This is a genomic window from Photorhabdus kayaii (genome assembly GCF_025384895.1).
Lineage (GTDB): Bacteria > Pseudomonadota > Gammaproteobacteria > Enterobacterales > Enterobacteriaceae > Photorhabdus > Photorhabdus kayaii.
In genome coordinates, this window is record NZ_JAJAFZ010000026.1 from 1 (window position 1) to 57,214 (window position 57,214).

The following is a 57,214-nucleotide window of genomic DNA, read 5'->3' on the forward strand; positions in this document are numbered from 1 at the left end:
ACCCATCTTAGTGCTGGTCTCCTTATGTATTTCCTCTAAAGATAATCCCTATTGGAATAATATCTTAATCTTATTTCTAAATAAAAAACAGAGTTGAATTTTAAGTTGATAATAATAATATTTAAATTTGAAAATATGTTGGTTTGATTATTTCATATAACTATGATTGATAAATAATAATCTTTATTGAGAAATGAATAGATAGGGTTATGAAATATAACGATATGGAACTTATTTGATTGGATGCTATTTGATTACTGAAAAATATATCTATACCCTATGGATTTCAAGATGGATCGCGACGGCAAGGGAGCGAATCCCTGGGAGCATAGATAACTATGTGACCGGGGTGAGTGAGTGCAGCCAACAAAGAGGCAATTTGAAAGATGACGGGTATATTTGTTTATATTAAATAATTAAAGGGCATAAAGTGAATATGCCCTATGGTATTTAATTATTTCTCAAGTGGCAGGGTATTGTCTGCTCCCCATTCAGCCCATGATCCATCATATAAATAAACATCTTTCTTGCCGATGATATCTAAACCCAATACTAAAACGGCAGCAGTCATACCCGATCCACAACTGGTGATAACCGGTTTGTTTAAATCGATGCCTTGCTGATGGAAAATATCGGTAATTTCAGTTCCTGATTTAAAGTGACCATTCTCTATCAACATCGTCCACGGAACGTTTTTACTGCCAGGAATATGGCCCATTCTTAATCCGGGGCGCGGTTCTGGCGCTTTAGCTTGAAAGCGGTCTGTTGCTCTGGCATCGACAATTTGGATTTGTTGATCATTTAGCGCATCCAGAATTTGTTCCAGTGATTTCACTTTGTCGGCATCAAAATCGGCACTAAAGATTTGAGGATTGCGTTTCACTTCACCTGATTCTGTTGGCAATCCTGCCTGTTGCCAGCCTTGTAAACCGCCATCAAGAATACGGACGTTGTGGCTACCGAATATTTTAAATGTCCACCATGCACGAGGGGCAGAGAACATATTGCCTTGGTCATAAATCACGACTAAATGATTTTTACTGATCCCCATTGCGCCAACAGCCTGACTAAAAGTTTGCGGATCGGGCAGCATGTGAGGTAATCCACTTTGATGATTGGCAATTTTGTCTAAATCAAAAAATTGGGCGCCGGGAATATGGGTATCCAGCCAAAGTTGATGGCAATCAATTTGTTGAGGTGGTGGTGGGGCGGTTGCATCAAGGATGACGAGATTCTTATCATCAAGATGATCTTTTAGCCATTGTGGAGTGACAAAGTATGCGTTATTCATGGGGTCCCTCACTTGATACGAAGATAAAATAGTCCTATTGGGATAGGCACTACGTGTTACAGCCCGTTATTGTTGTTGTACCGGCGCTGTGGTGGTTTCTGGTTGTTGACTGGTTAGTGATTCTACCGGTGTGGTTGAGCGGGTGTACATATTAAGGCCCGCCAAGAATACGCCGCCAATTGAACCAAATGCAAAGATAGCGATGAAAATGATAAGGAGCTTTTTCATTATTGTTCTCAGGTGTTGTAGAAAATAGGCAGTATATAGCGTTCTGAATAGCTGGCAAGGTGCTCACCAATTTAACAAACGAGTTGATTGTCGCCTCGACATAAAGCTGATTTCATTTTTGCTCTGTGGGACAATAGCGCTCCGGTTGTATGGCAGAGAATCCAATGGCACTTTCCAATTCAATAAAAAATCAGATAAGTCAGTGGTATAAGATATTACCTCAACATATTAATGGTTTTATTTCTCGTGTTCCGCAGCGGCAGATGATTGCCGAAGTTGCAAAAACGCTTGCGGATCAGGAAGGTCGTCATTTGGTTATTGAGGCGCCAACGGGAATCGGCAAAACCCTTTCTTATCTGCTACCTGGGATTGCTATCAGCAGAGCGGAAAGTAAGCCATTGGTCGTGAGTACGGCGAATGTCGCTTTGCAAGATCAGATTTACAGTAAAGACCTTCCTCTGTTGCGTAAAATTATTCCCGATCTGAAATTTACCGGGGCTTTTGGTCGTGGTCGTTATGTTTGCCCACGCAATCTTGACGCTATCTGTGCAACCGAGAGTGAGCAGATCGATCTTATGTTTTTGGTTGAGGACAAAACAGAGCTTGCCAGTAGTGAAGAGAGGGAATTGTGTGGTCGGTTGCGTAGTGATTACACAACTTTTGCCTGGGATGGGTTGCGTGATCACCATAAATTGGCTTTGTCCGATGCTTTGTGGGGGAAAGTGAGTACGGATAAAGTAAATTGTTTGGGACGTAACTGTCAGTATTATCATCGTTGCCCATTTTTTATTGCTCGCCGTGAGATAGAAAATGTCGATGTGGTGGTTGCTAACCATGCGTTAGTGATGGCGGCATTGGAGAGTGAATCGGTACTCCCTGATGCTAAAAATTTGTTATTGGTACTCGACGAAGGCCACCATATACCGGATGTTGCCAGGGATTCTCTGGAAGTGGAGGGGGAAATCACTCTGTTTCAACTTAATGGTCAATTAGATACTTTTGTTCGTCATGTTGAGCAATATCTGGTGCAATTCCATCCGGCAAAGCCACCACGCTTAGCTAATGCCAGTCGCCTTAATGAACACAGTGAAAAACTACGGGAATGCTTTAGAGAGCTCGCAATTATCACTCAGGCGTTTTTATCTGAAAAGAATGAACTAGATGAGTATCTGTTTGAGATGGGTAAATTACCGGATAACTTGCTACTTTGCTGCCAACAGCTATTTAAATTGACCGACGGTTTACGGGGTTTGGCAGAAGCGATACTGAATGATTTGACTGAGCGGACGGCTAAACAGGATATTGTCAGATTGCATCGGTCTATTTTGCATACTAGCCGTACGCTTGGATATTTTGAAAATATGACTAAGCTGTGGCGTTTAGCGGCGTTGGAAGAGTCATCCAGTGCGCCGGTATCAAAATGGCTTAGACGCCGTGATGAGAAAAATCAGTCACACCTCTATTTCCATTGTGCCGGTATCAGAGTCAGCGAACAGCTTAATCAACTGCTTTGGCGTAGCATTCCTCATGTGGTTGTGACATCGGCAACGCTTCGTTCTCTGAATAGTTTTTCCCGTATTCAGGAGTTGACTGGGTTGACTGAAAAAGCAGGCGACCGTTTTGTCGCATTGTCATCACCTTTTGATCATGTACGGCAGGGTAAACTGGTTATTCCCAAAATGTCATGGGAGCCGACACTGCACAATGAAACCGCTCATTTGCAAGAGATGGCGTGTTATTTCAGAGCTCAATTGCTGAGGCAGCAACATAAAGGCATGTTGGTTTTGTTCAGCAGTCAGAGGGCGATGGATATCTTTCTCTCTTATGTAACGGATTTACGTCTGATGTTACTTGTGCAAGGGGATCAGCCACGTTATCGGTTAGTGGAAACACATTGTCAGCGTATCAATGAAGGGCAGTGTAGTGTTTTGATTGGATTGCAATCTTTTGCGGAAGGGCTGGATTTAAAGGGGGATTATCTGTCCCAAGTTCACATTCAAAAAATCTCATTTCCGCCAGTGAATAATCCAGTCATTATTACTGAAGGCGAATGGTTGAAATCACTTAAACGTTATCCTTTTGAAGTGCAGAGTTTACCAAGTGCTTCTTTTAGCCTGATTCAGCAAGTAGGAAGACTTATTCGTAGCCATGAATGTTATGGTGATGTGGTGATTTATGACAGGCGCTTACTGAGCAAAAGGTATGGCCCAAGATTATTGCAAGCGCTGCCCATTTTCCCTATTGAGCAGCCGGAAGTTCTTTCAGAGACAGAAATTGGGGACATGAATACTCTTTTGCAAGGAAGGCAATAATGAAGGCAAATTCAGAAGAGTTAACAATTTTCGTGTCAGTAGTGGAAAGCGGGAGTTTCAGTCGTGCGGCGGAACATCTGCAATTAGCAAATTCCGCTGTGAGCCGTTCTATAAAAAAACTTGAAAAGAAACTGGGTGTGAGTCTGCTCAATCGCACAACACGTCAGCTTAGCTTAACCGAAGAAGGTAAGCGTTATTTCCGCCGAGTTTAGCATGTACTACAAGAAATAGCAGCCGCTGAAACTGAACTTATGGAATCTAAACATACGCCAAGTCTCTCTTTAAGACTTGGTATCAGTTTTTCTTTACTTAAATTTTCTGTCCAGATTTTTGTCGTGATATAGATATCTTCACGGGCTACACCGCTTTCTTCTATGGCTTGCCCTACCGCGGTTTCATTCTCATAAATCTGTGCTGTATCAATCGCACGATATCTCAATTCAAGAGCATTTTTTACTGATGTAATAACAACATCATCTTTCAGACGAAAAGTACCTAATCCAAATGCAGGAACAGACATAATAAACCTCATGTAATATTTGATTGAGAAAGGTTTTATTATCATGAGATAAATTGCAATAAAAAAGAGCAATAAATGCAGAAGTCTTTTGCTGATATGGCAAAGATATAATATACCCGTCATCTTTCAAGTTGCCTCTTTGTTGGCTGCACTCGCTCACCCCGGTCACATAGTTATCTATGCTCCCGGGGATTCGCTCCCTTGCCGCCGCGATCCATCTTGAAATCCATAGGGTATATAAGTTAATTTAAATAAATTATTTAAGGGAATACGAACATGTTTACTTCCAGATTAACGATGTTGCACTTATTTATGTGAATCTACCACAGGCAATATCTCTGTGGGCTTATTTTCACTTAGCAAAAAATGCCGGCCTTTTGCGATACCCTCTTCATGGAGAGGGTTTTCGGCTAATTTAGTAAATAAAATCGATAGAAAAGGCGATTTATCCTACTTTTTTCAGAAAACAGGTTTTTAATACTAACCCTCTGATTTTATCTGCGTTACATTCGATTTCATCGTCACGATGGGTAAGACGGATATTTTTAATCAAAGTGCCGCGTTTTAACGTTGCTGATGTGCCTTTTACTTTTAGATCTTTGATGACCTGTACAGAATCGCCATCATTAAGTAAGGTGCCATTGCTGTCTTTTACTTCGGTGTCCATTTTGTTATTTCCTCAAGTTATTTCTGAAAATAAGTGTGGATTATAGACAATTTGTACTGATTTTTAAAGGATATGGCGAAATTTGTCTGTGTGGAGGACATCTTATGATGTATTTTACTGCTCAACGCTTGCTTCAATGTGCTTGTTTGGTAAGCAGCGAAAGATCAATAAATTGGATCACCATGTGGTTTAGAATTTCAATTGTTTCCTGCTTAATGTCATCATCGACATCATCGACATCATCGACATCATTACGAGTATACCCGTCATCTTTCAAGTTGCCTCTTTGTTGGCTGCACTCGCTCACCCCGGTCACATAGTTATCTATGCTCCCGAGGATTCTCTCCCTTGCCGTCGCGATGCATCTTGAAATCCATAGGGTATATAAAGTAGTGTGGATGTCTTTGTTTTGACTAATTTGGCAGTCTCCATAATAATTTTACCTTGATGTTAATAATGAGTTTTTCATTGATGAGATGAATGTAACTCGATATTAGTCTTAAATCATATAGTTTATTCCTATTAAATCAATAGTTAATTTTTATAGGAAAATATTGACCATAAAATTTTTAGATTAATATTAAAAAATATAATAATTTATCAGGTAAATCTGTTGAGTAATTTTGACATGAATGAGTTTTTTATTCATGAAAAAACCGGAGAATGACTTTATTCCTCCGGCTTCTATTTTATTTCGATTAAATAAAATGATTAATCGATTTCGGTGATTTTAGGCTTTCTTTTTATTGTTGATGTAGATCCGATGGAGGCAAAAATAATACAGAACAGCGCCAGCCATTGCGTTATAGTTAAATGTTCATTCAGAAACGCAATACCAGATAGCGCACCCAGCGCGGGTTCAAGGCTCATTAGAGTACCAAATGTTTGTGCAGGTAAACGGGTTAGAGCAATCATTTCCAGTGTATATGGGAATGCAGTAGACAGAATTGCAATTGCCAGTGCCAGAGGGAGAATTGACATATCAAATAATAATTCTGGCCCCGTTTGTATCAAACCGACAGGGAAAAATATCATAGCAGCGATAAATGAACCAATAGACACCGTTGCGGCTCCATGGCCTGCACCGGCGCGTTGGCCGAAAATAATATACAGTGCCCAGCAAACACCTGCGCTGAGTGCATAAATAATCCCTATAGGATCTAAACTATTAATATTATTATTGCCAATGGGTAGTAGGAAAGCTAAGCCGGCGATAACCAATGCCACCCAAAGAAAATCTATTGGTCGGCGTGATGAAAACATAGCTACAGCCAATGGGCCGGTGAATTCAAGAGCCACGGCAATACCTAAAGGAATAGTTGTCAGTGCCATATAGAATGTATAATTCATCGCGCCAAGAGCAATACCATAGGTAAGCAGTGGCATGATGGATTTTCGGCTAAAACGCAAGCGCCAGGGTTTAAAAATAATAAACAGAATGATAGTTCCAAGACCTAGGCGCAGTGCGGTAACACCCGGTGCATCGATGACCGGAAACAGCGTTTTGGCAAGAGAAGCACCACCCTGAATTGATGTCATGGCAAGCAGTAACAGTATTACAGGTATTAATGGAAAGGTACTCTTTTGGAGCTTGGAAGGAGACATCCGGGCAAAACCTCAAATTAAAATCAAGTGATTTGGCCGACAATCTTCGCAGTGAAATGCAGATAACTCAATAGGTTTAGAGAATATAATTTTAGCGAAATATTTTTCATTTATTAGACCATATTATATGGTTATAGTGAAATTAAATTTCATTATTGGTATATAATTCTGTATAAATTTACATTGTATTTTAATATGTTGATAATTTAGGGATTACAAGTGATGAAGGTATTTACTACAATCTGGTTAATTCTTGATTTCATATACCCTATGGATTTTAAGATGCATCGCGACGGCAAGGGAGTGAATCCCCGGGAGCATAGGTAACTATGTGACCGGGGTGAGCGAGTGCAGCCAACAAAGAGGCCACTTGAAATCCATAGGGTATAACTATATTAGTTATCAAAATAAATAAACCATTCCTGTTGTATAGATATTAATTAAAATATCTTCTCACAGGAATGGTTGTTAATACTAATGATTAAATATTAGCTTACAATCATATATTCTACTATTGGATTATTACCGCCATCTGCTGTATAGGATAAATGTAAATCATCACCTAAATAATCGGTTGAGATTGAGTAGCTGCTGCTGCCAATCAAAGGGTTACTCCATGTAACATAGATACTATAGATTTCGCCTTTACTATCTACAAATACATAGGTACAGCGCCCTGCAACACCACCTAACAGGCTGTTTGAATCACTTCTCCAAATCGCTTTTCCAGGCGTGTTATCATTGCTTCTATTAATGACTTGAGGAGGAAGAGTGGTCCACTCACCTTGATCCAGACGAATAGAATCCTGAATAAGTTTAAGTTTATATATTGATTTGTTAGTTACTTTTGCAATAACGCTGATTGGTGCTTTTAAGGAGATTGCTTCGATCTCTGACATAGTATTACCTCTTGTGATTGATGTTAAAAATATGATTAATAAATTCCAAGATTTTAATTTAGCCTATTATGGTTATATAAAATAACTTGGGGTGGAACCAACCTTCTTCGCTATATTTGATAGCTTATTTTACTTCCTATTAGAATTCCTTTTCTTTATGTTTCCTAAAAATCAATTTTTATATCTGAGTCTTTTTATTTATCGTTATCACCATTTTATTACTATTTTTGATAATTTTAATATTTTAAAAGATTAAAATTAAAAGCAAACTATCTATTCATTGGTGTAGATAAAAAGATTTATTTTGTCTCGATGTTTTTTAAGATACCTTTTCTCTCAGATAAAAGTCAATTTTTTTGCTCTTTGTGTTTTATTATAAAATAACAACCGGTTAATTATATTTTCGTACTTAAAAACGTAGATATAGATGATAAAATATGTCTATGTTTTTTAATAACTAATATATAAAACGGCTATAATGGCAAATAAAAATAGAACGCCAATTTTATGACGGGAGAATAATAATTTATTATTTTTTGAACATTAATTCATCATTATATTGATGAGATGTTAATGCGTTGTAATATTGAATGAGTATAACTTAGCAATATACCCAATGGATTTCAAGATGGATCGCGACGGCAAGGGAGCGAATCCCCGGGAGCATAGATAACTATGTGACCGGGGTGAGTGAGTGCAGCCAACAAAGAGGCAACTTGAAAGATGACGGGTATAGATTGTATTTATTTTGAATAGCGATAAACGTATTAATTTGATAAGCCTTTATTTTTGCTAGGAAGTTTATTGATTTATTGATTAACAAATATTTGGATAATGAGATGAAATTATATTCACTATAGGGACTATTACATCCTTGATGAAAAAATTGTAAAAAAGGAAATTATTGTGAACGTAATGTCATTAATCCCTAATATGTTTATTTGCAATGTGCCAATATTGATTTCTCTTATTTTCTTCTTTGTGCCTGATTTGAAAGCACATTCCGCATCAAATTAAATCACAGTATCGTTTTGTCATTTAGAGTACCAATAGAAAGCTTGTTACTATTTTATTAAAAGTAAAAAATCAAAGCAGTCTATTTTTAGATATTAGCCGTCAGATCTTGCAAGCAAGCCTTTGAGTTGGAGGAGCGCCTTGGGATGCCGGGGCTGCTCCTAAAATTTTAACACTGTTTTAGTGAATGAATTTGCAGTACGATATAAGTTAATTAGCTCGAATAACGCTCAAAACTCTCCGCGATCTCTTAACACTATTGTGGCATAATGCGCCGCTATCGATTTTTCCGATTTTCCTTTTGTTTCTAAATGTAAGAGCGAATGCAGTGTTAAGTACAAACAACATCACCATGCAATTTGGCAGTAAGCCCCTGTTTGAAAACATTTCTGTCAAGTTTGGCAACGGTAACCGTTATGGTCTGATTGGCGCTAATGGTTCCGGTAAATCCACTTTTATGAAAATTCTGGGAGGTGATCTGACACCCTCTGTCGGCAATGTCAGCACCGATCCCAATGAGCGTATTGGTAAACTGCGTCAGGATCAGTTTGCTTTTGAAGAGTTCACGGTGTTGGATACCGTGATTATGGGGCACACGGAACTGTGGCAGGTAAAGCAGGAGCGTGACCGCATCTATGCAATGGCAGAAATGAGTGAAGAGGATGGCTATCGCGTTGCGGATCTGGAAGTCGCTTATGGCGAGATGGATGGTTATAGTGCCGAAGCGCGAGCCGGAGAGTTGTTGCTAGGCGTGGGTATTCCAGTAGAACAGCATTACGGTTTGATGAGCGAAGTGGCACCAGGCTGGAAATTGCGGGTATTGCTGGCTCAAGCGCTGTTTTCTAATCCTGATGTTCTGTTATTGGATGAACCGACGAATAACTTGGATATTGATACGATTCGTTGGTTAGAGCAGATACTGAATGAACGAAATAGCACTATGATCATTATTTCCCATGATCGCCACTTCCTGAATACGGTTTGTACTCATATGGCCGATCTCGATTACGGTGAATTACGTCTGTTCCCCGGTAATTATGATGAATATATGGTTGCCGCCACTCAGGCCCGTGAACGTCTGCTCGCGGATAATGCGAAGAAGAAAGCACAGATTGCGGAGTTACAGTCTTTTGTCAGCCGTTTCAGCGCTAATGCCTCCAAATCAAAACAGGCGACTTCCCGTGCTCGTCAGATTGATAAAATCCAGTTGGGAGAAGTTAAGGCATCCAGCCGTCAGAATCCTTATATCCGTTTTGAGCAGGATAAGAAATTATTCCGTAATGCTCTGGAAATAGAAGGTTTAACTAAAGGTTATGACAATGATCCTCTGTTTAAAAATCTTAATCTCTTGCTGGAAGTTGGTGAGAAACTCGCTGTTATTGGTGCTAACGGTATTGGTAAAACAACTTTCTTGAAAACACTCGTTGGTGAAACAGAGCCAACCAGTGGCACAGTTAAATGGTCTGAAAATAGTAGCATTGGTTATTATGCTCAGGATCATGCCAGTGATTTTGACTGTGATCTGACGGTTTTTGACTGGATGAGTCAATGGAAGAGAGAAGGGGATGATGAACAAGCTGTTCGTAGCGTATTAGGCCGTTTGTTGTTCAGCCAAGATGACATTAAGAAAAAAGTCAAAGTATTATCGGGTGGCGAAAAAGGGCGGATGCTATTTGGTAAGTTGATGATGCAACAGCCAAATATTCTGATAATGGATGAACCAACAAACCACTTGGATATGGAATCCATTGAATCCCTGAACCTCGCGCTTGAATTGTATAAAGGTACTTTGATATTTGTTTCTCATGATCGGGAGTTTGTTAGCTCATTGGCAAGCCGAGTTATGGAAATTAAATCTGATAAAGTCATTGATTTCAAAGGTACTTATGATGAGTATTTGAGAAGCCAAGGAATTGTTGAGTAATAATCTTGTGGCATAAATCGCCCTAGTTGAGATAACCGGGGCGTGTTCTTTCTATTGCTTGTTATTTCTATTGCGTGTTATTTCTATCGGTAAATAGATTAACTGTTGCACACCTCGCAATTGGGATCTTTAAGTAATTTAATATCACGAAATTGCATCGTCATTGCATCAAACAGTAAAACCTTTCCGCTGCTGACTTTGCCGTATCCAGTAAGGAGTTTGATGGTTTCCATTGCTTGTAATGTACCGATGGTGCCGACCAATGGCGCCATAACTCCCGCTTCTACGCACGTCAAATTGTTTTCGCCAAACAGTCTGCTCAGGCAACGGTAGCAGGGGGCATTTGGCTGATAAGTAAATGTAGTGAGTTGTCCTTCCATGCGAATAGCGGCACCAGAAACCAGAGGCGTTTTCCTTGTCAGACACAAGCGGTTCAGTTGTTCGCGGATTGCCACATTATCAGTACAATCTAAGACAACATCATTCTGGCTGATAAGTTCATCTAGCGCCTGATCTTCCAGTAATCCATTAACGGTTTTAATCGTGACATGTGGGTTTATTGCCCGGAGCGTCAATTGGGCTGAATGCACCTTAGCCATGCCGATACGTTCATCTCGATGCAGGATCTGCCGTTGCAGGTTCGAGAGAGAAACAGTATCAAAATCCAGTAGTGTTATTGTTCCCACACCTGCTGCGGTCAAATACTGGGATGCTGCGCAACCTAAACCACCGGCACCGACTATCAGGATCGCCGAAGATTTCAATTTTTCCTGACCGTCAAAATCAAACCCGCGTAGAACAATCTGACGGTTATAGCGTAGGGTTTCTGTGTCTGTTAGTTCAATGGTCATTATTCATTTTTCAGTAAGTGATTGAACAATTCGATTTCAACATTTTCACCAATTTCTACCCGCCCACGTTCACGTTCCAGAACAATGAAGCAGTTCCCCTGACTGAATGAACTAAATATATGAGAGCCTTGATGCCCTGTCGTACAGACTTCTAATTGACCTTGTTCATTCACCGAAGCAATACCTCGTTGGAAATCCATTCTCCCCGGCGTCTTTTTCAATGGCGTGGTGACCTTGGCGCGCATACGCATAGGGGGTTGCCATGCTGTAAAACCGGATAGACGAGCGATTAAAGGTTGAACTAATTGATAGAAAGTGAGAACGGCTGAAACTGGATTACCGGGCAAACCACAGAACCAGGCGTTTTTTAGTTTGCCAAAAGCGAAGGGTTTACCCGGTTTAATTGCCAGTTTCCAGAAACAGATTTCGCCTAATTCATCCAGTATCTGCTTGGTGTAGTCTGCTTCACCCACAGAAACACCACCACTGCTGATAACTAAATCAGCTTGTTGATCTGCTTCACCAAAAACATGGCGTAAAGCTTGGGGATTGTCTGCAATAACCCTTAAATCAATAACATCGCAATCCAGTTTTTCCAGCATGAGTCGAACGGCAAGACGGTTGGTATCATAAATTTGGCCTTCCTTCAGTGGGTGACCGATAGCTTGTAGCTCATCACCGGTCGAGAAAATGGCGACTTTTAATTTGCGAACGACTTCAACGTCGGTGATGCCTAAAGATGCAATTAGCGGTAACTGAGCGGTGGATAATTTGCTGCCTGCCGGTAGTACCACCGCACCTTCAGTAATATCTTCGCCGGCCAGACGGATATTCTGGCCTTGCTTGGCTGGCTGAGTGAAGACAATGCCATCATCAGTAATCTCTGCGTGTTCTTGCATAATGACCGTATCAGCGCCTGTGGGAATAGGTGCGCCAGTCATAATGCGGATACAAGTTGCAACCGGCCATTCTCCTTGAAAAGGTGCGCCTGCTAGTGCTTTTCCTGCCAGAGGTAGTGGTTTACAGCTATTTAAATCCGTATAGCGTACGGCATAACCATCCATTGCTGAGTTAGCAAAAGGCGGCACATTGATAGGAGAAATAATATTTGTTGCAGTAATGCGTCCTGATGTTTGCGGGAGGTTGACGGTTTCTGTGTCAGTCAGTGGTGTAACTTGCGTCACAAGTTTTTCCAACGCCTGCTGCAAAGAGATCAATCCAGAGGTGTGACAGTGATCCATAATGATGCTCCCAGATAAGGTTTTTCATTAGGCATTATGGCAGAGATCATCCTATGTGTGAGTGATATTTGGCTTTGATGAGTATCCTATGTTTCATAAATGCGGCGATATTGGTCTCGGTGGTCCAAAGCGCCGCAACATGTGATAAATATGCAGAACATCACGATTAACCTGGCGTCAGGGAATCTGCTGTTGTCATAGCCAGGTCACAAAGCGGACAAGAGATTATAAGGTTTGACCACTGTCAACGGTTATGACTTGTCCTGTCATCGATTCTGCTTTTAACAACATTAAGGTTATTTCTGCAACATCTTCTGGCGTTGAAATTCTTTCTAAGGGCAAATAAGTGCAAAGCGTATGCATTTTCTCTTCTTTCCCTTTCCACCATCTGGTTTCAACGGCGCCTGGCGCTACGCAGTTAACCCTGACCGATGGAGCCAGTGCCCGAGCTAAGGATCTTGTTAGTCCGTGAACCGCTGATTTGGAAGTGGCATAGGGGATACAAGAACCTAGGCCTGTTTCGCCGGCGATACTACCGACATTCACGATAGCACTCCCTGTTCTTGCTTTAAGATAAGGTGCGGCATACCGGCAACAATGAAATGTGCCTTTCACATTAACATCAATAATGGTATCCCAAATATCGCTAGATATGGCATCAAGATCTTCAAATTGAAGTTGTCTGGTTGTCGCCGCGTTATTTACCAGATAGTCGATCCCGCTAAACTTTTCCACGACAGTGTTTATCATCGCCTGCACAGCCGATTCGTCGGCAACATCCGCTTTTATCGCGATAGCTTGCCCCCCATCCTTGATAATGGCTTCTGTTGTTTCCCGCGCTTCAAGTTCACTTTGTGAATAGATCACTGCGACCGCAGCACCTTGTTTCGCCAGCATAATACTGATAGCCCGTCCTATACCGGTTCCACCACCGGTTACAATGGCTGTCTTACCTTGAAATACTTTATACATAACAATGCTCCTTATTAATATTTGTACATAACATGATGAATCATATCTCTTATAGACAGGTTTGTTAGTACCGTTTTGGCATTATTGTGTGGAAGCCTGACTAATTAAGCTAATGTTGTGTTGTAAAACTCGATTTAGCCTTAGTGGAGGTAACTTATTAGAGGTAAAAATAAATAAGCGGCGCAGAGTAAGAAAATTCATATATGCTGACATTCCAGATACTGTAATTAATTGCTTACTGATTTTTTATTTATGGGTAGAAATAATTTACGTTTTTCTGGGAATTTTGTTAATTAAAAGTGTGTATTGTATTTGATTTCTGTTTTGGATTGTGAGAAATAAATTAAAAAATAATATCTTATGGCTATGAACAATTCAATGTCTCCTCAACAAAGTCACCGCTACCTAGCTTTTCATATCGCAATGAGTGGATTTTTGGCGCTAGTCGTCGCTATGGGAATTGGGCGTACTGCTTTCACTCCTCAAGTACCTTTAATGATCGCAGAATTCCAGTTTAGTCTGACTGGGGCCGGTATTGTTGCGGCTTTTAACTATTTGGGATATCTGGCCGGCTCCTATGATGCAATGCGGGCGCGCCGTTTGATTGAATATCGGCTTTGGGCCGGATTATGGGGAGCAGTGATTATCACATTGCTCTCTGCACTATTGTATGGGGCGATATTGCACAGTATCGCCCGTTTTTTTATTGGTTGGGCAAGTGGTTGGACATTGGTGCTAGTAACATCATGGGCCAATGAACAGTTGGCTAAATTGAATCGTCCTGCGTTGAGTGCTGCCATATTTGCGGGGCCGGGAGTCGGGATATTCGTTACTGGTATCCTTGCTATCGGTATTCAAGCATGGCAAGTGAGTGCTTCCGAAGCATGGATGTTGTATGGCATTTTGGCGCTGATTTGCAGTATCTATATTAGTCGGCATTTGCCCCGTAGTGGTGAGTTACACCGTTCACAGGCTGAGGTGAAGAAACTGACTTTGACACCTGCAATTAAGCGGCTGGTATGGGGCTACAGCTTAGCCGGCTTTGGTTATATTTTACCTGCGACTTTTCTTTCACAAATGGCAAGTGATCGTTTCCCTGGCAGCTTGTTTGCACAGTTTGTCTGGCCAATATTTGGTGGTGCCGCAGTCATCGGCATCGGTTTTGCTATTCTGACCCGCCATATGCTGACAACGCAAATCCGACTTGCGATCACTTTATGGATTCAGGCTGTGGGCATTCTTATCGCTGAGATCATTCCGGGAATAGGTAGTCTGGCATTAAGCTCTTTGTTGGTTGGTGGTGGTTTTATGTGTGTGGTGCAAATGGGGTTTCAGTATGGGCGTGAATTAGCGCCAGAACATAGCCGTTATATGGCTGGGTTATTAACCACCGGATATGCTGTCGGGCAGCTTATTGGGCCGATGTTGTCAGCGGTTTCTACCGCAATAACCGGGAGATTGGAGCCAGCATTATATGTTGCATTGATTACCTTGGTCATTGCCGGGTTGTTGGTTTGTAACAGGAATAAACCGACCAGAGAAGTGCGTGTGTAAAAAATTCATATATACCTTATGGATTTCAAGATGCATCGCGACGGCAAGGGAGCGAATCCCCGGGAGCATAGATAAACTATGTGACCGGGGTGAGTGAGTGCAGCCAACAAAGAGGCAACTTGAAAGATGACGGGTATAATTATGAAAAGCAATCACTGGATAATCACCACGTGCTCATTTACAGTGTGTGCAATAGTTACCTGTTAGTCGTGATTGTTTCAGTGATGGTACTTATGACTCGAACATCAATTGACTACCCGCCAGATGATGGAAAGTAATGTCTTTGGAGAAAATAATGTCATCCTTAAGTAAAGAAGCTGAGCTTGTGCATTCGGCGCTGGAAGCTCGTGGTCTTGAAACGCCTTTGCGTGGTCAGGCATTGGTGCCGGAAGTGCGCAAAGCGCGGATTGAGGAGCATATGACGGAAGTTATGAAACTGTTGAATCTTGATTTGCGTGATGACAGTTTGGCAGAAACCCCAGGTCGTATTGCGAAAATGTATGTCGATGAGGTTTTTTCAGGATTGGACTATCGCAATTTCCCGAAAATCACATTGATAGAAAATAAAATGAAAGTGGACGAAATGGTGACCGTTCGTGATATCACACTCACCAGCACCTGCGAACACCATTTCGTGACCATTGATGGCAAGGCGACGGTTGCCTATATTCCAAAAGATAAAGTGATTGGGTTGTCTAAAATTAACCGTATTGTGCAATTTTTTTCTCAACGTCCACAGGTTCAGGAGCGTCTGACCCAGCAGATCTTGATTGCATTACAGACACTCCTTGGTACCAATAGTGTTGCCGTATCGATTGATGCGGTTCATTACTGTGTGAAAGCACGGGGCATCCGTGATGCAACCAGTACCACGACAACAACCTCCTTGGGGGGATTGTTTAAATCTAGCCAAAATACTCGTCAAGAGTTTTTACGCACAATTCGCCATGTGTAATTTTTACACTGGGATATAAGAATGGCTTGCCAGAGAATTAATTCACTGGATAGCATTCGTGGCTTGGCAATACTGGGGATATTGCTACTCAATATCTCCGGTTTTGCTTTGCCATCCGCTGCTTATTTGAATCCGACATATAATGGTTCAGCTTCTTTAACTGATTTGATTGTCTGGTCTGTACTTAGCGTCTTTGTTCAGGGAAAGTTCCTGTGTATTTTGGCCTTCTTATTTGGTGCGGCATTGGAGCTACTATTACCAAGGGGCAAAATCTGGAATTATCCACGATTAACCATACTTGCTCTAATTGGAATGGGACATGGCATCCTACTCTGGGATGGCGATATTTTGCTCTCTTATAGTTTGGCAGGTTTTTTCAGCTTTCAATTGATTAGCCAAAATAGCGCCAGTAACCGGTTATTTATGAAAGGCGCTATTTTTTATCTGATCGGATTAGTGCTATTGTTTATTCTCGGCTTTTTTTCCAGCGGCGAATCTAATAATGTTTCTTGGCAATCGACGGAATTCCAAATGTTATACGAAACATATTGGAAAACGTCTGGTGGATGGCTGGCAGCAAAAGAGCGTTTCAATCAGATCATGTTGATGATGGTCATGCTGTTTGTTCAGTATGGCTGGCAGCTTATCGGTATTATGTCATGTGGTGCTGGATTAATGCGTAATGGTTGGCTAAAAGGGGAATTTTCAGTAAGCCATTATCGAAATGTGGCTCTGGTGCTGATACCGCTCAGTATTGCTGTTCAGATATTCTCTGTGGTGTTCCAATATACCCATAATTGGGATTACTTTTGGTCTGGTATTGTCGGTTATATCCTTGCTGAGTTGGTAACGCCATTTCAGGCACTGGGGTATATGGCTTTAATATATGGTTTCTGGCCGGTCATTTCATGCTGGCGAATTAATTACTGGCTCAATCAGGTTGGGCGAATGGCGATGAGTAATTACTTGCTACAAACCTTAATCTGCACCCTGCTGTTTTATAACCTTGGGTTTTTTGGTCAATTTAGCCGTTTGGAATTGCTTGCATTTATTCTTCCCATTTGGGCAGTGAATATTCTTTTTTCATGCTGGTGGTTACGTTGTCACCCGCAAGGTCCAGTAGAACAGCGGTGGCGTGATATCACGGCGGTGTTGGCCCGGTCGGCTTAAACTGGGTTTTATCCATTGACCGTAATTCTTCAGGGGTTACGGCGGGGTAATCAGTCATACCTTTTGGTACCTTATACGGAGCAGGAATAGGGATCAACGGGCCCAAGAAACGAGGTTCACGTTTCAGAATATAAAGATCAGTCAGGGCACCAAGGCGGGCAATGATTTCGCGTAATCGAACGGTAATCATATTTTTGGGTGTGGAAACCGCATAACACTGAGCATCAATTCCCATATGCATAGCGATAAACAGGGCTCGTTCGCAATGAAATCGTTGGGTGATAATTGTGAAATCATTAGTGTTAAAAACTTTCCGGGTTCTGACTATTGAGTCAAGGGTTCTGAAACCAGCAAAATCCAGTACGATATTTGCAGCAGGAATACCCGCTTTTAGCAAATCTCTGCGCATAGTGACGGGTTCGTTATAACTTTGCTGAGCATTGTCACCACTCAGTAACAAATATTTGATTTTGTCGCTGTTATAAGCATTAATGGCTCCCTGAATACGGTACATATAGTACTGATTTGGCGCACCAGAGAGGTAATATTTAGCAGTACCAAGTACTATACCCACTTCACGTTCAGGAAGTTGTTTGAGATCATCAAAGACATAGGGGGCTGTTTTCCAACTAATCCAGCGGTCAAGTGCAATAGCTGTCAGTATCAGCATCCCTATGATGAATAACAGACTAGTTATCAGGCGCTTCCACATGCTTTTGCCTTATACACATTAATGACTGAATTTGTTAAAGGCTACTTTACCTGAAATTTCGAAGCAAGTTTTCTCTGTAAGAAAAAAGCTTGATAGTAAAAGAGAACTAACAAGCTTTTTACGTATTTTTAATGATAAAAATCAGAATGAAGTCCGTTTGTACACGCGGTATTCAGGTTTCCAGAAGTTGCGTTCAATCGCTTCATCCAGTGCTCCATCTGAGGTCACAGTGGCAACGCCCTGTATTTGTGCTTCTTTGGCGACTTGTTTAGCAATTTTGCGTGACACTTCCTGAATATCATCGATAAGTGGCAGTAACGGACCTTGACCCTCTTGGGCTAAGGGTGAGCAATCCGCCAATGTTCGGCTTGCTGCCATCAACATACCGTCAGTAACCAGTTTGGCCCCCGATGCAATGACACCCAAGCCAATGCCGGGGAAGATATAGGCATTGTTACATTGCGCTATTGGATACTCCTGATCTTTATATTTTACCGGATTAAATGGACTACCTGTTGCAACCAGGGCGGCACCATCCGTCCAGTTGATGATATCTTCGGGACGGGCTTCAACACGGGAAGTTGGATTCGATAATGGCATGACGATTGGACGTTCACAATGTTTATGCATCTCACGGATGATCTCTTCTGTAAACAAACCTGCCTGACCTGAAACACCAATCAATACTGTCGGTTTAGCATTACGGACAACATCGAGCAGCGAGATTGAATCGCTGTTTACATCCCATTTAGCTAATGAGTCGCTTTTCTGCACCAGCTTGTTCTGGAAATCCAATAGATTTGGCAGTTTGTCTGTTAATAAACCGAAACGGTCAACCATGAAAATACGGGCACGAGCCTGTTCTTCACTTAAACCTTCTGATTTCATCTGGGCGACGATCTGTTCTGCAATGCCGCAACCAGCGGAACCTGCGCCGAGGAAGATGACCGTTTGATCTTTCAATTGACGGCCCGCCGCGCGACTGGCGGCAATTAAGCTACCTAACGTAACGGCGGCAGTTCCCTGAATATCATCATTAAAGCAACAAATCTCGTGGCGATAGCGATTAAGAAGAGGCATAGCATTTTTTTGTGCGAAATCTTCAAATTGCAGCAACACATTTGGCCAGCGTCGTTTAACAGCCTGAATAAATTTGTCTACGAATTCATCATATTCTTCACCGGTGATACGCGGGTGACGCCAGCCCATATATAACGGGTCATTTAGGCGTTGCGGGTTGTTGGTGCCTACATCCAGGACGACTGGCAGTGTATAAGCCGGGCTGATGCCACCGCAGGAGGTATACAAGGAGAGCTTACCGATAGGAATACCCATTCCGCCAATGCCTTGGTCACCCAAACCGAGGATACGTTCACCATCGGTAACAACGATGACTTTTACATTTTGTTTGGTCGCATTTTGCAGCATGTCATCAATATGTGCTTTGTTTGGATATGAGATGAACAGGCCACGGGCACGGCGGTAAATATCGGAAAAGTGCTCACAAGCTTCACCGACGGTTGGGGTATAGATGATCGGCATCATTTCGTTCAAATGCGCATCCAGCAGGCGGTAGAACAGGGTTTCGTTAGTGTCCTGAATATTTCGCAGGTAAATGTGCTTATCTGCATCATTTTTGAAATCAAGATACTGCCGATAGGCACGTTCAACTTGTTCTTCGATGGTTTCGACCGCTTCCGGTAATAAACCGTAAAGATTAAAGTTGCTGCGTTCTTCCTTAGTAAAAGCGCTGCCTTTATTCAGCAGGGGGAATTCCAACAGAATTGGGCCAGCATAGGGAATGTATAGTGGACGTTTACTTTCGTGTTCCAGTTCCATGAATCTTACTCTTTGAACTAAATGGATAAAAGGTCGCTACAGATCCTAAGAGATAGGAAAAATATGTACAGTAAATGTTACTTAATTAGAGGTATTATGAGTAAAAATGAGAGATAACATCCAGAGTTAGATAATAAAATGTTACGGTAATTATTTTTTACAGCGGAAAACCCTCTATCTGCATAGAGGGAAAAATGAATTTTCCACTGAACTTAGAAAGTGTAGTAATCAAATTTGCTGCAACCGAGCGCAGCAAGTATAGATTGAGTCGCACTCCGTTGGGATAAATCACTGTGTTTTCCCTCAACTAACACCGCTCTTTCGATAGCCAGGCAATCACCACCAGAAATGTTCATCAGAATCAGCGCTGCTTGTAATGGGGGCAAGCTTGGGTTAAATGCGGCATTTTCTGCATAACGCCCAGGATAAATTCTTCCATCTTTTCCCAGAAGTGCGGTACCGCTGTAGGAATTACTGTATGGGGCATAGCTCTGGTTTGCTGCATCTAATGCCGTTAGTACTAATTTATCCGTCGTTTCTAGTTTATAGCCATGATTGACCGGGTCCATCAACAAAGTTGTGATGCCCAGATCATTTGGACCAAAAGAATCTGGCAGATAGTGATCTAATGTTGAAGGTGCCTGTTTTGGCAGATGAATCTCTAATTGTGTGCCACTATTAAGTTCATTCATAAATTGGCGGCAATGGCCGCACGGAGAGTAATTCACAGTAACAGATGCCAGTCTTTTCTCGCCTAATAACCAAGCGTGGGTAATCGCACATTGTTCAGCATGAATCGTTTGCTGTAGTGGTACGCCCGCAAATTCCATATTAGCGCCAAAATAGAGGTTTCCGCTTTCACCGCGGGCAATCGCACCAACATTAAAATGTGATATTGGTGTCAGGGAACATGCCGTTGCGAGGGGCAACAGGGCGACAGCCAAGGTGTTATCGTCAAAACCGCAGGCTTTCTTAATAGATTTAGCCTGTTCAGCAGTGAGCATGGCAGGAAAGTCATCGTTTCCTGCGTAAGGTAAAAGTGCATCCTGTAGTTTAGATGGCAGCTGTACCCATATAGGGTGAAAACGAGCTTGCATAGCGTGATCTCCGAATTAACTTGAGATCATTCTAAGTTGTCTGATGAGATTTGTAATGTGATAAATATCATATAGATGATGAGAATTATGTAATTGAAGTTGATAATCGAGCGATTATTATCAAATTTCCTAACAGATATACTAGCTAAATAGGTATAGCAGCACCGGGAATACAAAAGGGGCTGTTAGTGAAGTAATGATACCGCAGGTCATCAATGCCAATGAGCTGTATGCGCCTTCAACGAAATTGACCTCTGCACAGCGGGCGGTACCCAAAGCATGTGATGCCGTTCCCATTGCTAAGCCGCGGGATGCTTTGGTTTTTACCTGTAAAAGATCAAACAGGTTATGACCAAATATTGCGCCGAGAATGCCGACAAAAATGACACAAGCAGCACTGATTGCAGGAATACCGCCAATGGCGTCTGCTACTGCCATTGCTATTGGTGTTGTGACAGATTTAGGCAATATCGAAGCGGCCATTTCAGGCGTGGCGCCCATCCACAAGGCAATAGCAGTGCCTGTCACCATAGCGACAATACTACCGATAAAACAGATGCTAATAATGGACTTCCATTGGGCTCGGATCTGGTGTATCTGCTCATATAGAGGAAATGCCAACGCAACTACGGCGGGCTGGAGTAGATCATTTAGAATTTGGCTGCCGGCAAAATAGTGTTCATAAGGCGTGTGGGTTATTAATAATATTGGAATAAGGACGGCGATAGAAACCAATAAGGGGTTCAGAATGGGAATTTTGCATCGTAGTGAAAGTTTTCTTGCGGTGTAAAATACAATCAATGTTAATGGTAGTGACCACCAAATATGACTTAACATTTTTATTTCTCTTGTTTCTCTTGTTTCTGTTGTTTACTCTTAATTTCTGATGTGGAGCCTATAATTGGACGTTCATGATGAACATAGTGGGAACTGTAAGCAACGATAATCATAACAATTGCAGTACTGATCAGGCATGAAAAAACAATCGGAATTATCTGTTGGCTGAGTTGATCGTAATAATTCATTACGCCTACGCCAATAGGCAGAAACAGCAAGGTCATATTTTTTAGTAACAGGCTACAGCCTGGTTTTGCCCAATGAGCAGGAATTAGCTGGAAAGCTAATAAAACGAACAAGATCAACATACCGATAATACTGCCGGGAATAATGATGGGTAGTAGGGAAGAAATGGCATTACCTGTCAGCAAACATAAATAAATCAGAACAAATGCTCTCAGGTACTGCCAACCAACAATCAGTACTTCACGAAACGACATAACAAAATTCCTAATTCTGGTGAGGTACTTATCATACAAGTGACCTTGGGAATGTGCCATCTTTTCCTTCGAAAGGATGACGGAAATTTCGGCGGTTCTGGATTACAGCCCCGATAAAATGATTAGCAAGATTGGTAATGTGTGGTTTGATTTAATATGAGGTTTTCTAGAAAAAAGTGAACTTTATGATAGCGTTGAAGTCCAACCATACGAAAACATACGCTATGGAAAAAATAGTAATTTAATCAATTGCGGGTTGGAATACAACTCGCAGATATATTATATGGGAATAACCATGCAAATTTGTAGGATGAATTATAACGACCTGTCCGATAATGGACGAAAGGCTAAATTTCATTGTTATGGCGTTGGTATATTTGACGTTTTCTCTGGTCAAGATCCATACGTCAACAAGTCTGAATGTTCTTACATTGAGAAATCAGCAATTCCTCCAGGTCAGTATTGGATTGTTGATCGTCCGGTTGGTAGCATAGCGAACCAAGTCAGAGGCACAGCTCTTGATATGATTCATGGTACTAATCATTCTCAATGGTTTGGGTTATATAGTTTTCAGACAATGAATGATTATATATTCGTGAACGGTGTTCGACGCGGAGCATTTCGTCTTCATCCATTGCGTCCGAATGGTAGCGGCGAGTCTTGGGGATGTATCACCTTTTATCGTGTTTCTGACTTTAATATCGTACGAAACGCTCTGCTCCGTACCCATAAGTTTAAAGTACCGGGCAGCTCATTGATGGCATACGATAGAGTTGATGTTACGGGGAATACAAATTTTGGTGCGTGTAAAGTTTCTTAGCTTTTTTGGTTATTTACTATGCCTGTTGATCGCACTGCTAGCGTTCCGGCTCATTACTCCGTTAAACTTGGCTGTTTATCAGGTGTATCGTGTGGTAGAACGTTTCCTGAATAGGATAAATTTGGGTTGGTTAGGAGGAAATTACGAGGATAGCTGGATTGAATTGTTTATAGACATCTTTGCACTCTTAATGATAGCTCTAATTATACACAAAATCGCCAGTCGGATCTTTAATAGACTTCGGTAAAATGCCGGATATTCCGGCGTTATTTCTTAGCGCTCTTTCCACGAATCAGAGTAAATGATGTTACCGTCAAGGTATTTCCACGTAATTTTCTCGTATCTGATTTCAACGGATTCTAGATGATTAAGATGTTGATAAGATGGATCTTTTATATTATGCATTACTGGAGAAATTGAAACAATTTTCACTCCGCTCATAAGGATATGGAAATACTCCTCTTCCTGACCTGCATTGTCTATTCTGTACCATTTGATATTGGCAGATTGTAACGTCTGTCCAGTGGCAACAGCTTTATAAAGGTATGGAGATGCCCGATCAAATTCTTTTTCGAAACTCATTGAACCATGTACTCTGGTACCCGTTAGTTTTCCTGTACTACTATCAGTGGGAATATATAGACTATGGTTAAAACTCAGGATTTCAATGCTACCCTCGCGATTTTGTACATCGACAGATCCCTTAATGTCTGCACCACCATCATCTTGCAACCATATATATGCCGGTATGGCCATACTAACCTCCTAATAATTTTCCTACACATTGATTTACTTCAATTCTATTCTAAATTCGATGATAATTTAACTGAATTATCTCACTATAACTAGTGATAATTTTATTAACTACTTTGAACTTACTTTTTATTGAAGAAAATCTAAAGTGGATACTGGAGATGGAAATTTTCCATGTCACATATACATATAATTAACCAATAAAAGAGGATCAAAACCAAGGTACGGTAGTTGATTTGTTCAACACAAAACAGCTAAAAAATCCAGGTGCAGATCTATCTTCTATCGGCCCTTGTTCGACAATTAACGAAAAAGTTTGCCCAGAAAACCGATTCTTAAGACACAAGCTGGATACCAGTCGCCCCAGTAATAGTCCCTACTGATAAGCAGCAAGTATTTTGAAATGAAGACTCTAATTTACTGGCAACTTTCACGCCTTGCTCGCTGGCATGTTGAAAGTGATGCTCTGGATAAATCCAAGATACAAGGATGTCAAAGCTCACATTAAAATAAAGCGGGGACCATTACTGATCCCCGTGGGTAAAAATATTAATGAAATAAATTAACTATTATTTCACTTGCATACCGGGTTGGGCGCCGCTGTCAGGGCTGAGTAAAAAGATATCTTTTCCGCCAGGTCCGGCGGCCATAACCATCCCTTCCGAAATACCAAAGCGCATTTTGCGTGGTGCCAGATTAGCAACCATAATGGTTAAACGGCCTTCCAGTGCTTTTGGATCAGGATAACTGGAGCGAATACCCGAAAATACCTGGCGAGTTTCGCCACCAAGATCCAGCATCAGTTTCAGCAACTTATCTGAGCCTTCGACAAAATCAGCCTGTTTAATAAGGGCGACGCGCATATCAACTTTGGTAAAATCATCAAAGGTAATGGTGTCCTGAATTGGATCTTCTACCAGTGGACCGCTGACTTTTTGTGGTGTGTTGATGCTCTCTTTAGATGCCACAACCATAGCGTCCACTTTATCCATATCAATGCGATTGAATAGGGCCTTAAAGGTAGAAACTTGATGATCCAGCAGCGGCTGTTCAATACCACGCCAGGTGAGTTCTGTATTTAAGAAAGCTTCTGCGCGTTCTGCCAGACTTGGTAAAACGGGTTTCAGGAAAGTCATCAAAACGCGGAACAGGTTGATGCCCATTGAACAGATAGCTTGAAGATCGGCATCACGGCCTGCTTCTTTTGCCACCACCCACGGCGCTTGCTCATCCACATAACGGTTTGCCAAATCAGCCAGTGCCATGATTTCACGGATTGCTTTGCTGAATTCGCGGTTATTAAACTCTTCTGCAATCACCTTTGCTCCATCAATAAACTGTTGGTAAAGCGCCGGATCAGCCAGTTTATCCGCCAGCTTGCCGTTAAAGCGTTTATTAATGAAGCCTGCATTACGGGAGGCCAGGTTAACAACTTTATTAACGATATCGCTGTTAACACGCTGAACAAAATCTTCCAGATTTAGATCGATATCATCAATGCGAGCAGAGAGTTTGGCTGCATAGTAATAACGCAAACAGTCTGCATCTAGATGATCCAAATACGTGCTGGCTTTAATAAAAGTACCACGGGATTTGGACATCTTCGCACCGTTGACGGTGACATAGCCGTGAACAAACACGTTGGTTGGCTTACGGTAACCGCTGCCTTCCAGCATGGCAGGCCAGAACAGGCTGTGGAAATAAACAATGTCTTTACCGATAAAATGATACAGATCGGCGGTGGAATCTTTTGCCCAGAACTCATCAAAACTCAGATTTCCGCGTTTATCACACAGGTTTTGGAAAGAACCCATATAGCCGATAGGTGCATCCAGCCAGACATAGAAATATTTTCCCGGTGCATCAGGAATTTCAAAACCGAAATAGGGGGCGTCACGGGTGATATCCCACTGTTGTAAACCGGATTCAAACCATTCCTGCATTTTGTTAGCAACTTGTTCCTGTAATGCGCCGGAGCGGGTCCAGGCTTGTAACATGTTACTGAATGCGGGCAGATCGAAGAAGAAGTGTTCTGTTTCACGCATTTCTGGCGTCGCGCCGGAGACAGCAGAGCGAGGGTTGAGTAGCTCAGTTGGGCTGTAGGTTGATCCGCAAACTTCACAGTTATCGCCATACTGATCTTCTGCCTTACATTTCGGGCAGCTACCTTTCACAAAGCGATCCGGCAGAAACATATTTTTCTCAGGATCATATAACTGAGAAATAGTACGATTTTTAATATGACCGTTTTTTTTCAGTTCGAGATAGATTTTGGTTGATAACGTTTGGTTCTCTTCGCTATGCGTAGAGTGATAGTTATCATAGCTCACTGAAAAGCCAGTAAAATCCTGATGATGCTCTTGGTTCACCGTTGTGATCATCTCTTCAGGAGCAATACCCATTTGCTGAGCTTTCAGCATGATTGGTGTTCCATGAGCGTCATCGGCACAGATAAAGTGAACCTCTTTGCCGCGCATTCGCTGAAAACGGACCCAAATATCTGCTTGGATATGTTCCAGCATGTGACCGAGATGGATTGGACCGTTAGCATATGGCAACGCGCACGTTACCAATAATTTTTTTGCGACTTGAGACATAGTAAGGATCTGACTTCCAATAAGTGAAAAAGGAAGTTTGATGTTAACCGATCAAAAAAATTGTCGCTAGGGTAAGGTTTAATATTAGTGAGTTTTATCCAATACGTTTTAGAACCTGAATATTTTAGAGGCTGTCAATGGATAAAAATTGAATCAGTGAGCGGGCAGCGGGTTTTTGTCGCTAATTTTATCCGAACGCATTGGGTTCTGTTATGATGGAGAGATGGTTTTTAGCTAATGATAATCATTAAAGGAGCCGGGATGAACTCACAATCCCCCGAGCAGACCAATCCTGACCTGCTGAAATCTCAGGTAACAAAAATACTTGCTACTTTTACACACCTGACACTGGAACGTGATTTGACAACATTGAAGGCCCTACATCATTGCACGATGCTTGATGGTGTCTTGCACATTGAATTACTGATGCCGTTTGTCTGGCAAAGCGGTTTTAAGGCGTTAAAAGCGGCGACAACGGAAAAATTACAGGCGGTAACGGGTGCAAAATCAGTGGCGTGGAAATTGATCCATGATATCAGCACATTACGTCGCGCTAATGATTTGCCGGGAATTAATGGTGTCCGCAATATTTTGGCTGTCAGCTCGGGTAAAGGTGGGGTGGGTAAATCCAGCACTGCCGTAAACCTGGCGCTGGCATTGGCTCAGGAGGGGGCAAAAGTCGGTATTCTGGATGCAGATATCTACGGTCCTTCTGTTCCGAGTATGTTGGGAACCACCAAAGAGCGCCCAACTTCCCCGGACGGGCAGCATATGGCGCCGATTATGACTCATGGCCTTGCCACTAACTCGATTGGTTATTTAGTAACAGATGACAATGCAATGGTATGGCGCGGCCCAATGGCTAGTAAAGCATTGATGCAGATGTTACAAGATACATTATGGCCGGATCTTGATTATCTGGTTATCGATATGCCACCGGGAACCGGTGATATTCAGCTCACTTTGTCACAAAACATCCCGGTAACGGGGGCACTGGTGGTAACAACGCCTCAGGATATTGCCTTAATTGATGCAATGAAAGGCATCGTCATGTTCCAGAAAGTGAAGGTGCCTGTACTGGGTATTATTGAAAATATGAGTACGCATATTTGTGGTAACTGTGGTCACCTGGAACCTATTTTTGGAACGGGTGGGGCAGAAAAATTGGCGGCTAAATATCACTGTAAATTATTGGGACAAATCCCGCTGCATATTTCACTGCGTGAAGATCTTGATCGTGGTCAGCCAACCGTTATCAGTAATCCTGATAGTGAATTTACCGATATTTATCGCGAAATTGCCGCGAATATTTCAGCACAGATGTATTGGCAAGGTGAGAAGATACCAACAGAAATTTCGTTCCGTGCTGTTTAATGCAAGTATTTGATTGATGATAACGGGTGGTGGATGTTTTCATTGCCCGCTTTTTGTATGGGGAGATTTTGTGTGGGGAGAAATATGCTTGTTCGATTTCCTTCGTTACATGATTTTTATGCGAAACGCTTCGAAAAAAGTGAGACTTCTCTTGTTTACACTGGAACAGATACCATTAACTCCCTATAATCTCGCCAAACAAAGCCCTCATAAGTGCTTTGTTCCCATTTTTTTCTAGAATCAGGTTATCTCTATTATGGCTGACGAAGCATATCAGTGCACAATTGTAGGAATTTCTGGTGCATCTGCCTCAGGTAAAAGTCTCATTGCTAATACACTTTATCGTGAATTACGCGCTCAAGTTGGTGATCACAATATCGGTATTATACCAGAGGATTGCTATTATAAAGATCAGAGCGATCTATCAATGGAAGAGCGTTATAAGACTAATTATGACCATCCAAGCTCAATGGATCACAATCTGCTCTTTTCTCACCTACAAGCGCTGAAAATGGGTGAATCAATTGAATTACCACAATACGATTATGTTGTTCATACTCGTAAACCAGAAGCGATTCATTTTGCACCGAAAAGGGTTATTATTCTGGAAGGTATTCTATTATTGACCGATAAGCGCTTGCGCCAGGAGATGGACTTCTCGATTTTTGTTGATACGCCACTGGATATTTGCCTTATGCGTCGTATTAAGCGGGATGTGCATGAACGGGGGCGTTCTCTGGATTCGGTTATTGAGCAATATCATAAAACTGTGCGTCCAATGTTCCTGCAATTTATTGAACCATCAAAGCAATATGCAGATATTATTGTGCCGCGCGGGGGTAAAAACCGAGTAGCAATTGATATATTGAAAGCCAAAATTGGTCAGTTCTGCGAATAATGTACCCTATGGATTTCAAGATGCATCGCGACGGCAAGGGAGCGAATCCCCGGGAGCATAGGTAACGATGTGACTGGGGCGAGTGAGTGCAGCCAACAAAGAGGCAACTTGAAAGATAACGGGTATAAAACTTTGCTTGTCAGTCATTGAATTGATAAGCAGCATCGTATTGGAGAGGAAATAATGCGACTCTGTGACCGCGACATTATTAAATGGCTTGATGAAGGTAAATTGGTCATTACTCCACGTCCGCCGATTGAACGCATTAACGGGGCAACTGCGGATGTGCGCCTTGGGAATCAGTTTCGTGTTTTCTGTGGTCATACTGCGGCATATATTGATTTGAGTGGTCCGAAAGATGAGGTCAGTGCTGCGCTTGATCGTGTGATGAGTGATGAAATAATTCTGTCTGACGATGAGGTTTTTTTCCTCCATCCTGGCGAGTTGGCATTGGCCGTTACGCTGGAATCTGTCACATTGCCGGATGATTTGGTGGGCTGGCTTGATGGCCGTTCTTCTCTTGCTCGTCTTGGGTTGATGGTACACGTGACAGCACACCGGATTGATCCGGGCTGGCATGGTCAAATTGTTCTTGAATTCTATAACTCTGGTAAATTGCCTCTGGCGTTACGTCCGGGTATGGTCATCGGTGCTTTGAGTTTTGAGCCATTGTCTGGTTCCGCTGACCGTCCATATAACCGTCGTCAAGATGCGAAATATAAAAACCAACAGGGTGCGGTGGGTAGCCGTATTGATGAAGATTAACATTTTTATCGGCTATTGAATTGCATTGACTGTTTTGACAAAAAAAGCTGAGGAAGTCATGAAGAGATTGCTGACGACACTGATTATTTTGCTGGTTGTGATTATTACCGGTCTGGCAGCATTAGTCATGTTAGTAAACCCAAATGACTTTCGGGCTTATATGGTCAAGCAGGTGCAAAAGAAGAGTGGCTACCAACTCGTCCTGCAAGATGGTATGCGCTGGCATGTCTGGCCGAAATTGAGCATCATTACCGGGAGTATGTCATTAACGGCCCCAGGAGCGGTTCAACCAATAGTGACGGCAGAAAATATGCGTCTTGATGTGGAGTTGTGGCCGCTTCTTTCTCATCAGCTTGCAGTTAAAGAGGTGATGTTGAAAGGGGCGATATTGAGAGTAACCCCGGAGAGCCAGTCGCAGAAAAAAGAGAATAGCCCTATTGCACCAACAGGGAGTACAGCCAACTCTGTTGCGAAGGGTGAGGGTTGGAAGCTTGATATCGCCAGAATTAAGGTCGCGGATAGTTTGCTTATTTGGCAGCGAGATGATCATGAGCAGTTAAATGTCCGCGATATTAATCTGCTAATGGAGCGAGATAACCAAAACCATATCAACGTAGAGTTAAGTAGCAAAGTCAGTAAGAATCAGCAAGACTTGGCTTTTAATCTTAATGCAGATGTCGATATTACTGATTATCCATATCGTGTTGCGGGTAATATTGACTCCTTTGATTACCAACTCCAGGGCGCAGGTATACCTACGGGAGGAATTAGTGGTTCAGGAAAAGTACATGCTGTTTATCAAAAAGAGACGACAGATGGACCGCAAACAATTTCTTTACAGACGCTAAGTTTCACCGCTAATGAGAGTGAACTGCATGGCAGTATAAAAGCAATATTGGGGGCTCATGCGGATTATCGGATCGATTTATCTTCCCAAAAACTGAATTTAGATAATCTGATAGGATGGGACTTGCTTCCTAAAGAGGGTTCAGAAGTTAAACGTTATTATCGGATAGAGAATAGTTCAGCTAAACCGGTAATCGCCGTTTCAAGCTCTGCCCCGCCTGATTATAGCGCTGCATTTCTAAATGACTTTAACGCCAATCTGACTATTAATGCGGACAAATTTGTTTATCGAGGAATGGAGATCGATAATCTGATATTGAAAGCGACAAATAATAGTGGTACTGCTGAAATTTCTACTCTGAATGGCAAATTATTTGGTGGTGATTTCTCTATTCCGGTTATTTTAGATGCAACGGGTAATCAACTTAAGTTACACGCAAAACCTTTACTGCGGAATATAGAACTGGAACCCGTACTCAAAGCCTTTTCCTTACCACCGGCATTTAGTGGTAAATTCGATCTGAATGGGGATCTTTCTGGTAAAGGATATGATGGTTATGCGATTTCGCATATTTGGCAGGGTGATCTTAATTTCAGTTTAGTTAATGCCAAAATGTATGGATTAAATATCCCCCAATTAATCCAGCAATCCGTTGCTCGTGCAACGGATAAAGTGAATATCCCTGATAATATAGATAATTTCACCCGCGCTAAAAAGCTTGATGTTAAAGCGGTACTGAATCGAGGTGATATAAAAATCAGTCGACTGCATGCGGTATCCGATTTGCTGAATATTGATGGGCAGGGTAAGACTAATCTGCTTAAACAACATGTTGATGTCGCTTTAAAAGTACAGATAACACAAGGATGGGGCAAGGATAATGAATTGGTTAGTCGTCTGCGAAAAATGAAAGTACCACTTCGGGTTTACGGTAATTGGAGTAATCTGCAATACAATTTGGATATTGAGCAATTGCTGCATAATGAGTTGGAGAACAAGGTAAAACAGGCTATTAACGATTGGGTTGAACGTAGCAGTAATTAAGCGAGGGTTATATACCCGTCATCTTTCAAGTTGCCTCTTTGTTGGCCGCACTCACTCACCCCGGTCACAGAGTTATCTATGCTCCCGGGGATTCGCTCCCTTGCCGTCGCGATCCATCTTGAAATCCATTGGGTATATATGAATATAATCCTGTTGAATTAATGAATAATATTATTGATAGCAAAGGCCCAAAAAATCCCGGTGCAGTTTAAACTGACCGGGTTTTATTTTGTTTCAGAGGGAAAACTCAGTGATGGCAGATACGATGAATGATCAATAACACTGGGTTATTCTCTATTTTCTTTACTCTGACACCAGAGGGGTAATTTTTACCTTATTAATTCGATGACTGGTCACTTCCAACGGTTCAAACAGGTAATTATCAATCTGTAATTGCTCACCTTGTCGTGGAATATGTTGTGAATGTTCCATTAACAAACCTGCTAAGGTTTGATATTCACGTTTTTCATCCAGTTGCAAAGGGACATAAAGGATCAAATCATCCAGCGGCATATAACCATTGGCGATCCAACCACCATGTTCAGTCGCTTGAATATCATGGCGGGCATCAGTTTCTTCGCCATCTACCGGTAAATTACCCGCGATAGTTTCCATTACGTCGGTCAAAGTCACCACACCTTCCACAGAACCAAATTCATCGACAACAAACGCGAAGTGAGTTTGTGCCTGGCGGAACTGCTCCAATGCCTGGAGTAGTGAAAGCTGTTCAGGGAAAATCAGAGGCTGTTTTATCAGCGAATGTAAATCAAAAGGCTGTTGGTTGAGTTGTTGATTCAGTAAATCAATAACATGGACAACACCTAATGGTTCGTCACTGATATCTTCATCTGTTACCACAATGCGTGTGTGAGGATTTTTACTCAGTATTTGCGTCAAATTTTCGGTTGGTGCATGAATATCAAGGTACTCCACGTCGTGACGGGAAGTCATGATACTGTTAACGTTACGCTGTGCCATGCCCAGAACCCTGGCAATCATTTGACGTTCTTGTGGATCAAACACTTCCTGATTATCAGAAATCAGATTGGATGTATGATTATCCAATTCTGCATTTTCATGCTTACCACTCAGGATACGTAAAACGGCTTCCGCTGTTCTTTCACGTAGTGAACGGGAAGCAGTAAGAAATCTGCGGCGGTTAAATTGAGCAAATTGGTTTAAGGCTTCAATCATAATAGAGAAGCCGATAGCGGCGTACAAGTAACCTTTGGGGATGCGATAACCAAAACCTTCGGCTATCAGACTGAAACCGATCATCAACAAGAAGCTCAGACAGAGAATAACGATAGTCGGGTGAGCATTGACGAAAGTGGTCAACGGTTTACTTGCCAGTATCATCAGGAACATCGCAATGGTGACTGCCACGATCATGATACCGATGTTGTCTACCATACCAACAGCAGTCACCACTGAATCCAATGAAAATACAGCATCAAGGACAATGATTTGAACGACAACCGTCCAAAATTTAGATGTTTTGCGTTGTTGTCCTGAGTGGGCATCTTTACCTTCCAGCCGTTCATTGAGCTCCATTGTCGCTTTGAACAGTAAGAAAAGACCACCTATCAGCATAATTAGGTCACGAGCACTAAATGGATGTTCCCAAAGCGTAATTAATGGATGAGTTAGCGTTATCAACCAAGAAAGACTAAAAAGCAGTACGATACGCATCAGTAACGCACAACTTAGACCTGTAATTCTTGCTTTGTCTCTTTGTTTTTCAGGAAGTTTATCTGCCAGAATGGCAATAAAGACCAAGTTGTCAATTCCAAGGACAATTTCTAGAACGATAAGAGTAACCAGTCCAGCCCATATCGTCGGATCAGCGATCCATTCCATACAGTTTGTTTTACCTTTTAATATGACGGCTCATGCCGAATAATGAATAATGGGCATTGACTCATCAAATTTCAATAGTTGATTTTTCATCTGAGGAAGTTTTTTCCAAAAAATGGGGTGTAGCGGTATCGATGGCACCAATAACTATCCATTAGGACTCGTCCTGAGTTAACATGTGATCACATTAACAAATTGCACACTAATTATTATTGTTATTGGTGAGCAGAATTATCATCAGACAGGAGTTATTCATGTCCAAGCAGCAGATTGGTGTTGTCGGTATGGCGGTGATGGGGCGTAACTTGGCACTAAATATTGAGAGCCGTGGTTATTCCGTATCTATATTTAACCGTTCAAGTGATAAGACTGACGAAGTGATCGCCGAAAATCCGGGGAAGAAATTAGTTCCAAGTTACACGGTCGAAGAATTTGTCGATTCACTGGAAAAACCGCGCCGTATTCTGCTCATGGTTAAGGCTGGCGAAGCAACCGATAAAACTATTGCTTCACTGACCCCACATCTGGATAAAGGTGATATTTTGATTGATGGGGGTAATACCTATTTTCAGGATACTATCCGTCGTAATCGCGAGCTTTCTGCGCAGGGTTTTAATTTTATCGGTACCGGGGTTTCCGGTGGAGAAGAGGGGGCATTGAAAGGTCCATCTATTATGCCTGGCGGCCAGAAAGAGGCGTATAAATTGGTGGCACCAATTCTGCAAGAGATTGCGGCTAAAGCTGAAGGTAAACCTTGTGTGGCCTATATTGGCCCGGATGGTGCCGGCCATTATGTGAAAATGGTTCACAATGGCATTGAATACGGTGATATGCAGCTCATTGCTGAAGCCTATTCTTTACTGAAAAATGCCCTAAATCTGAGCAATGAAGAACTATCTGAGATTTTCACTGACTGGAATAATGGCGAATTAAGCAGTTATTTGATTGAAATCACGGCTGATATTTTCCATAAGAAAGATGAAGCAGGCCAATATTTGGTTGATGTGATTTTGGATGAAGCAGCAAATAAAGGTACGGGTAAGTGGACCAGCCAGAGCTCTCTGGATTTAGGGATTCCAGTGACGTTGATCACCGAATCGGTATTTGCACGTTATATTTCTTCTCTAAAAGATCAGAGAGTGGCCGCGGCTCAAGTTTTGAGCGGGCCGGATGTACAACCATTTAAAGGTGATAAGGCCGAATTTATTGAGAAAGTCCGCCGTGCGCTTTATTTGGGTAAAATCGTCTCTTATGCTCAGGGTTTTCAGCAATTGAAAGCGGCATCTGATGAGTACCAGTGGGATCTTAATTACGGTGAGATTGCCGGGATTTTCCGGGCGGGTTGTATTATTCGTGCTCAATTCCTGCAAAAAATTACTGACGCGTATAACGAAAATGCGGATATTGCTAATCTGTTGTTGGCGCCTTACTTTAAGAAAATTGCTGATGAATATCAGCAGGCACTGCGTGATGTTGTCTCGTATGGGGTGCAGAATGGTATCCCAACGCCTACTTTCTCGGCTGCTATTTCTTACTACGATAGTTATCGTTCAGCTATATTGCCTGCTAATTTAATTCAGGCTCAGCGTGATTATTTTGGTGCTCATACTTATAAACGTACTGATAAAGAAGGTGTTTTCCATACTGAATGGATGGAGTAAGCCCGGTTATCACCGATTGACCAGGAAAGTGGATAAATTTACATCAGATATGATGTGGTTTTAATTTCCGCGATCATCTGGAACACGTCGTTGCGGTTTTTTAACAAATATACCGCAACGGCGTAGTTTAGATTTCAGAATATAACTTGTCTGAGAGTGATGATTGTCACATTAATCCCGAATTAAGCAATAGGATCAGCGCTAATAATGTGAAAATCAAAACGATTATTTCCTACATGAACCAGTTTCAAGTTTTTAGGGAAATTGAGACCTTCATAAATAGTTGCGATACCGATAGCATCATAAGAAAAATAAAATGACCCGTTACCAATATATTCTCCGGTGTTGACATCTCTGACATAAATTGAAGTGACTATCTCTTTCTGTACCAGTAGTTCGTTAACGACAGTATAATTATCATCTGTTGTTGCGTTAACGTCGATTGTTTCCTCTTCTTCTCCATTAAATATCTTAATGGTCATAGAGAATTTTGTATCTGAATGAGTATCATCAATGATTTTTAGTGCAACCAGTTTTGTATCTTTCTGTATAATTTTGAATTTCGATAACCCTCTAATTTCTTTATCGATATCTGGATTGTCGACTACCCATTCATAATATTTACTCTCTGGATCGTTATAGTGACGCCACGCATGGACTTTTGATAACTTTCCAATTTTTACTGAACGAAATTTATCGTTAAGATTGGAAGGGAGCGATATAATTTTATCGAGCTCTGGGTAATCATGTGACTTACCCTGATAGTTTTTCTCTTCGAAAAACGTGACGCCTGTAATTAATTCTTTTGTCATTTATTCTATTCCTCAAAGTTAATGTAAGTAATATACCTGATTGTATTAATGTGAAATATATAGTATTGACTCGTTTATACTATTTGTGAAAATTGGATTTTTTCTGTGTAATATTTCCCACTGATAATTCATTTATTCCTCATCTTTAGATGCAATATATCCAGTCAATAGAAGAATAATATTCTATGGGTTAATGTTAAAATTAGCATAAAAATACATAAAGTAAAGTTGTTTAAAAAATACCGAATAATATTTTTATAATTATACTAGTATAGTCAAATTGACTGATTGAAATGTGAAAATTTGATATTTTTAGTGAATTTTTTATCTTAAATTTAGTATTCAATTTGATTGTGAATATTTTTCATGCTTGGTGTTTTGAATAGATACTATAAGATTGTTTTTTATTAATAATATTATGAAAATACCTAAAATAAGATATGTAATAATGGAATGGTTTGGTTTTTCTATAATTTTTAAAATTGATCATTATGGAAGTATTTATCTCAAAAGAAATAGCTTGTGAAAATTATTTCTTGTGGATCTTAATTTAATGTTTTTTTAAAGATTAAGTGACTATTTGACTTTTTGATTATAAATTTTTATAGAAAAAGGATAAATAACAATGAATGGCTAGCTAATGGTTAAGGATTTGTTGGCTGCACTCGCTCACCCTGGTCACATCGTTCGCTATGCTCCCGGGGATTCGCTCCCTTGCCGTCGCGATAATCTTGAAATCCATAGGGTATATACCGAATGAACTTCAAGATGCTTGAGTCGTCAGATATAAAAACATTTAAATTCAACAACATAATCGTTTTTCAAACATGCACTTTGAAGTATCTTGAGTATATAACCACGAAATTTTTGCTGATTTATGAATACACCGTTGCGGTTTTTGATGATATTCCGCAACGGTGTTGCTTAAATTTTCAGAACGTAGCCTGTCTGAAAACGATGGTTAATTATTGTTACATTATGACCGGATTAGTGAGAAAAATCGGTACTGATAATATGAATATCAAAACGATTGCCACCTGCATTAACTATTCTGAGATTTTTAGGGAAATTAGCTTTCTCATCAATAGTAACAACACCATTTGCATCACGATAGAAATAGAATGATCCGTTATTGATATATACTCCAGTACTGGTATTTCTTATTGCAATGGCAGTGACTAACTCAGTCTCAAATGGCAATATACCAACCAGTGCATAATCATCATCAGTTGTTGTTTCAACTGGGCCCACGCAATGTGTATTCGTGAACATTGAGAATTTAATACCTGAATAAGTATCATCAATAAGTTTTAATGCAACCAAGCAGGTATCTTTTGGTGCCACTTTAAACTTAGATAATCCTCTAATTTCTCTATCAATATCTGGGTGATCGTATTCCCATTCACGATAGCGTTGACCTGGTTCACAATTACTCTGATGACGCCATGCATAGACTTTTGATAACGTTCCAATTCTTACTGAACGGAATCTATCGTTGAGATCATAAGGCAATGGAATAATGATATCGTTTTCTGGATAATAGTGCGCTTCACCCAGAAAGTATTTTCTATCGAAAAAAGTTGCACCTGTAACTAGCTTATTAGTCATATTTTTCTATTCCTTAAACTTTATTTTAAAAAAAACGTCATCTTTCTTGTTGAAAGCGATATGAGAATACAATGAGCGTGGGTTTTTGTATTTAATAAAATATAATGAATAGGCATATTAAATTGTTGTCAATACAACATTAATATAATTGACATGTCATTTTATACCGATATTTGAAATAAAGTTTCTGAAATTAAAAATAATTGAAAATTCCTATCAAGAAACACCTTTATTTGGGTGGTGAATTATCCCCTAATGTAATTGATAATTTTTTGTATATGGCTCAATAGTGAATAATTAGATATTCATGGTATTTGATAATTATACCTCTCTGTTTAATGTTTATATAATGTAGCAATAATAATGACTTTATCTAATGATATAAACTTATTGGGGCGGGATAGTTACTATTTAAATGAATATATTTTAAATATTATCTTAAATAGCCTATTTTTATAGGCTATTTGACAAATATCATTTTTCGCGATGGTATTTATTCTACCCGACGAAAACTCACCAATTCAGGTTGTGCAATTCGATGGTAATCTTGAGTGTTAAGAATCACTGAGCGTTCAAGGCTACCGGCATTAAAAGCCAGTTCATCAAAACGTTCAAATAATAAAGGGTCTGCAACCAGTTTCAGATCTGGATGAAAACTAAAAGGTGGAATAGCACCAAATACACATTGAGTCAGTTCAAAAACTTCTTTAGGACTTGCCAGTGAGGCGCGGCTGCCACCGATCTGTTTTGCCAGTGAAGAGAGGTCTGCTTGTTGATCCGCAGGCAGTACAGCGAGTACATATTGGCGGAATCCTTCCCCTTTAACATGGCAAACTAATCCTTTTGCCCCTTGTCCAAGTTGTGTACCACGGATTTTTGCAACTTCTTCAGAATGTCCGGCGGTTGAATGTTCCATCACCCGATAGCTAGCATGATGATTATCCAATAATGTGGTCAGGCGGTTAAATATTTCGTTAGAGGACAAAATAAACTCCTAAATAATGACTTGGTGAATTGATATATTAATCTTCTCGATTATTGTATTTATTATATTGCCAATGACATATATTACCAAGAGGAAAAATTATCAAATATCTATTTTAATAAACATTATCTAACTCTACCGAGATATATACCCTATGGATTTCAAGATGCATCGCGACGGCAAGGGAGTGAATCCCCGGGAGCATAGATAACTATGTGACCGGGGTGAGCGAGTGCAGCCAACAAAGAGGCAACTTGAAATATGACGGGTATATTTATATTTTTTGAATTGTATGGTTTAAATAGAGCTATTATTTATGTTTGTTGCAAGAGCAATGATCTGTAGTTCCATTAGGTGATTTTTCAAATTTTACTTTTTATATATTTTCATTCTAGAACTATTTTAATATAAGGAATTGTCAATGATGACTACGACTTTTTTTATGACATCGGTAAATATGTTTGGTGCGGGTTGTTTGGTTGAAGCGGTAAATGCAATGAAAGTTGATGGTTACAAGCGAGCATTGATTGTGACTGATCGGGTTTTAAATGAAATTGGAGTAGTAGCAAAAGTTCAATCTTTATTATCTGATGTTGATATTGAGAATACGGTTTATGATGGTACCAATCCGAATCCGACGACAGCTAATGTTGAGGAAGGTTTGGATATTCTGCGTCAGCATAATAGCGATTGCGTTATTTCTTTAGGGGGTGGTTCGCCACATGATTGTGCAAAAGCGATTGTGTTGGTCGCTGCTAATGGAGGAGATATTCGGGATTATGTAGGTATTGGTCGTTCATCTAAACCGCATTTGCCATTAATCTCAGTTAATACTACTGCGGGTACTGCGTCAGAAATGTCACGTTTTTGCGTCATTACTGATACTGAGAGCCACATAAAAATGGCCATTGCTGATAAGAAAATAACACCTGTTTTGTCTGTGAACGATCCAGAATTGATGGTGGGAATGCCGAAAGGTTTAACCGCCGCAACCGGAATGGATGCAATGACTCATGCGGTTGAAGCCTATGTTTCTGTTGGGGCTAACCCAATAACGGATGCTTGTGCACTGAAATCAATCTCGATGATTAGTCACTCTTTACGCCAGGCAGTCGCAGATGGGAACAATATAGAAGCACGTAAAAACATGGCCTATGCACAATTCTTGGCGGGGATGGCGTTTAATAGTGCATTACTGGGATATGTTCACGCCATGTCTCACCAATTGGGTGGTACTTATGATTTACCACACGGTGTATGTAATGCTGTTTTATTACCACACGTTCAAGAGTTCAACGCTAAAGCCGTTGCGGGTCGTTTGAAAGATATTGCCGCTGCGATGGGGGTAGATGTAAGCGCTATGAATGATCAGCAAGGGGCTGCGGCATGTATTGCTGAAATTCGTAAGTTATTAAAAGATATTGGTATTCCGTCGGGTTTAGCGGAACTGAATGTCAAACTAGAAGATTTACCAGAATTAGCAACTAATACCTTGAAAGATATATGTTGTTTGACTAATCCCACTCAAGCTACCCATGAAGAAATTGTTGCAATCTTTAAAGCTGCCATGTGATGTGTAAACGTTCATTTCGTGTAGATACCTATGCCTAATTGGGCGGGGAGCCGTCACTAAAAGGCGACGTAGACGTCTACGTCGCCTGATAATCGTTTTTCGTGTGACAGGCTTTTGCCTTTTCATCTACCGGAAAAGGGCGGTGGATCGCGGTGACAGGGGCAACGAAGAATATAAAATTGTATGTATACCCGTCATCTTTCAAGTTGCCTCTTTGTTGGCTGCACTCACTCACCCCGGTCACATAGTTATCTATGCTCCCGGGGGATTTGTTCCCTTGCCGTCGCGATGTATCTTGAAATCCATAGGGTATATTCGCTGTACCTATTTCGTTGGGTATTATTAATTATCTTTCTTTTAATCGACGAATGACGGAACTCAGATCCAGCTCTTGATCCTGTAGTAGAACCATTAGGTGATACATCAGGTCTGCTGCTTCATTCGTTAGCTCCTCTTTATTATTAACTGCCGCGGCTAAAGCAGTTTCTACCCCTTCTTCACCCACTTTCTGAGCGATTCGTTTAGTACCGCTGGCATATAATTTTGCGGTGTATGAGTGGTCAGGGTCGGCTGTTTTGCGACTTGCCAGTAATTTTTCAAGCTGATAGAGAAATCCCCATTCAGTTTGTGCCGGAGCAAAGCAACTGTATGTACCAAAGTGGCAGGTAGGGCCGATTGGGTCTGCGAGTGCTAACAGAGCGTCATTGTCACAATCAGGATAGATATTGACCAAATTAAGAAAATGGCCGGAGTTTTCTCCTTTGGTCCATAGACGTTGTTTACTGCGGGAAAAGAAAGTGATTTTGCCTGAACTGATAGTAATATTCAGTGCTTCTTTATTCATGTAGCCCATCATGAGGACATCGCCGGATATAGCATGTTGTACAATAACCGGCATCATATAAGCGACTTTTTCCCAATCCAGTTTTTCGATTTGTTGTGCGGTTAGCAAGTTCTTATCTCCACGCCTTGTTGTGAAAGGTACTGTTTTAATTCACCAATATTAATAATGTGTTTATGGAATACAGATGCAGCGAGTGCACCATCGACATTTGCCTGTTTAAAGGCATCAAGAAAGTGTTCTGGTGCGCCTGCACCACCAGAGGCAATGAGAGGAACATGACAAACGTCACGCACCTGTTTTAGTTGAGTCAGATCGTAGCCATTGCGGACACCATCCTGATTCATCATATTGAGTACGATTTCACCTGCACCCCGGTGTTGCGCTTCTTTTACCCAATCGAGGGTTTGCCATTGAGTGGCCTTTGTGCGTTTTTCGTCACCGGTAAACTGATAAACTTGATAGCGGCCAGTGCTTTCATCAAACCAGGTGTCAATCCCTACGACAATGCATTGAACACCATAACGATCGGCCAAACGAGTAATTAAGGTTGGATCAGCCAGTGCAGGAGAGTTGATAGAGATTTTATCTGCCCCAAATGAAAGGATTTGCCCTGCATCTTCGACAGTTTTAATACCACCAGCGACACAAAAGGGAATATCAATCACCTCCGCAACTTTGGCGACCCAACTTTTATCGACTACCCGTCCATCAGATGAGGCAGTGATATCGTAGAAAACCAGTTCATCTGCACCTTCTGTTGCATAACGTTGGGCAAGTGGCACAATATCGCCGATAATTTCGTGATGACGAAACTGAATGCCTTTAACCACTTGCCCGTCACGAACATCAAGGCAAGGAATTATGCGTTTTGCCAGCATTGAATTGCCTCCTTCAGGGTAAATTTTTCATCAAGTAATGCGCGACCAATAATAACTCCGGCTACGCCGCTGGCGGGCAGAGAAGCGATATCATTCAATGTGCCGATGCCCCCCGAAGCCTGAAACGCGATTTGTGGATAGTATTGGCAAATTGCCCGATATAATTCGACATTTGAGCCAGTTAGCGTGCCATCGCGGGAGATATCTGTACACAGTACATATTTCAACCCGCAAGGCAGATATTGCTCAATAACCTGTTCCAGAGTGACGGAGGAATTCTCCCGCCAGCCATTGATGGCAACTTGTTTTATGCCTGTATTATTGATACGAACATCCAGCGCCAGCACAATATTTTCGGCACCATAACGTTTAAACCATTGGGTAACGAGTGCCGGTTGTTTTATGGCGATAGAGCCAATCACTATCCGGTTGGCACCCGCATCAAGCAATGTTTTCACATCTTCTTCTGTACGGATGCCGCCGCCGACCTGAACAGGTATAGAAACTGCTGCAAGTAATTTGCGCAGTAAAGGGATCTGGCGGGCGGATGGATCTTTAGCGCCGGTCAGGTCGACCAGATGGAGCAATTTTGCTCCCTGTTGTTCATATTGTTGAAAGTGGGACAAAGGATCGTGTTGATAATCCCGTTGTTGAGCATAATCCCCTTGATGTAACCGTACTACTTTGCCATCTATCAAATCTAATGCGGGTATAATCATTGTGCCTACATCTCCAGAAAATTCTTTAATAGTCTGGCTCCGGCAGCACCGGAACGTTCAGGGTGAAACTGTACGCCGAAGAAGTTATCTTTGGCGATTGCGCTGCTGAAAATATTGCCATATTCAGTTTGCGCAATGGTGTAGGTATTCAGCGGGATCGCGTAGCTATGGACAAAATAAAAATAGGCATGGTCTTCAATACCACGGAATAGCGGGTGCCCGGCTTTTGGCAGAACTTGGTTCCAGCCCATGTGTGGTAATGGAAGCCCATGCGTAGCCATTTTTTGGACGGGGGAAGCCATAACTTCGAGTAGGGTGACATTATTACCTGCAACATTATCGCTTTCTTCGCTGGTGGCAGCGAATAGCTGCATGCCAAGGCAAATACCTAACACAGGTTGGCTGAGTACTTTAATTAACGGTATAAGTTCCCGTTGTTTCAATTGATCCATTGCAGCACTGGCAGTGCCGACACCAGGTAAAAGTAGTTTATCTGCTGCCAGGATCGTTGCTGTTTCCTGACTGATTTCAGGTTGATAGCCTAATTTTCGGATGGCATAAGCTACCGATGACAAGTTAGCGCAGCCAGTATCAAGAATGACAACTTTCATCACAGAACCCCTTTGGAACTTGGCAATGTATCGCCTTCTACCCGAATTGCCTGACGTAGTGTTCGGCCAAAGGCTTTAAACAGGCTTTCTGCTCTGTGATGATCGTTGCTGCCTTTCGTTTTCAGATGCAGTGTACAGGCCATTGCATAAGAGAGTGAACGAAAGAAGTGCTCAATCATTTCAGTGCTCAGATCACCCACCCGCTGGTGTTTGAATTCAGCTTTATATTCCAGATGAGGACGCCCGGAAATATCGAGAGCACAGCGGGCAAGGCATTCATCCATTGGCAACACAAAACCAAAGCGACAGATGCCCCGTTTATCTCCCAAAGCCAGTTTCAATGCTTCCCCCAATGCCAGACCGGTATCCTCAACGGTATGGTGATCATCAATACAGAGATCGCCTTTAACCTGAACATGCATGCGGAAACCACCGTGGGTAGCAATCTGATCCAACATATGGTCAAAGAACCCGACACCGGTATTGATATCGCTGCTACCTTCATGATCAAGCCAAACGTCAATGTTGATGGATGTCTCTTTAGTGATACGTTGAACATGAGCGTGACGGTCTTGACGGGTTAGTCGTTCACTGATGGCGGACCAGCCAAGGTTTTTCGGATGATAACGTAACCCCTGAATGCCCATATTTTTTGCCAGTTGTAGATCGGTTTCCCGGTCTCCAATCACATAGCTGTTAGCGGTATCCATCACGCTTTCTGCCAGATATTTTTCCACTAGTTTTATTTTTGGCTTACGGCAATGACAGTTCTCTTCTGGTTTGTGAGGGCAGATTAAAACTTCATCAAAATGGATGCCTTGAGAATTGAAAATCTGCATCATCAGGTTATGTGGTGGTTCAAATTGTTCTAATGGAAAACTATCTGTGCCAAGACCATCCTGATTGGTGATCATAATCAGCCTGAACCCCGATTTTTGCAGGGCAAGCAGAGCAGGAATAACCTCGGTTTCCAGTGCCAGTTTATCCAGACGATCAACTTGAAAATCTGCTGGCGGTTCAGTGATCAGCGTACCATCCCGATCAATAAAAAGGAGTTTCTGGTTCATCAGTTTGCTGTCTCCTTTGGTTGTTCATTTACAGTGGAAAGGGCGCTGATGGCTTCAACCACTCGCTCACACTCTTTACGGCTGCCGATGGTGATCCGCAGGCAACCCTCTAAACCGGGCTGTTTGCGCTGGTCGCGTAGGATGATGCCCTGATGCCATAATGTTCTGAAAACAGTTTCTGCGTCATAGAATTTCACCAATATGTAGTTGGTTTCACTGGGGAATACTTTTTCAACGATGGCTAATTTATTCAGCGCCTGTTGTAAGTCATTGCGGTTTTCCCTGATCTCAACGACACGTTTTTGCATAATTGCGATACCTTCTGCTGTCAGTGCCTGTGCTGCAATATCCGCAACAGGAGTGGAAAGCGGGTAAGGTGCAATCACTTTTAACAACAGAGTGATGATATCCACAGATGCGAGAGTAAATCCACAGCGCAGACCGGCTAAAGCAAAAGCTTTCGAGAGGGTTCGCAAAATGACTAAATTTGGATAGTTTTTTAGCCAGCTTGCGATACTATTTTCCGGGCAGAATTCAATATAGGCTTCATCGATAGTGACAATTGCACGATTGGCGGTTAGTTCCAGAATTTTACGCAATGAATCAGGATTAATTGCGTTTCCTGTTGGGTTATTAGGGCTACAGATATAGATTAATTTTACCCGGTCGAGGTTATTTTCGATCGCTTCGATATCCAGTTGCCAATTTTCCAGTGTGGCAATTTTCTTTTGTTCGACACCAAAAGTTTCAGCGCTGACACTGTACATACCATAAGTCGGAGGGCAAAACAGCACCATATCTTGTCCGGGTTCACAAAATACGCGGATTAGAAGTTCAATGGATTCATCAGCACCACGACAGGCTAGTACTTGCTCAGGTTGTAAGCCGGCATAGGCGGCATAACGGCGGATAACCGAGGCTGGCTGGCAGTCAGGATAACGGTTTAATGTTTGCTCAGTGCATTGGAAATTAGGTGCTAGTGGGTATTCATTGGCATTCAACCAAACATCACCCTTGCCGCCAAGGCGACGAGCAGACATATAAGGGGTTAATTTGCGGATATTTTCTCGTGCCAACCGGTTGGCATCAAAAATGTTATTCATATTCACGCCTTGACCGGCAATATTCAGCGCCGCCACACGTAAAGTGACAGCGTTTTTATGAGCGGTCAGTTGTTCTGCTTGCGCCAGTGTTTCAATGGTCTGAGATAGGTTCAGCAGCCCTTGCGGCGTCAGTTGTTGAATTGTCATACGCTTTAGGAAATCCGCCAGACCAAGGCTGGAATAGGTTGAGGTGTAGCCATAAGTTGGTAATACGTGATTGGTTCCTGATGCGTAATCTCCCGCAGATTCCGGCGACCAGTCACCGAGGAAAATAGAACCGGCGCTCGTGATTTTTTCAACCAGTTGTTCTGGTTGGCGAGTTTGAATAATCAGGTGTTCTGGGCCATAGCGGTTGCTGATTTCCACACACTGTTGCAGGCTTGTTGTCACAATAATTCTGCTGTGCGCTAATGCCTTGGTGGCAATTTGATTGCGGGAAAGCAGGGTAAGCTGTTTTTCGATTTCCGCTATCACTTTTCTGGCTAACGCTTCATCAGGTGTAACCAATATCACTTGTGAGTCAGGACCATGTTCTGCTTGTGAGAGTAAATCGGCAGCCACAAAGATGGGGTTTGCTCCCGCATCGGCGATAATAAGCAGTTCCGATGGGCCAGCAGGCATATCAATGGCGGCACCATCTACGTGCTGACTAACTTGTCTTTTGGCTTCGGTAACATAAGCGTTACCTGGACCAAAAATCTTATCTACTTTGGGGATGGATTCTGTTCCGAATGCCATAGCAGCAATGGCTTGAGCACCACCAATCTGGAATATTTCCGTAATTCCACACAGTGTGGCTGCATAGAGAATTTCATTGGCAATCGGTGGCGGGGAACAAAGTACAACTTTATGGCAACCCGCTATTTGTGCAGGTATTCCGAGCATCAAAACGGTAGAAAGTAATGGTGCAGAACCTCCGGGGATATAGAGCCCGACAGAATCGATAGGCCGTGTTACTTGTTGACAATAGACCCCAGGTTGGGTTTCTACTTCGATCTTTATAGGCTTCTGCGCTTCGTGGAAAACGCGAATATTATTCATTGCCTGTTTCATTGCCTGTTTAATGTCGTCATTCAGGCTGTTTTCCGCGGCGGCGATCTCTTCCGGCGAAATACGGATATTTTTAATAACCGTTTTGTCGAAACGGCGGCTAAATTCACGCAGAGTGTGATCGCCAGACTCTTTTACCGCATGCAGAATGTGTTCCACGGTATGGGAGATTTCTACGGAAGCTGAAATTGCAGGGCGTGTCAGTAAAGCGTTTTGCTGTTCATCATGACATTCCTGCCAACGGATCAGGGTATCGAAATGGTCAGTCATTTTCGTTTACTCCATCATCTTTTCAATCGGCAAGACTAAAATGGAGCTGGCGCCAAGGGATTTAAGCTTCTCCATCGTTTCCCAAAACAGTGTTTCACTGCTTACCATATGCATGGCAACGCGGTTTTGATCCCCCGCCAGCGGTAGAATCGTTGGACGTTCCGCCCCTGGTAGCAGAGCAATCACTTCTTCAAGTTTTGCGCTTGGTGCGTGCAACATGATGTATTTGGATTCACGGGCCTGAATTACCCCTTGAATGCGGGTCAGCAGTTTCTCAATCAATTGCTGTTTATCGGCGGGCATTTCACCATCACGTTGAATAAGACAAGCCTTGGAACGGTAGATAATTTCTACTTCCCGCAGACCATTCGCTTCCAGTGTTGCGCCAGTTGAAACCAGATCACAGATGGCATCGGCTAACCCAGCGCGGGGAGCAACTTCAACTGAGCCATTTAGCAGACAGGATTTAAAGTGGATTTTTTTCTGATCGAGATAACGTTTTAGTAGGTGAGGGTAAGAGGTTGCGATACGGGCATTTTGTAAACATTCGACGCCGGTGTAGTTGTAGTCTAGAGGCGCGGCCAGTGAAAGGCGACAAGTACCGAAATCAAGGCGGCGTAAAGTGAAATAACGAGGATCTTCTCCTTGAGCGCGACGGCTTAATAGCGCTTCTTCCAGCACATTTTCACCGATAATACCCAGATCGACAACGCCATCCATAACCAGCCCTGGAATATCGTCATCGCGTACCCGCAAGATATCAATGGGCATATTTTCTGCGAATGCAATTAGGCGCTGTTGTTGCAGATTGATTTTAATGCCACAGCGAGCCAGTAATTCTCGTGAATCTTCGCTTAATCGGCCTGATTTCTGCATTGCGATACGTAAATGTGATTTATCTAACATTTTTATCCCCACTTAAAATCGGAAACATAAAAAAACCCTCGGAAGGAACCTTCCGAGGGTTTTTATCGCATTCATGCCACCGGAAGACCCGCTAAACGTCTTCCAGCACACAATCGCCTGAAAGACTAATCAGGATGATGATGGTGGTAATGGCTAAATTGAATGCGGATCATAATGGTTTCTCTTTGTTTATGATTGCGGACTGTTTACTGCCGGTTACTTTTATTCACTGACCAACAGAGGTTAAATTTTTTGCTTGCTATTCAACCTATACGATTTGACAGCCTAAAAGCAATCTATTTTTTTAACAATAAATTTATCTCATAATAATGTTTTGTTTTTACTTGAAATATTCTCTCCTATGGGAGAAATATAGGATCAATAATAACAGTGGCTTAATGTTCGAATTGTTTGCATAATCAAAATAATATCAGGCATAGAAGGAGTGGTGATGAAAAAAGTTTCCATTATCGGTCTGGGTTGGTTGGGGATGCCATTAGCCAAAGCATTGAGTCGCAGTGGTATGCAGGTTGTTGGCAGCAAAACGACGCCAGATGGTGTAGAGGCAGCACGTATGTCTGGTATCGAATGTTATTTGTTACAACTGGAACCTCAGATCAATTGCGCGCTTGATGATTTAGAGCAACTGATGGTAGCCGATGTACTGATCATCACTTTACCGGCAAGCCACACTGCGGGTGGCAGTTATAACTATGTTAGGGCAGTTCAGTTAATTGTCGATACTGCTCTTTCATACTCTGTGCCAAGGATTATTTTCACCAGTTCTACTTCTGTTTATGGTTTTGTTGCTGGCAATCTCAATGAGGATGCGCCTTTTTATCCTGAAACATCGTCAGCTCAGGCATTGGTTGAATTAGAGAATTGGTTGCATAAACTGCCAAATATTTCCGTTGATATTTTACGTTTAGCTGGTTTGGTCGGCAGTGGCCGTCATGCTGGACGTTTTCTGGCGGGAAAAAAGGAAGTTAAAGGGGGTAATCAGCCGGTCAATTTAGTTCATCAGGATGATGTTATTTCAGCCATTAACCTATTAATTCAGAGGACTGAAGGTGGGCATATTTATAATTTATGTGCGCCTGTTCACCCAACCAAGGCTGAATTTTACCCTAAGGCCAGTAATCAGCTTGATTTAGTTCCACCTGAGTTTTCCAGAAAAGAAACTCAGGTGAGAAGCAGAATTGTTGATGGCAGCCGTATTTGTCAGGAATTAGGATTTAAGTATCAATATCCTGATCCCAGATGGATGCCAATGAGCTGATTTTTTTTCAACTTAACTCAATCATGACAATTTCTTTGAACGCTGGTCTTTCTGCCATTAATTGATACCAGCGTTCAATATTTGGCAGAGAGGGGCGTTTGATTGGAATATTAAGCCAAGGATAAATCATAGGCCCTAATGCAATATCCGCCATGCCAAATTTATCGCCGGAAAGATATTTCTGTTCTGCCAGAGTATTCTCAACCATTTTCATCAGCTTCTCGATTTCAGCCAGGGTCTGTTCTATTTGCTTTTGATCCCGTTCTGCTTCGGGTGTACGAATAAAACCTATCACGAATTGCCTGATATGAGGAAACAGATGTGAACCAACCCAATCCATCCATTTATCTGCATTTGCTCTTTCCTGTAGGTCTTGTGGATAAAGTACCTCTTTACCAAATTTTGCTGCAAGATAACGAACAATTGCGTTAGATTCCCACAAGATAAAATCGCCTTCCTGTAAACAAGGGATTTTTCCATTCGGATTCATTTTTAGATATTGCGGGTCATCCAGTTCGCCAAATTTACTGCCAATATCTACTTGATTATACGGTACACCAAGTTCTTTCAGACACCAGAGCACTTTTTTTACATTGGAAGAGTTTTTACGGCCCCAAATGGTCAGCATGAGTTTCTCCTTGAATCGGGATGATAAGAAAATCGTCTATTTGTTACCAATAACTTTTATCAGATTAAATGAAAACCTATGATCAGCACAATCTTTACACTGTTTATGTTGGTTTCTTGTCGTACAACATTTTATATTAATATACCCGTCATCTTTCAAGTTGCTTCTTTGTTGGCTGCACTCACTCACCCCGGCCACATAGTTATCTATGCTCCCGGGGATTTGCTCCCTTGCTGCCGCGATGCATCTTGAAATCCATAGGGTATAAGAATTTGACATTTTTTCTTATTAAGTAAAGGGGAACGATGATGAAGAAAAGTCTGGCGATGACGATGAAATGTGTGATTGCGGTGCTGACAGTGGCATCAATGGTAAGTGCTCGTGTTTATGCATCGGATGAACCTGTTGTTCCACCCGTGGACGCTAGAGCTTATGTGTTAATGGATTATGACAGCGGTAAAATTCTGGCTGAGGGTAATCCCGATGAGCGGCTTGATCCAGCCAGTCTGACAAAAATTATGACCAGTTATGTTGTCGGTCAGGCGATAAAAGCAGGAAAAATTACGTCGGAAGATGTCGTTACTGTGGGAAAAGATGCTTGGGCGACGGGAAATCCCATACTGAAAGGTTCTTCGCTCATGTTTCTTAAACCCGATGACAGGGTAAAAGTGATCGATCTGAATCGTGGTGTTGTTATTCAATCTGGTAATGATGCCAGCATCGCTTTGGCTGATTATGTGGCGGGCAGTCAGGATGTATTTGTTAGTCTGATGAACAATTATGCAAAAGCCCTTGGGTTGACTAACACCCATTTTCGTACAGTTCATGGATTGGATGCTGAGGGCCAATTTAGTACTGCTCGTGATATGGCGGTATTGAGTCAGGCGATGATCCGTGATGTTCCTGATGAGTATGCCTTGCATAAAGAGAAAATATTTACCTTCAATAAAATCCAACAGCTTAACCGTAACCGATTGTTATGGAATAAAAATATGAATGTCGATGGTGTGAAAACAGGATATACCAGCGGTGCCGGTTATAATCTGGTTGCTTCAGCGACAGAGGGATCTATGCGGCTGATTTCTGTAGTGTTAGGTGCGCCAAGTGATCGGGGTCGTTTTGCTGAAAGTGAAAAATTACTTGCATGGGGATTCCGTTTTTATGAAACGGTAACCCCTATTAAAGTTAGTGAGCCGTTTGTTTCAGAAAAGGTTTGGTATGGCAAGCGTTCAGATGTTGCTCTCGGCGTAGAAAAAGACGCGGCGATCACTATTCCTCGTGGGCAGTTAAAAAATTTGAAAGCCAGTTACATATTAAATCAGACGCCATTAACAGCGCCTTTGACGAAAAATCAGGTTGTTGGTGTGATTAACTTCCAATTAGGGGATAAGGTCATTGAACAACGTCCTTTGGTGGTGAAAGAAGTGGTAGAGGAAGGTAACTTTTTTAGCCGTATTTGGGATTTGATTGTGATGAAAGTTAGTGGTTGGTTTAAGGCGATTTTTGGTTGATTTGACGTCAATATAAGGTTTATGTGGCAGGTTGGGTGAAGTTATATTCTTTCTGATTTAGGGCGCGGCATTTTGCCGCGCACGTTTTACACTTATTTTTTTCCATCTAGAGAGCAACGTTTGCTATTTTTTACAGCAGATCCGTTATACCGGCCTTTGAATAACAAAATACCATCAGGTTTATCTTGCCAGTAAGCCCATAATTCGATCTCAGTTCTACATGATGGCCGATATTTTCGTAACGAATATGCGTAGGTGATAAACCTCGATAGTTTCGGATTGATGTTCCTTCATATCGGAGTTCATAGCTAGTAGCGAATCCTGTTAAATCGCCATATTCAACCCCATTGACGCTGGCTGTATAATTGGGAAAACGACTAACATTGCCTCCGCCGAAAATAACAAGAGGTTCCTGAGGATTTGAAACATCAAGTTCACCGGCAAAGGGTCGGACAGCATCACCGTCAGAAAAAATCTTTTCGCTTTCTCCAGTGCCAATAGCGCCATATATTTCTATTTTACTGTTCCAGGCAACTTCATCTTTTGCTATGGGAACAATAATGAGGTTCTCAGAAACTAAGATTGGTGGAGATTGGTAAGTAATCCCCTCAAAGATAACATCGTAAACATCAAAAAATTCAACACTGCCCTCAACAGATTTGACGGCCCTATGCCATGCTCCATCGTAGAAATGATCTGTTGCATAACCTGAGGATGGCTTTTTAATACGTTGGCTTTCTTCTGACATTTTATCATCTATTATGAAGAGTAATGAGTGAGAGAAAATAGGTTTTTATTTTCTATTTTAAATGATTTTTAAGTTCATTGAATATAGATTAATGACACCGAAATAGCATTATTGAAATAAGATATTATTTATTAATTATCGTGAATTTAAAGCGGTGTTGTTAGAACAGTCAGAACCTTGTGATTAAGGTTCTGACTGGAGAAGGAAGTAACTGGTAGAAAATATTTTTTAGCTTTTACTCAACATCAGCTTTGTTCTACCAGAGAAATACTACACTCAATTTCTATTGTAACAATAAGGAATTAGGTGGAGCTATTTAGCAATTTATGACTTTATCTTAAGAAGCCAGTAATGTTGCGTTGTAAATATAATTGTAACCACCAGGAGAAACCGCTGATGAGGAAGTTATATTTACACGTTTGTTATTACTGCAAGCGCTCAGAAGAAGATGATACAGTGCTGCACCTCTGTAGTCCTGAGCATTCCACCATAACAAATAGTTAAATTTGCCGTTAGGGAATTGCATAGTGACAGTCACTTGCAATTGGTTTTGATCAGGTGCAGCCTGAATTGAAGTTACTGTACCAACAGCGAAATAGTAATTAGGGTTTGGAGAAGTTTGTTCAGGCTTATTTTCTGTTACCACTTCATTAGAAGAAGGATTTGTATAGTTCATCGTGTTAACCTTTTAATTTAACGTAATTGAAAAAGAGAATTTTTTACTAAAATGTACGGAGCAGTCATTTGTCCGCCGAAGAAATATAAGGTAATTTGTAATTGTAATCTATATTAAAAGTTTATCTGTATTATATAATTATTGATGCTGTTAAAAATTCGCCAATAATATATTTCCTCTAAATGGTTATAATAATCAAATGCATCACTCTAATCAAAAAATAATATTGATATTTATTTTCTGCCGTTGAAATGGAGAAATTACAATCCGTTCCAGCGGGAATTATTTATGCAGGATGTTCTTATTAATAGAGTATGGATAAGGAAGGGGTGGCAGGAATTGAAGCGTACTGGCAGTATGTGGTGAATGATTTAAATTTTAATTTTCTAGTTGATATTTAAATAAAACATTATGAAATTATTCTTATCCTATAGTATTTCGCATGGATATATATGACTGCAAGCTTTGAAATTAATTTACTTAAATCTATTTAAGATTTAATAATACCTAGGTGTATAATATTTTATTAACAATTACAATGTGTAAATATTATTGATGTAATTATCTATACCCAATGGATTTCAAGATGGATCGCGACGGCAAGGGAGCGAATCCCCGGGAGCATAGATAACGATGTGACCGGGGTGAGTGAGTGCAGCCAACAAAGAGGCAACTTGAAAGATGACGGGTATATGTTGTTAAGTATTTACGGGGTGAAATAAAGAGATGTTGTTCTACCCTGTTTTTAAAGATTGAATAGATGGTATGTGCTATTATTAAAATAATTTCTAAAAGAAATTTTTTTGAGTGAAATTAAATTTTAATAATGATATATTGATATTTTTGTGTGAAATAGATAACTAAGTTAATTAATTTTAATTTTTTGAAAATTTGTTTTCTGTTATTTTATGAGTTTCTTTTTTTATTAAATGTAACTATTGCAGGCAGAACGTTAATATTACGCTCTGCCTTAGATAGGGTAGAATGTGCTGTTATAAAAGTCAGCTTCATTATACCAGAGAAATGTTGTGCCAAGTTCCTATCACAACAGTACTGTATTTTGCGATCAATGAGATCGCTTCAATCAAATTGAGTTTCTATTAGGAGTCTATTATTTGGCCCAAGCATTTCAACAAGCAATTATTTTACATAGAGATTTCTACGCAATTAATGTAATCGCAACCGAGAGGACCAACTTTTCCTACGGTGCCTATTTTCACATCTTTCTTAGCGCAAAGCGCTTCCATCAGGACTTTATAAATCGCCATGCCTCTATTGTCTAGCAGATTCCATTTCAAAAGCATTTCTTCACATGTGCCATCATGCATTAATACAGTCACCATAACTTGCATAACTTTGTCTGGCATAACTTTCATTGCAATGATTTTACAGCTACGTAGCATTACGTCATCTACTATATTAGTATCTTTAATTAAAGAAGGATGCATGTCATTAATCATAATATAAACTCCAAAATATAATGTAATTAATTGGTAAATAAGCCTATATTATCTCAGAATAAAGAACGGAAAACCGTCTGTTTGAGAAATATAAGGTGGTTGGTACTTCTACTATAAAAGCAATCTACATAAGAAATTTTTTTGCGCTAAAAATATAGGACAGCTAACGTTTTTAATTGGCATATAACATTTTCTCTAACACATATAACTATAGGTGCCATTTATAGGTTGTCAAATAAATTTGAAAAAATAATGTAATTATCTGATATATGGAGTCATTTTATTAAAAAATGGAAAGTAGATTGTTGATATGAGAAATATAAAGTAACTGGATTTTTTCACATTGTATATAATTGTATTAAATTAAAATATAATTGAAAATTTATTTGTTTTGAATGATTAGTTTGATAATTAAAATTTTAAATTATATTTTTGATTGTTGTAAATAAATATGGTTAATTTATTTGTTTGAAATTTATATAATTATTAATTTAAATGAGATATTACATGTGTTTTTTATAAAAAAAACTTTTTTTTATGAAGTGTTCGTCTATTATTTAAAAAAATCAATAGTGCATAAAATAGCAATGTAACTAACTATTTCAATATTAAGGTTAAATTGTGTTAGAGTGATTTTATATTTATCAATAAATTAATGTTATTAGAAATAAAATAATTAGAATTCATTATTCTATGATGAAAAGGAGGTTATATGTCATATCTTGATCCGTTAGCGCTTTCTATCCGTTTTGGAAATCGCAATAATTTAGGTGATGACAAACGGTGGACGGATAAACCTAATCCTCTCCATAAGCTTAATCAGGAGCAATTTACTTACATTTATGAGGATAGTCTGCACTTTCTTTATGGCCGATATATACCCGTTATCTTTCAAGTTGCCTCTTTGTTGGCTGCACTCACTCACCCCGGTCACATAGTTATCTATGCTCCCGGGGATTCGCTCCCTTGCCGTCGCGATGCATCTTGAAATCCATTGGGTATAGATTCAATCCAAGTAATGGACGAGATAATATTTTGACAGATATGCAGGTGTCGAAAATCAAGACGGGGAAATATATTGATCAATATGGTCATGATGAACAGTATGAGGTTCTTGGTCTCCTTGGTGGCATGGGAACATTTCCTTTACATTCAATATTCGGTACGTTTAGAACAGAAGAAGTAGATCTGATTAGTTACTATTTTTATATTGCATATGTATTGACGGGTAATTATTCAATTCATAATCGTTATTTTTACCAAGGTTATCCAATGGGGCCTAATAACGATGAGGGGCTAGATTATCTTCTTATGTGGAACGCCGTTGATATCATTCCACCACCGTATAAGCCGGGTTTGCCCCGATATTTCCCGCTGATTAATGGTTATATTCTCTTTCCTTCAGCAACTGAGGCTGTAGTTATCTCTAATATTTCTACCGATGCCAAGTTTATCCGTCTTGAGGAGACTGGCTATGGGTTTCCTTTTACTGGAGAGATTGCGACCAAGACGCCTTATATCCTGACAGATAAGTTGTGGCAACAATGGGACGAAGAAGAACAGCAGGAGGTACCAATAGACGAACGGGGATATTTTAACGAAGACGATTTGTGGCAATATGATGAACAGCAGGGGGATTGGGTGAAGTGGGTCGTGTAGTTTGAATTTTTCCGCTAGCTAGCTCATGTCATTATTCGGTTGCTGCCCGCTTGAAGAGAACAGCAACCAAATATTTATTATGCAAACAGTGAGTAGAGGACAGCAGAGATAGCAACTAACCCCATAAAGACGATAAACAGATTACTCAGCTTGCCGCTATATTTGCGCATTGCAGGAACTTTGCTGATTGCATACATTGGCATAAGGAACAGCAACATTGCGATAATAGGACCACCTAATCTTTCGATCATTTCCAAAATACTTGGATTCAGAGTAGCGACAATCCAAGTCGTTACTAACATGAAAATGGACGTGATACGATTCAGCTTTTTAGGCTCAATAGTTTTACCTTGGTCACGCAATGCCTTAACCACGATACCATTAAAACCTTCACGTGCACCCAGATAATGACCAAGGAAAGATTTGGTAATTGCTATGAATGCAATAAACGGAGCAATGTAGGCAATCACTGGTGTATTAAAGTGGTTAGCCAGATAAGACAGAATAGAAATATTTTGTGCTTTGGCTTCTGCCAGATTTTCTGGAGACAGGCTCAATACGCAGCTGAATACGAAGAACATCACGGTTACAACCATCATGATATGGGCGTAAGCCAGAATGCGGGAGCATTTTTTCTCAGCATTTTCACCATATTCTCCACGTTTTGCCACAGCAAACGCCGAGATAATTGGCGAGTGGTTGAAGGAGAACACCATTACTGGGATCGCTAGCCATAGAGTGATGAGTAGCCCATGACTTGCACTCGATGCAGAAACGCTGATGTTTTCGAAGATTGTGGTATTCCAGTTAGGGATCAGATAAAACGCCAGTAGCATCAAAACGGCAACAAATGGGAATACCAGCACGCTCATTGCTTTAACAATAGCCTGTTCACCGAAACGGATGATGGTCATTACACCAATAATTAGGATCAGAGCCAGCAGAGCACGGGGAGGTGATGGCAAATGTAATTGGTGAACAATAAAGCTGTCTACGGTGTTGGTAATAGCAACGCTGTAAACTAAGAGAATCGGGTAGATAGCGAAGAAGTAGAGCAGGGTGATAAGTTTACCTGCCAGGCTGCCAAAGTGTTCTTCTACGACTTCGGTAATATCTTCGCCAGGGTTTTTACCGGATAGAACGAAACGACACATCCCGCGGTGGGCGAAGAAAGTCATTGGGAAAGCCAGTAGCGCCATCACCAAAAGAGGTAGTAGGCCACCAATACCGGCATTGATGGGTAAGAATAATACACCGGCACCAATCGCAGTACCATATAAACCAAGCATCCATACTGTATCTGATTTACGCCAGGTTTTATAATCGCTTGGGCTGGTCGCCTGTGATGCGATCGTACCTGTTTGAGTCATATCCATAGTTATCTCCGAGAATAACGCGGTAAATTAAAAAATGAAATTACAATGCCGCAAGTATGCAATAAATGCAAATACATGTGGTCTAATTCTTTCTTTATAAAAAATAAATTTTTTAAATATCTCTGGTGGTTATTTAAACGTTTTTATTACCACATTAACATCTTGTTCGAAAATTGGACTTTAAATTAACAAGCCAAAATTTTCGCTTTACTTTCTTTTTTGAAAGAAAGTCTGGAAATTTTAAGACCAGACTTTTGATAGTGGAAAGATAGCGATTTTTAGTGAATAGTACCGTGATCATAGTCTCAAATGCAGAATATATATCGAAAAGTCATCATGCTACGAGATTTAGTGTAATTGTTGCCTAAATATTGCGAATTTTAATAAGTTCAAATTGTAACCTCAATTTGCCCATTATTCAACTCTTATTATTCTCTTATGTTTTTGTTATTTCCTGTCTATTTATTTACATATTAATGAATAAAAATGGCAAATAGAGTGAATGGTTAATAAATTGATAAATATCAATTTTTTACCAGATTTTAAAATAGATATCTCTTATGTAATGCTTGTATCTTTGTGAAAGATATAGATAAAATCAGAATAATAGATTAATAGCACCAATAATATGAATGAAAGATGTGCTAGCCATTCTTTGATCAAGTTTTAATAATCTCTTTCGTTATATATCTATTTACATAGTGATT

The 57,214-nt window shown here is 41.0% G+C and carries 54 protein-coding genes, 4 pseudogenes and 1 other annotated feature; of the genes and pseudogenes, 18 read left to right on the forward strand and 40 right to left on the reverse strand.

Annotation, left to right across the window (positions count from 1 at the left end):
- Window positions 1-250 precede the first annotated feature (250 nt).
- Window positions 251-412 carry a hypothetical protein gene (locus LGZ98_RS11615; RefSeq protein WP_158536550.1) on the forward strand — a complete coding sequence of 54 codons (162 nt, stop codon included), beginning with the start codon at window positions 251-253 and terminating at the stop codon, window positions 410-412.
- A 42-nt stretch (window positions 413-454) separates the two neighbouring features.
- Here LGZ98_RS11615 and sseA read toward each other — a convergent pair whose 3' ends face one another.
- Both sseA and LGZ98_RS11625 read right to left on the reverse strand, forming a co-directional pair.
- Window positions 455-1,291: a 3-mercaptopyruvate sulfurtransferase gene (gene sseA, locus LGZ98_RS11620; RefSeq protein WP_113042171.1), complete on the reverse strand. Its 837-nt coding sequence runs from the start codon at window positions 1,289-1,291 to the stop codon at window positions 455-457.
- Between the two features lie 66 nt (window positions 1,292-1,357).
- Entirely contained in the window at window positions 1,358-1,519 is a 162-nt protein-coding gene (locus LGZ98_RS11625) for a hypothetical protein (protein WP_191214833.1), read from the reverse strand.
- Between the two features lie 164 nt (window positions 1,520-1,683).
- Here LGZ98_RS11625 and dinG point away from each other — a divergent pair, with 164 nt between their 5' ends.
- Window positions 1,684-3,831, forward strand: coding sequence for an ATP-dependent DNA helicase DinG (gene dinG, locus LGZ98_RS11630; RefSeq protein WP_113042172.1), 2,148 nt, complete (start codon window positions 1,684-1,686; stop codon window positions 3,829-3,831).
- Window positions 3,831-4,121, forward strand: a pseudogene (locus LGZ98_RS11635) (LysR family transcriptional regulator); the annotation flags it as partial. The gene dinG and the pseudogene LGZ98_RS11635, both read left to right, overlap by 1 nt.
- On the opposite strand, the pseudogene LGZ98_RS11640 reads toward LGZ98_RS11635, so the two are convergent.
- The 6 genes and pseudogenes from LGZ98_RS11640 to LGZ98_RS11665 form a co-directional block, all read right to left on the reverse strand.
- Window positions 4,103-4,351, reverse strand: a pseudogene (locus LGZ98_RS11640) (aldo/keto reductase); the annotation flags it as partial. The pseudogenes LGZ98_RS11635 and LGZ98_RS11640 overlap by 19 nt on opposite strands.
- Complete coding sequence (locus tag LGZ98_RS11645; RefSeq protein ID WP_158536551.1) at window positions 4,305-4,520, reverse strand: hypothetical protein; 216 nt, start codon at window positions 4,518-4,520, stop codon at window positions 4,305-4,307. The gene LGZ98_RS11645 and the pseudogene LGZ98_RS11640, both read right to left, overlap by 47 nt.
- 276 nt (window positions 4,521-4,796) lie before the next feature.
- On the reverse strand, window positions 4,797-5,018 hold the full coding sequence (locus LGZ98_RS11650; protein WP_112876135.1) for an alkylphosphonate utilization protein: 222 nt from the start codon (window positions 5,016-5,018) through the stop codon (window positions 4,797-4,799).
- Window positions 5,019-5,154: 136 nt separating this feature from the next.
- A pseudogene (locus tag LGZ98_RS11655) lies at window positions 5,155-5,325 on the reverse strand (hypothetical protein); the annotation flags it as partial.
- A 404-nt stretch (window positions 5,326-5,729) separates the two neighbouring features.
- Window positions 5,730-6,623 (reverse strand): threonine/homoserine exporter RhtA, encoded by an 894-nt coding sequence (gene rhtA, locus LGZ98_RS11660; RefSeq protein WP_262978106.1) that lies wholly within the window; start codon window positions 6,621-6,623, stop codon window positions 5,730-5,732.
- 488 nt (window positions 6,624-7,111) lie between these two features.
- Window positions 7,112-7,522, reverse strand: coding sequence for a toxin (locus LGZ98_RS11665; RefSeq protein WP_113042174.1), 411 nt, complete (start codon window positions 7,520-7,522; stop codon window positions 7,112-7,114).
- A gap of 1,342 nt (window positions 7,523-8,864) precedes the next feature.
- Here LGZ98_RS11665 and LGZ98_RS11670 point away from each other — a divergent pair.
- Window positions 8,865-10,460 carry an ABC-F family ATPase gene (locus tag LGZ98_RS11670; RefSeq protein ID WP_113042175.1) on the forward strand — a complete coding sequence of 532 codons (1,596 nt, stop codon included), beginning with the start codon at window positions 8,865-8,867 and terminating at the stop codon, window positions 10,458-10,460.
- 98 nt (window positions 10,461-10,558) lie between these two features.
- Here the strand turns inward: LGZ98_RS11670 and moeB are convergent, their stop codons facing one another.
- The 3 genes from moeB to LGZ98_RS11685 all read right to left on the reverse strand — a co-directional run bounded on the left by moeB (window position 10,559) and on the right by LGZ98_RS11685 (window position 13,524).
- The gene (gene moeB, locus LGZ98_RS11675) at window positions 10,559-11,311 is read right to left on the reverse strand and encodes a molybdopterin-synthase adenylyltransferase MoeB (protein ID WP_113042176.1); all 753 of its coding nucleotides are present in this window, start codon (window positions 11,309-11,311) and stop codon (window positions 10,559-10,561) included.
- Complete coding sequence (gene moeA, locus LGZ98_RS11680; RefSeq protein WP_262978107.1) at window positions 11,311-12,552, reverse strand: molybdopterin molybdotransferase MoeA; 1,242 nt, start codon at window positions 12,550-12,552, stop codon at window positions 11,311-11,313. The genes moeB and moeA overlap by 1 nt, the downstream gene beginning before the upstream one ends.
- A gap of 225 nt (window positions 12,553-12,777) precedes the next feature.
- Entirely contained in the window at window positions 12,778-13,524 is a 747-nt protein-coding gene (locus LGZ98_RS11685; RefSeq protein ID WP_113042178.1) for an SDR family NAD(P)-dependent oxidoreductase, read from the reverse strand.
- Window positions 13,525-13,890: 366 nt separating this feature from the next.
- Between LGZ98_RS11685 and LGZ98_RS11690 the strand changes: the two genes are divergently transcribed.
- The 4 genes from LGZ98_RS11690 (at window position 13,891) to yeiB (ending at window position 17,203) form a co-directional block, all read left to right on the forward strand.
- Window positions 13,891-15,078 carry a YbfB/YjiJ family MFS transporter gene (locus LGZ98_RS11690; protein WP_390904676.1) on the forward strand — a complete coding sequence of 396 codons (1,188 nt, stop codon included), beginning with the start codon at window positions 13,891-13,893 and terminating at the stop codon, window positions 15,076-15,078.
- A gap of 80 nt (window positions 15,079-15,158) precedes the next feature.
- Window positions 15,159-15,356 (forward strand): hypothetical protein, encoded by a 198-nt coding sequence (locus LGZ98_RS11695; protein ID WP_146748088.1) that lies wholly within the window; start codon window positions 15,159-15,161, stop codon window positions 15,354-15,356.
- 17 nt (window positions 15,357-15,373) lie between these two features.
- Window positions 15,374-16,033 (forward strand): GTP cyclohydrolase I FolE, encoded by a 660-nt coding sequence (gene folE, locus LGZ98_RS11700; RefSeq protein WP_113042180.1) that lies wholly within the window; start codon window positions 15,374-15,376, stop codon window positions 16,031-16,033.
- Between the two features lie 21 nt (window positions 16,034-16,054).
- A complete protein-coding gene (gene yeiB / locus LGZ98_RS11705) occupies window positions 16,055-17,203 on the forward strand; it encodes a DUF418 domain-containing protein YeiB (RefSeq protein WP_113042181.1) in 1,149 nt (382 codons plus the stop codon).
- Here yeiB and sanA read toward each other — a convergent pair.
- From sanA to LGZ98_RS11730, 5 genes are all read right to left on the reverse strand, one after another.
- Window positions 17,175-17,915, reverse strand: coding sequence for an outer membrane permeability protein SanA (gene sanA / locus LGZ98_RS11710; protein WP_262978108.1), 741 nt, complete (start codon window positions 17,913-17,915; stop codon window positions 17,175-17,177). The genes yeiB and sanA overlap by 29 nt on opposite strands.
- A 141-nt stretch (window positions 17,916-18,056) precedes the next feature.
- Window positions 18,057-19,754 (reverse strand): NAD-dependent malic enzyme, encoded by a 1,698-nt coding sequence (locus tag LGZ98_RS11715; protein ID WP_262978109.1) that lies wholly within the window; start codon window positions 19,752-19,754, stop codon window positions 18,057-18,059.
- Window positions 19,755-19,966: 212 nt separating this feature from the next.
- On the reverse strand, window positions 19,967-20,851 hold the full coding sequence (gene cdd / locus LGZ98_RS11720) for a cytidine deaminase (protein WP_113042184.1): 885 nt from the start codon (window positions 20,849-20,851) through the stop codon (window positions 19,967-19,969).
- Between the two features lie 141 nt (window positions 20,852-20,992).
- Window positions 20,993-21,688 (reverse strand): CidB/LrgB family autolysis modulator, encoded by a 696-nt coding sequence (locus LGZ98_RS11725; RefSeq protein ID WP_112894842.1) that lies wholly within the window; start codon window positions 21,686-21,688, stop codon window positions 20,993-20,995.
- 2 nt (window positions 21,689-21,690) lie between these two features.
- Window positions 21,691-22,128 carry a CidA/LrgA family protein gene (locus tag LGZ98_RS11730; RefSeq protein WP_228901339.1) on the reverse strand — a complete coding sequence of 146 codons (438 nt, stop codon included), beginning with the start codon at window positions 22,126-22,128 and terminating at the stop codon, window positions 21,691-21,693.
- A 295-nt stretch (window positions 22,129-22,423) separates the two neighbouring features.
- Here LGZ98_RS11730 and LGZ98_RS11735 point away from each other — a divergent pair, with 295 nt between their 5' ends.
- On the forward strand, window positions 22,424-22,948 hold the full coding sequence (locus tag LGZ98_RS11735; RefSeq protein ID WP_146748089.1) for a DUF2778 domain-containing protein: 525 nt from the start codon (window positions 22,424-22,426) through the stop codon (window positions 22,946-22,948).
- 273 nt (window positions 22,949-23,221) lie between these two features.
- On the opposite strand, the gene LGZ98_RS11740 is transcribed toward LGZ98_RS11735, so the two are convergent.
- The 3 genes from LGZ98_RS11740 to metG all read right to left on the reverse strand — a co-directional run bounded on the left by LGZ98_RS11740 (window position 23,222) and on the right by metG (window position 26,298).
- The gene (locus tag LGZ98_RS11740; protein ID WP_058589258.1) at window positions 23,222-23,704 is read right to left on the reverse strand and encodes an Hcp family type VI secretion system effector; all 483 of its coding nucleotides are present in this window, start codon (window positions 23,702-23,704) and stop codon (window positions 23,222-23,224) included.
- A 208-nt stretch (window positions 23,705-23,912) separates the two neighbouring features.
- A complete protein-coding gene (locus tag LGZ98_RS24240) occupies window positions 23,913-24,047 on the reverse strand; it encodes a type I-F CRISPR-associated endoribonuclease Cas6/Csy4 (RefSeq protein ID WP_157852127.1) in 135 nt (44 codons plus the stop codon).
- Between the two features lie 223 nt (window positions 24,048-24,270).
- Window positions 24,271-26,298 carry a methionine--tRNA ligase gene (metG, locus tag LGZ98_RS11745; RefSeq protein WP_113042187.1) on the reverse strand — a complete coding sequence of 676 codons (2,028 nt, stop codon included), beginning with the start codon at window positions 26,296-26,298 and terminating at the stop codon, window positions 24,271-24,273.
- Between the two features lie 261 nt (window positions 26,299-26,559).
- On the opposite strand from metG, the gene apbC reads away from it, so the two are divergent.
- The 4 genes from apbC to asmA all read left to right on the forward strand — a co-directional run bounded on the left by apbC (window position 26,560) and on the right by asmA (window position 31,226).
- The gene (gene apbC / locus LGZ98_RS11750) at window positions 26,560-27,672 is read left to right on the forward strand and encodes an iron-sulfur cluster carrier protein ApbC (protein ID WP_262978110.1); all 1,113 of its coding nucleotides are present in this window, start codon (window positions 26,560-26,562) and stop codon (window positions 27,670-27,672) included.
- 256 nt (window positions 27,673-27,928) lie between these two features.
- Window positions 27,929-28,570, forward strand: coding sequence for a uridine kinase (gene udk / locus LGZ98_RS11755; protein ID WP_113042189.1), 642 nt, complete (start codon window positions 27,929-27,931; stop codon window positions 28,568-28,570).
- 183 nt (window positions 28,571-28,753) lie between these two features.
- Window positions 28,754-29,335: a dCTP deaminase gene (gene dcd / locus LGZ98_RS11760; protein WP_113042190.1), complete on the forward strand. Its 582-nt coding sequence runs from the start codon at window positions 28,754-28,756 to the stop codon at window positions 29,333-29,335.
- A 58-nt stretch (window positions 29,336-29,393) separates the two neighbouring features.
- Complete coding sequence (gene asmA, locus LGZ98_RS11765) at window positions 29,394-31,226, forward strand: outer membrane assembly protein AsmA (protein ID WP_262978111.1); 1,833 nt, start codon at window positions 29,394-29,396, stop codon at window positions 31,224-31,226.
- Window positions 31,227-31,529: 303 nt separating this feature from the next.
- Here the strand turns inward: asmA and LGZ98_RS11770 are convergent, their stop codons facing one another.
- On the reverse strand, window positions 31,530-33,086 hold the full coding sequence (locus LGZ98_RS11770; protein WP_228901335.1) for a TerC family protein: 1,557 nt from the start codon (window positions 33,084-33,086) through the stop codon (window positions 31,530-31,532).
- A 251-nt stretch (window positions 33,087-33,337) separates the two neighbouring features.
- On the opposite strand from LGZ98_RS11770, the gene gndA reads away from it, so the two are divergent.
- Window positions 33,338-34,744 (forward strand): NADP-dependent phosphogluconate dehydrogenase, encoded by a 1,407-nt coding sequence (gene gndA / locus LGZ98_RS11775; RefSeq protein ID WP_262978112.1) that lies wholly within the window; start codon window positions 33,338-33,340, stop codon window positions 34,742-34,744.
- Between the two features lie 182 nt (window positions 34,745-34,926).
- On the opposite strand, the gene LGZ98_RS11780 is transcribed toward gndA, so the two are convergent.
- From LGZ98_RS11780 to LGZ98_RS11790, 3 genes are all read right to left on the reverse strand, one after another.
- A complete protein-coding gene (locus tag LGZ98_RS11780; RefSeq protein WP_262978113.1) occupies window positions 34,927-35,556 on the reverse strand; it encodes a beta/gamma crystallin domain-containing protein in 630 nt (209 codons plus the stop codon).
- 987 nt (window positions 35,557-36,543) lie between these two features.
- Complete coding sequence (locus LGZ98_RS11785; RefSeq protein WP_113042195.1) at window positions 36,544-37,164, reverse strand: beta/gamma crystallin domain-containing protein; 621 nt, start codon at window positions 37,162-37,164, stop codon at window positions 36,544-36,546.
- A 493-nt stretch (window positions 37,165-37,657) separates the two neighbouring features.
- Window positions 37,658-38,149, reverse strand: a complete 492-nt coding sequence (locus LGZ98_RS11790) for a YbaK/prolyl-tRNA synthetase associated domain-containing protein (RefSeq protein WP_113042196.1) — start codon at window positions 38,147-38,149, stop codon at window positions 37,658-37,660.
- 421 nt (window positions 38,150-38,570) lie between these two features.
- On the opposite strand from LGZ98_RS11790, the gene yiaY reads away from it, so the two are divergent.
- A complete protein-coding gene (gene yiaY / locus LGZ98_RS11795; RefSeq protein ID WP_262978114.1) occupies window positions 38,571-39,722 on the forward strand; it encodes an L-threonine dehydrogenase in 1,152 nt (383 codons plus the stop codon).
- Window positions 39,723-39,798: 76 nt separating this feature from the next.
- Here the strand turns inward: yiaY and LGZ98_RS11800 are convergent, their stop codons facing one another.
- From LGZ98_RS11800 to hisL, 10 genes and pseudogenes are all read right to left on the reverse strand, one after another.
- On the reverse strand, window positions 39,799-39,966 hold the full coding sequence (locus LGZ98_RS11800) for a hypothetical protein (RefSeq protein WP_228902546.1): 168 nt from the start codon (window positions 39,964-39,966) through the stop codon (window positions 39,799-39,801).
- Window positions 39,967-40,068: 102 nt separating this feature from the next.
- Window positions 40,069-40,674 carry a bifunctional phosphoribosyl-AMP cyclohydrolase/phosphoribosyl-ATP diphosphatase HisIE gene (gene hisIE / locus LGZ98_RS11805; RefSeq protein ID WP_228902547.1) on the reverse strand — a complete coding sequence of 202 codons (606 nt, stop codon included), beginning with the start codon at window positions 40,672-40,674 and terminating at the stop codon, window positions 40,069-40,071.
- Window positions 40,668-41,444 (reverse strand): imidazole glycerol phosphate synthase subunit HisF, encoded by a 777-nt coding sequence (gene hisF / locus LGZ98_RS11810; RefSeq protein WP_113024900.1) that lies wholly within the window; start codon window positions 41,442-41,444, stop codon window positions 40,668-40,670. Before hisF ends, hisIE begins: the two co-directional genes overlap by 7 nt.
- The gene (hisA, locus tag LGZ98_RS11815) at window positions 41,426-42,163 is read right to left on the reverse strand and encodes a 1-(5-phosphoribosyl)-5-[(5-phosphoribosylamino)methylideneamino]imidazole-4-carboxamide isomerase (RefSeq protein ID WP_262978115.1); all 738 of its coding nucleotides are present in this window, start codon (window positions 42,161-42,163) and stop codon (window positions 41,426-41,428) included. Before hisA ends, hisF begins: the two co-directional genes overlap by 19 nt.
- 5 nt (window positions 42,164-42,168) lie before the next feature.
- The gene (gene hisH / locus LGZ98_RS11820) at window positions 42,169-42,774 is read right to left on the reverse strand and encodes an imidazole glycerol phosphate synthase subunit HisH (protein ID WP_113042200.1); all 606 of its coding nucleotides are present in this window, start codon (window positions 42,772-42,774) and stop codon (window positions 42,169-42,171) included.
- Entirely contained in the window at window positions 42,774-43,841 is a 1,068-nt protein-coding gene (gene hisB, locus LGZ98_RS11825; protein ID WP_262978116.1) for a bifunctional histidinol-phosphatase/imidazoleglycerol-phosphate dehydratase HisB, read from the reverse strand. The genes hisH and hisB overlap by 1 nt, the downstream gene beginning before the upstream one ends.
- Window positions 43,841-44,944, reverse strand: a complete 1,104-nt coding sequence (gene hisC / locus LGZ98_RS11830; RefSeq protein WP_262978117.1) for a histidinol-phosphate transaminase — start codon at window positions 44,942-44,944, stop codon at window positions 43,841-43,843. Before hisC ends, hisB begins: the two co-directional genes overlap by 1 nt.
- Window positions 44,945-46,264 (reverse strand): annotated as a pseudogene (hisD, locus tag LGZ98_RS11835) (histidinol dehydrogenase); the annotation flags it as partial. It abuts the gene before it with no gap.
- Window positions 46,265-46,270: 6 nt separating this feature from the next.
- A complete protein-coding gene (gene hisG / locus LGZ98_RS11840) occupies window positions 46,271-47,170 on the reverse strand; it encodes an ATP phosphoribosyltransferase (protein ID WP_113042202.1) in 900 nt (299 codons plus the stop codon).
- A 26-nt stretch (window positions 47,171-47,196) separates the two neighbouring features.
- Window positions 47,197-47,320: a sequence feature (His leader region), on the reverse strand.
- Complete coding sequence (hisL, locus tag LGZ98_RS24245) at window positions 47,296-47,343, reverse strand: his operon leader peptide (RefSeq protein WP_109791964.1); 48 nt, start codon at window positions 47,341-47,343, stop codon at window positions 47,296-47,298. It overlaps the preceding feature by 25 nt.
- A 278-nt stretch (window positions 47,344-47,621) precedes the next feature.
- Here hisL and LGZ98_RS11845 point away from each other — a divergent pair, with 278 nt between their 5' ends.
- On the forward strand, window positions 47,622-48,449 hold the full coding sequence (locus LGZ98_RS11845) for an SDR family oxidoreductase (RefSeq protein ID WP_113042203.1): 828 nt from the start codon (window positions 47,622-47,624) through the stop codon (window positions 48,447-48,449).
- Between the two features lie 7 nt (window positions 48,450-48,456).
- Here LGZ98_RS11845 and LGZ98_RS11850 read toward each other — a convergent pair whose 3' ends face one another.
- Together LGZ98_RS11850 and LGZ98_RS11855 are read right to left on the reverse strand one after the other, a co-directional pair.
- A complete protein-coding gene (locus tag LGZ98_RS11850) occupies window positions 48,457-49,077 on the reverse strand; it encodes a glutathione S-transferase family protein (RefSeq protein WP_113042204.1) in 621 nt (206 codons plus the stop codon).
- 36 nt (window positions 49,078-49,113) lie between these two features.
- Window positions 49,114-49,356: a hypothetical protein gene (locus LGZ98_RS11855; protein WP_146748090.1), complete on the reverse strand. Its 243-nt coding sequence runs from the start codon at window positions 49,354-49,356 to the stop codon at window positions 49,114-49,116.
- A 26-nt stretch (window positions 49,357-49,382) separates the two neighbouring features.
- Between LGZ98_RS11855 and LGZ98_RS11860 the strand changes: the two genes are divergently transcribed.
- Complete coding sequence (locus LGZ98_RS11860; protein ID WP_191214838.1) at window positions 49,383-50,588, forward strand: serine hydrolase; 1,206 nt, start codon at window positions 49,383-49,385, stop codon at window positions 50,586-50,588.
- Between the two features lie 130 nt (window positions 50,589-50,718).
- Here LGZ98_RS11860 and LGZ98_RS11865 read toward each other — a convergent pair whose 3' ends face one another.
- From LGZ98_RS11865 to LGZ98_RS11880, 4 genes are all read right to left on the reverse strand, one after another.
- The gene (locus LGZ98_RS11865) at window positions 50,719-51,336 is read right to left on the reverse strand and encodes a hypothetical protein (RefSeq protein WP_229015728.1); all 618 of its coding nucleotides are present in this window, start codon (window positions 51,334-51,336) and stop codon (window positions 50,719-50,721) included.
- A 337-nt stretch (window positions 51,337-51,673) separates the two neighbouring features.
- Entirely contained in the window at window positions 51,674-52,012 is a 339-nt protein-coding gene (locus tag LGZ98_RS11870; RefSeq protein ID WP_113042206.1) for a hypothetical protein, read from the reverse strand.
- A gap of 1,145 nt (window positions 52,013-53,157) precedes the next feature.
- On the reverse strand, window positions 53,158-53,472 hold the full coding sequence (locus LGZ98_RS11875; protein WP_112894822.1) for a Cro/Cl family transcriptional regulator: 315 nt from the start codon (window positions 53,470-53,472) through the stop codon (window positions 53,158-53,160).
- A 766-nt stretch (window positions 53,473-54,238) separates the two neighbouring features.
- The gene (locus LGZ98_RS11880; RefSeq protein WP_158536552.1) at window positions 54,239-54,406 is read right to left on the reverse strand and encodes a hypothetical protein; all 168 of its coding nucleotides are present in this window, start codon (window positions 54,404-54,406) and stop codon (window positions 54,239-54,241) included.
- A 116-nt stretch (window positions 54,407-54,522) separates the two neighbouring features.
- Between LGZ98_RS11880 and LGZ98_RS11885 the strand changes: the two genes are divergently transcribed.
- Window positions 54,523-55,131 (forward strand): hypothetical protein, encoded by a 609-nt coding sequence (locus LGZ98_RS11885; protein WP_146748091.1) that lies wholly within the window; start codon window positions 54,523-54,525, stop codon window positions 55,129-55,131.
- Between the two features lie 77 nt (window positions 55,132-55,208).
- Here LGZ98_RS11885 and LGZ98_RS11890 read toward each other — a convergent pair whose 3' ends face one another.
- Complete coding sequence (locus tag LGZ98_RS11890; protein WP_113042209.1) at window positions 55,209-56,507, reverse strand: HAAAP family serine/threonine permease; 1,299 nt, start codon at window positions 56,505-56,507, stop codon at window positions 55,209-55,211.
- Window positions 56,508-57,214 lie beyond the last annotated feature (707 nt).

What these genes read in the sequence shown, in the direction of transcription:
- sseA (WP_113042171.1), bottom strand. Translation starts at nt 1,291, where the DNA reads ATGAATAACGCATACTTTGTCACTCCACAATGGCTAAAAGATCATCTT.
- LGZ98_RS11625 (WP_191214833.1), bottom strand. Translation starts at nt 1,519, where the DNA reads ATGAAAAAGCTCCTTATCATTTTCATCGCTATCTTTGCATTTGGTTCA.
- dinG (WP_113042172.1), top strand. Translation starts at nt 1,684, where the DNA reads ATGGCACTTTCCAATTCAATAAAAAATCAGATAAGTCAGTGGTATAAG.
- LGZ98_RS11650 (WP_112876135.1), bottom strand. Translation starts at nt 5,018, where the DNA reads ATGGACACCGAAGTAAAAGACAGCAATGGCACCTTACTTAATGATGGC.
- rhtA (WP_262978106.1), bottom strand. Translation starts at nt 6,623, where the DNA reads ATGTCTCCTTCCAAGCTCCAAAAGAGTACCTTTCCATTAATACCTGTA.
- LGZ98_RS11665 (WP_113042174.1), bottom strand. Translation starts at nt 7,522, where the DNA reads ATGTCAGAGATCGAAGCAATCTCCTTAAAAGCACCAATCAGCGTTATT.
- moeB (WP_113042176.1), bottom strand. Translation starts at nt 11,311, where the DNA reads ATGACCATTGAACTAACAGACACAGAAACCCTACGCTATAACCGTCAG.
- moeA (WP_262978107.1), bottom strand. Translation starts at nt 12,552, where the DNA reads ATGGATCACTGTCACACCTCTGGATTGATCTCTTTGCAGCAGGCGTTG.
- LGZ98_RS11685 (WP_113042178.1), bottom strand. Translation starts at nt 13,524, where the DNA reads ATGTATAAAGTATTTCAAGGTAAGACAGCCATTGTAACCGGTGGTGGA.
- LGZ98_RS11690 (WP_390904676.1), top strand. Translation starts at nt 13,891, where the DNA reads ATGAACAATTCAATGTCTCCTCAACAAAGTCACCGCTACCTAGCTTTT.
- folE (WP_113042180.1), top strand. Translation starts at nt 15,374, where the DNA reads ATGTCATCCTTAAGTAAAGAAGCTGAGCTTGTGCATTCGGCGCTGGAA.
- yeiB (WP_113042181.1), top strand. Translation starts at nt 16,055, where the DNA reads ATGGCTTGCCAGAGAATTAATTCACTGGATAGCATTCGTGGCTTGGCA.
- sanA (WP_262978108.1), bottom strand. Translation starts at nt 17,915, where the DNA reads ATGTGGAAGCGCCTGATAACTAGTCTGTTATTCATCATAGGGATGCTG.
- LGZ98_RS11715 (WP_262978109.1), bottom strand. Translation starts at nt 19,754, where the DNA reads ATGGAACTGGAACACGAAAGTAAACGTCCACTATACATTCCCTATGCT.
- cdd (WP_113042184.1), bottom strand. Translation starts at nt 20,851, where the DNA reads ATGCAAGCTCGTTTTCACCCTATATGGGTACAGCTGCCATCTAAACTA.
- LGZ98_RS11725 (WP_112894842.1), bottom strand. Translation starts at nt 21,688, where the DNA reads ATGTTAAGTCATATTTGGTGGTCACTACCATTAACATTGATTGTATTT.
- LGZ98_RS11730 (WP_228901339.1), bottom strand. Translation starts at nt 22,128, where the DNA reads ATGTCGTTTCGTGAAGTACTGATTGTTGGTTGGCAGTACCTGAGAGCA.
- LGZ98_RS11735 (WP_146748089.1), top strand. Translation starts at nt 22,424, where the DNA reads ATGCAAATTTGTAGGATGAATTATAACGACCTGTCCGATAATGGACGA.
- LGZ98_RS11740 (WP_058589258.1), bottom strand. Translation starts at nt 23,704, where the DNA reads ATGGCCATACCGGCATATATATGGTTGCAAGATGATGGTGGTGCAGAC.
- metG (WP_113042187.1), bottom strand. Translation starts at nt 26,298, where the DNA reads ATGTCTCAAGTCGCAAAAAAATTATTGGTAACGTGCGCGTTGCCATAT.
- apbC (WP_262978110.1), top strand. Translation starts at nt 26,560, where the DNA reads ATGAACTCACAATCCCCCGAGCAGACCAATCCTGACCTGCTGAAATCT.
- udk (WP_113042189.1), top strand. Translation starts at nt 27,929, where the DNA reads ATGGCTGACGAAGCATATCAGTGCACAATTGTAGGAATTTCTGGTGCA.
- dcd (WP_113042190.1), top strand. Translation starts at nt 28,754, where the DNA reads ATGCGACTCTGTGACCGCGACATTATTAAATGGCTTGATGAAGGTAAA.
- asmA (WP_262978111.1), top strand. Translation starts at nt 29,394, where the DNA reads ATGAAGAGATTGCTGACGACACTGATTATTTTGCTGGTTGTGATTATT.
- LGZ98_RS11770 (WP_228901335.1), bottom strand. Translation starts at nt 33,086, where the DNA reads ATGGAATGGATCGCTGATCCGACGATATGGGCTGGACTGGTTACTCTT.
- gndA (WP_262978112.1), top strand. Translation starts at nt 33,338, where the DNA reads ATGTCCAAGCAGCAGATTGGTGTTGTCGGTATGGCGGTGATGGGGCGT.
- LGZ98_RS11780 (WP_262978113.1), bottom strand. Translation starts at nt 35,556, where the DNA reads ATGACAAAAGAATTAATTACAGGCGTCACGTTTTTCGAAGAGAAAAAC.
- LGZ98_RS11785 (WP_113042195.1), bottom strand. Translation starts at nt 37,164, where the DNA reads ATGACTAATAAGCTAGTTACAGGTGCAACTTTTTTCGATAGAAAATAC.
- yiaY (WP_262978114.1), top strand. Translation starts at nt 38,571, where the DNA reads ATGATGACTACGACTTTTTTTATGACATCGGTAAATATGTTTGGTGCG.
- hisF (WP_113024900.1), bottom strand. Translation starts at nt 41,444, where the DNA reads ATGCTGGCAAAACGCATAATTCCTTGCCTTGATGTTCGTGACGGGCAA.
- hisA (WP_262978115.1), bottom strand. Translation starts at nt 42,163, where the DNA reads ATGATTATACCCGCATTAGATTTGATAGATGGCAAAGTAGTACGGTTA.
- hisH (WP_113042200.1), bottom strand. Translation starts at nt 42,774, where the DNA reads ATGAAAGTTGTCATTCTTGATACTGGCTGCGCTAACTTGTCATCGGTA.
- hisB (WP_262978116.1), bottom strand. Translation starts at nt 43,841, where the DNA reads ATGAACCAGAAACTCCTTTTTATTGATCGGGATGGTACGCTGATCACT.
- hisC (WP_262978117.1), bottom strand. Translation starts at nt 44,944, where the DNA reads ATGAATAACATTTTTGATGCCAACCGGTTGGCACGAGAAAATATCCGC.
- hisG (WP_113042202.1), bottom strand. Translation starts at nt 47,170, where the DNA reads ATGTTAGATAAATCACATTTACGTATCGCAATGCAGAAATCAGGCCGA.
- LGZ98_RS11845 (WP_113042203.1), top strand. Translation starts at nt 47,622, where the DNA reads ATGAAAAAAGTTTCCATTATCGGTCTGGGTTGGTTGGGGATGCCATTA.
- LGZ98_RS11850 (WP_113042204.1), bottom strand. Translation starts at nt 49,077, where the DNA reads ATGCTGACCATTTGGGGCCGTAAAAACTCTTCCAATGTAAAAAAAGTG.
- LGZ98_RS11855 (WP_146748090.1), bottom strand. Translation starts at nt 49,356, where the DNA reads ATGTCAAATTCTTATACCCTATGGATTTCAAGATGCATCGCGGCAGCA.
- LGZ98_RS11860 (WP_191214838.1), top strand. Translation starts at nt 49,383, where the DNA reads ATGATGAAGAAAAGTCTGGCGATGACGATGAAATGTGTGATTGCGGTG.
- LGZ98_RS11865 (WP_229015728.1), bottom strand. Translation starts at nt 51,336, where the DNA reads ATGTCAGAAGAAAGCCAACGTATTAAAAAGCCATCCTCAGGTTATGCA.
- LGZ98_RS11870 (WP_113042206.1), bottom strand. Translation starts at nt 52,012, where the DNA reads ATGAACTATACAAATCCTTCTTCTAATGAAGTGGTAACAGAAAATAAG.
- LGZ98_RS11875 (WP_112894822.1), bottom strand. Translation starts at nt 53,472, where the DNA reads ATGATTAATGACATGCATCCTTCTTTAATTAAAGATACTAATATAGTA.
- LGZ98_RS11890 (WP_113042209.1), bottom strand. Translation starts at nt 56,507, where the DNA reads ATGGATATGACTCAAACAGGTACGATCGCATCACAGGCGACCAGCCCA.